At 45.8% G+C, this 57671-nt stretch carries 46 protein-coding genes (1 of these 46 running past the window's edge); 29 read left to right on the top strand and 17 right to left on the bottom strand.

Annotated features, from left to right (window positions below):
- The 10 genes from AB4263_RS14435 to AB4263_RS14390 all read left to right on the top strand — a co-directional run.
- A protein-coding gene (locus AB4263_RS14435; protein ID WP_017061168.1) for an anaerobic C4-dicarboxylate transporter crosses the window boundary here: on the top strand, window positions 1-432 show its 3' portion. Its footprint begins 876 nt before the window's first position; the window shows 432 of its 1308 coding nt (coding positions 877-1308); its start codon lies beyond the left edge, outside the window; the stop codon is at window positions 430-432.
- Between the two features lie 510 nt (window positions 433-942).
- Window positions 943-2391 carry a YfcC family protein gene (locus AB4263_RS14430; RefSeq protein ID WP_017062726.1) on the top strand — a complete coding sequence of 483 codons (1449 nt, stop codon included), beginning with the start codon at window positions 943-945 and terminating at the stop codon, window positions 2389-2391.
- Between the two features lie 805 nt (window positions 2392-3196).
- The gene (gene arcA / locus AB4263_RS14425; RefSeq protein WP_017062724.1) at window positions 3197-4420 is read left to right on the top strand and encodes an arginine deiminase; all 1224 of its coding nucleotides are present in this window, start codon (window positions 3197-3199) and stop codon (window positions 4418-4420) included.
- 73 nt (window positions 4421-4493) lie between these two features.
- Window positions 4494-5405 carry a carbamate kinase gene (arcC, locus tag AB4263_RS14420; RefSeq protein ID WP_017062723.1) on the top strand — a complete coding sequence of 304 codons (912 nt, stop codon included), beginning with the start codon at window positions 4494-4496 and terminating at the stop codon, window positions 5403-5405.
- Window positions 5406-5546: 141 nt separating this feature from the next.
- Complete coding sequence (locus AB4263_RS14415; RefSeq protein WP_017063666.1) at window positions 5547-6557, top strand: ornithine carbamoyltransferase; 1011 nt, start codon at window positions 5547-5549, stop codon at window positions 6555-6557.
- A gap of 492 nt (window positions 6558-7049) precedes the next feature.
- A complete protein-coding gene (gene pyrB / locus AB4263_RS14410) occupies window positions 7050-7979 on the top strand; it encodes an aspartate carbamoyltransferase (RefSeq protein ID WP_017063665.1) in 930 nt (309 codons plus the stop codon).
- A gap of 15 nt (window positions 7980-7994) precedes the next feature.
- Window positions 7995-8459 (top strand): aspartate carbamoyltransferase regulatory subunit, encoded by a 465-nt coding sequence (gene pyrI, locus AB4263_RS14405; RefSeq protein ID WP_017062720.1) that lies wholly within the window; start codon window positions 7995-7997, stop codon window positions 8457-8459.
- 327 nt (window positions 8460-8786) lie between these two features.
- Window positions 8787-9275 (top strand): arginine repressor, encoded by a 489-nt coding sequence (locus tag AB4263_RS14400; protein WP_017063664.1) that lies wholly within the window; start codon window positions 8787-8789, stop codon window positions 9273-9275.
- 175 nt (window positions 9276-9450) lie between these two features.
- A complete protein-coding gene (locus AB4263_RS14395) occupies window positions 9451-11301 on the top strand; it encodes a protein-disulfide reductase DsbD (RefSeq protein WP_372098412.1) in 1851 nt (616 codons plus the stop codon).
- A gap of 212 nt (window positions 11302-11513) precedes the next feature.
- Window positions 11514-12143: a response regulator transcription factor gene (locus tag AB4263_RS14390; protein WP_017062717.1), complete on the top strand. Its 630-nt coding sequence runs from the start codon at window positions 11514-11516 to the stop codon at window positions 12141-12143.
- On the opposite strand, the gene AB4263_RS14385 is transcribed toward AB4263_RS14390, so the two are convergent.
- Window positions 12140-13891, bottom strand: a complete 1752-nt coding sequence (locus AB4263_RS14385; RefSeq protein WP_372098411.1) for a potassium/proton antiporter — start codon at window positions 13889-13891, stop codon at window positions 12140-12142. The genes AB4263_RS14390 and AB4263_RS14385 overlap by 4 nt on opposite strands.
- 448 nt (window positions 13892-14339) lie before the next feature.
- Between AB4263_RS14385 and AB4263_RS14380 the strand changes: the two genes are divergently transcribed.
- From AB4263_RS14380 to AB4263_RS14365, 4 genes are all read left to right on the top strand, one after another.
- Window positions 14340-14606 carry a DUF4212 domain-containing protein gene (locus tag AB4263_RS14380; protein ID WP_010435433.1) on the top strand — a complete coding sequence of 89 codons (267 nt, stop codon included), beginning with the start codon at window positions 14340-14342 and terminating at the stop codon, window positions 14604-14606.
- 10 nt (window positions 14607-14616) lie between these two features.
- Window positions 14617-16320: a sodium:solute symporter family protein gene (locus tag AB4263_RS14375; protein WP_102394136.1), complete on the top strand. Its 1704-nt coding sequence runs from the start codon at window positions 14617-14619 to the stop codon at window positions 16318-16320.
- A 200-nt stretch (window positions 16321-16520) separates the two neighbouring features.
- Window positions 16521-16907 (top strand): hypothetical protein, encoded by a 387-nt coding sequence (locus AB4263_RS14370; RefSeq protein ID WP_372098410.1) that lies wholly within the window; start codon window positions 16521-16523, stop codon window positions 16905-16907.
- Between the two features lie 12 nt (window positions 16908-16919).
- Window positions 16920-18305 (top strand): class II fumarate hydratase, encoded by a 1386-nt coding sequence (locus AB4263_RS14365; RefSeq protein ID WP_372098409.1) that lies wholly within the window; start codon window positions 16920-16922, stop codon window positions 18303-18305.
- A gap of 117 nt (window positions 18306-18422) precedes the next feature.
- Here AB4263_RS14365 and AB4263_RS14360 read toward each other — a convergent pair whose 3' ends face one another.
- Together AB4263_RS14360 and AB4263_RS14355 are read right to left on the bottom strand one after the other, a co-directional pair.
- A complete protein-coding gene (locus tag AB4263_RS14360; protein ID WP_136974344.1) occupies window positions 18423-21854 on the bottom strand; it encodes a PAS domain-containing hybrid sensor histidine kinase/response regulator in 3432 nt (1143 codons plus the stop codon).
- A 117-nt stretch (window positions 21855-21971) separates the two neighbouring features.
- The gene (locus AB4263_RS14355; RefSeq protein ID WP_017062710.1) at window positions 21972-23168 is read right to left on the bottom strand and encodes a 3-phenylpropionate MFS transporter; all 1197 of its coding nucleotides are present in this window, start codon (window positions 23166-23168) and stop codon (window positions 21972-21974) included.
- Window positions 23169-23400: 232 nt separating this feature from the next.
- On the opposite strand from AB4263_RS14355, the gene AB4263_RS14350 reads away from it, so the two are divergent.
- The 9 genes from AB4263_RS14350 to fis all read left to right on the top strand — a co-directional run bounded on the left by AB4263_RS14350 (window position 23401) and on the right by fis (window position 33189).
- Entirely contained in the window at window positions 23401-25233 is a 1833-nt protein-coding gene (locus tag AB4263_RS14350) for a DUF294 nucleotidyltransferase-like domain-containing protein (RefSeq protein WP_372098434.1), read from the top strand.
- 10 nt (window positions 25234-25243) lie between these two features.
- Window positions 25244-25876, top strand: coding sequence for a 3'-5' exonuclease (locus AB4263_RS14345; RefSeq protein ID WP_017062708.1), 633 nt, complete (start codon window positions 25244-25246; stop codon window positions 25874-25876).
- Between the two features lie 218 nt (window positions 25877-26094).
- On the top strand, window positions 26095-28044 hold the full coding sequence (gene acs, locus AB4263_RS14340; RefSeq protein ID WP_009844693.1) for an acetate--CoA ligase: 1950 nt from the start codon (window positions 26095-26097) through the stop codon (window positions 28042-28044).
- Window positions 28045-28366: 322 nt separating this feature from the next.
- On the top strand, window positions 28367-28816 hold the full coding sequence (aroQ, locus tag AB4263_RS14335; RefSeq protein WP_010435475.1) for a type II 3-dehydroquinate dehydratase: 450 nt from the start codon (window positions 28367-28369) through the stop codon (window positions 28814-28816).
- A gap of 74 nt (window positions 28817-28890) precedes the next feature.
- Entirely contained in the window at window positions 28891-29343 is a 453-nt protein-coding gene (accB, locus tag AB4263_RS14330) for an acetyl-CoA carboxylase biotin carboxyl carrier protein (RefSeq protein ID WP_017062707.1), read from the top strand.
- A 15-nt stretch (window positions 29344-29358) separates the two neighbouring features.
- Window positions 29359-30702, top strand: coding sequence for an acetyl-CoA carboxylase biotin carboxylase subunit (accC, locus tag AB4263_RS14325; RefSeq protein ID WP_017062706.1), 1344 nt, complete (start codon window positions 29359-29361; stop codon window positions 30700-30702).
- Between the two features lie 170 nt (window positions 30703-30872).
- On the top strand, window positions 30873-31760 hold the full coding sequence (gene prmA, locus AB4263_RS14320; protein WP_017055901.1) for a 50S ribosomal protein L11 methyltransferase: 888 nt from the start codon (window positions 30873-30875) through the stop codon (window positions 31758-31760).
- Between the two features lie 140 nt (window positions 31761-31900).
- Window positions 31901-32869: a tRNA dihydrouridine synthase DusB gene (gene dusB / locus AB4263_RS14315; protein ID WP_032546269.1), complete on the top strand. Its 969-nt coding sequence runs from the start codon at window positions 31901-31903 to the stop codon at window positions 32867-32869.
- Between the two features lie 23 nt (window positions 32870-32892).
- Entirely contained in the window at window positions 32893-33189 is a 297-nt protein-coding gene (gene fis / locus AB4263_RS14310) for a DNA-binding transcriptional regulator Fis (RefSeq protein WP_004729744.1), read from the top strand.
- An 89-nt stretch (window positions 33190-33278) separates the two neighbouring features.
- Here fis and zntR read toward each other — a convergent pair whose 3' ends face one another.
- The gene (zntR, locus tag AB4263_RS14305) at window positions 33279-33719 is read right to left on the bottom strand and encodes a Zn(2+)-responsive transcriptional regulator (protein ID WP_050632412.1); all 441 of its coding nucleotides are present in this window, start codon (window positions 33717-33719) and stop codon (window positions 33279-33281) included.
- Between the two features lie 325 nt (window positions 33720-34044).
- On the opposite strand from zntR, the gene purH reads away from it, so the two are divergent.
- Together purH and purD are read left to right on the top strand one after the other, a co-directional pair.
- Window positions 34045-35652, top strand: coding sequence for a bifunctional phosphoribosylaminoimidazolecarboxamide formyltransferase/IMP cyclohydrolase (gene purH / locus AB4263_RS14300; protein WP_017062703.1), 1608 nt, complete (start codon window positions 34045-34047; stop codon window positions 35650-35652).
- Window positions 35653-35947: 295 nt separating this feature from the next.
- A complete protein-coding gene (gene purD / locus AB4263_RS14295) occupies window positions 35948-37237 on the top strand; it encodes a phosphoribosylamine--glycine ligase (protein WP_017062702.1) in 1290 nt (429 codons plus the stop codon).
- Window positions 37238-37418: 181 nt separating this feature from the next.
- On the opposite strand, the gene AB4263_RS14290 is transcribed toward purD, so the two are convergent.
- Complete coding sequence (locus AB4263_RS14290; RefSeq protein WP_017068859.1) at window positions 37419-38117, bottom strand: DUF1481 domain-containing protein; 699 nt, start codon at window positions 38115-38117, stop codon at window positions 37419-37421.
- Between the two features lie 47 nt (window positions 38118-38164).
- A complete protein-coding gene (gene hupA, locus AB4263_RS14285) occupies window positions 38165-38437 on the bottom strand; it encodes a nucleoid-associated protein HU-alpha (protein ID WP_004729753.1) in 273 nt (90 codons plus the stop codon).
- A 270-nt stretch (window positions 38438-38707) separates the two neighbouring features.
- Between hupA and AB4263_RS14280 the strand changes: the two genes are divergently transcribed.
- On the top strand, window positions 38708-39844 hold the full coding sequence (locus AB4263_RS14280) for a CNNM domain-containing protein (protein ID WP_372098408.1): 1137 nt from the start codon (window positions 38708-38710) through the stop codon (window positions 39842-39844).
- 104 nt (window positions 39845-39948) lie between these two features.
- Here the strand turns inward: AB4263_RS14280 and AB4263_RS14275 are convergent, their stop codons facing one another.
- On the bottom strand, window positions 39949-40536 hold the full coding sequence (locus AB4263_RS14275) for a YjaG family protein (RefSeq protein WP_137001877.1): 588 nt from the start codon (window positions 40534-40536) through the stop codon (window positions 39949-39951).
- Window positions 40537-40607: 71 nt separating this feature from the next.
- Here AB4263_RS14275 and AB4263_RS14270 point away from each other — a divergent pair, with 71 nt between their 5' ends.
- A complete protein-coding gene (locus tag AB4263_RS14270; RefSeq protein WP_017063654.1) occupies window positions 40608-41534 on the top strand; it encodes a D-2-hydroxyacid dehydrogenase in 927 nt (308 codons plus the stop codon).
- The gene (locus AB4263_RS14265) at window positions 41534-42127 is read left to right on the top strand and encodes a uracil-DNA glycosylase family protein (protein ID WP_017065640.1); all 594 of its coding nucleotides are present in this window, start codon (window positions 41534-41536) and stop codon (window positions 42125-42127) included. The genes AB4263_RS14270 and AB4263_RS14265 overlap by 1 nt, the downstream gene beginning before the upstream one ends.
- A gap of 103 nt (window positions 42128-42230) precedes the next feature.
- Here the strand turns inward: AB4263_RS14265 and hemE are convergent, their stop codons facing one another.
- Together hemE and nudC are read right to left on the bottom strand one after the other, a co-directional pair.
- Window positions 42231-43298, bottom strand: coding sequence for a uroporphyrinogen decarboxylase (gene hemE, locus AB4263_RS14260; protein WP_017060530.1), 1068 nt, complete (start codon window positions 43296-43298; stop codon window positions 42231-42233).
- 299 nt (window positions 43299-43597) lie between these two features.
- Complete coding sequence (nudC, locus tag AB4263_RS14255) at window positions 43598-44407, bottom strand: NAD(+) diphosphatase (RefSeq protein WP_017060529.1); 810 nt, start codon at window positions 44405-44407, stop codon at window positions 43598-43600.
- Window positions 44408-44572: 165 nt separating this feature from the next.
- On the opposite strand from nudC, the gene AB4263_RS14250 reads away from it, so the two are divergent.
- Complete coding sequence (locus AB4263_RS14250) at window positions 44573-45070, top strand: Rsd/AlgQ family anti-sigma factor (RefSeq protein ID WP_032546263.1); 498 nt, start codon at window positions 44573-44575, stop codon at window positions 45068-45070.
- Between the two features lie 330 nt (window positions 45071-45400).
- On the opposite strand, the gene rpoC is transcribed toward AB4263_RS14250, so the two are convergent.
- From rpoC to secE, 8 genes are all read right to left on the bottom strand, one after another.
- Window positions 45401-49603: a DNA-directed RNA polymerase subunit beta' gene (rpoC, locus tag AB4263_RS14245; protein ID WP_017060527.1), complete on the bottom strand. Its 4203-nt coding sequence runs from the start codon at window positions 49601-49603 to the stop codon at window positions 45401-45403.
- Between the two features lie 92 nt (window positions 49604-49695).
- Window positions 49696-53724 (bottom strand): DNA-directed RNA polymerase subunit beta, encoded by a 4029-nt coding sequence (gene rpoB, locus AB4263_RS14240; RefSeq protein WP_017060526.1) that lies wholly within the window; start codon window positions 53722-53724, stop codon window positions 49696-49698.
- Window positions 53725-53959: 235 nt separating this feature from the next.
- A complete protein-coding gene (rplL, locus tag AB4263_RS14235) occupies window positions 53960-54328 on the bottom strand; it encodes a 50S ribosomal protein L7/L12 (RefSeq protein WP_017060525.1) in 369 nt (122 codons plus the stop codon).
- A gap of 57 nt (window positions 54329-54385) precedes the next feature.
- Window positions 54386-54880: a 50S ribosomal protein L10 gene (gene rplJ / locus AB4263_RS14230; protein ID WP_017060524.1), complete on the bottom strand. Its 495-nt coding sequence runs from the start codon at window positions 54878-54880 to the stop codon at window positions 54386-54388.
- A gap of 250 nt (window positions 54881-55130) precedes the next feature.
- A complete protein-coding gene (gene rplA / locus AB4263_RS14225) occupies window positions 55131-55835 on the bottom strand; it encodes a 50S ribosomal protein L1 (RefSeq protein ID WP_017055917.1) in 705 nt (234 codons plus the stop codon).
- Window positions 55836-55839: 4 nt separating this feature from the next.
- Window positions 55840-56268, bottom strand: a complete 429-nt coding sequence (gene rplK, locus AB4263_RS14220) for a 50S ribosomal protein L11 (RefSeq protein ID WP_010435555.1) — start codon at window positions 56266-56268, stop codon at window positions 55840-55842.
- A gap of 213 nt (window positions 56269-56481) precedes the next feature.
- Window positions 56482-57030, bottom strand: a complete 549-nt coding sequence (nusG, locus tag AB4263_RS14215; RefSeq protein WP_010435556.1) for a transcription termination/antitermination protein NusG — start codon at window positions 57028-57030, stop codon at window positions 56482-56484.
- A gap of 13 nt (window positions 57031-57043) precedes the next feature.
- Window positions 57044-57421 (bottom strand): preprotein translocase subunit SecE, encoded by a 378-nt coding sequence (gene secE / locus AB4263_RS14210; RefSeq protein WP_010435558.1) that lies wholly within the window; start codon window positions 57419-57421, stop codon window positions 57044-57046.
- Window positions 57422-57671 lie beyond the last annotated feature (250 nt).

Here is a 57671-nt window from a genome sequence, read left to right as displayed (position 1 = left end):
CGTTCTGGTATGACGGCATGTGTATGTGTACTTGGTGTGGCTTGGTTAGGTTCAACGTTTGTAAACGCACACGTTGCTGAAATCAAAGACGTAGCAGGCGCTCTACTGGCTGACTACCCATGGATGCTGGCTCTTGTTCTGTTCTTCGCTTCTATGCTGCTTTACTCTCAAGGCGCAACAACAGTTGCACTGATGCCTGCAGCACTAGCGATTGGCGTAGCACCACTAACAGCCGTTGCTTCTTTTGCTGCGGTAAGTGCGCTGTTCGTACTTCCAACTTACCCTACGCTACTAGCAGCGGTTGAGATGGATGACACAGGCTCAACGCGTATCGGTAACTACGTATTCAACCACCCATTCTTCATTCCAGGTGTGGTAACAATCAGTACTGCGGTAGCACTCGGCTTCGCATTCGGCGGTCTGTTTATCTAACATTCGCTGGTGATTGAACATTTAAAAGGAAGCTTCGGCTTCCTTTTTTGTTTTCTGCTCAATGTGTTATTTGATACGCATCAAATAACCATTATAAACTTTAAAAACCGCCTAAAAATAAAGTTTGAATAAAATTCCAAGATTATTCTGCCTAATCATAAACAACACCTACCAAATCAATCTCCTTCCACTTCCAGTTAATCCACAACGAATATTAATCCAAGCTAACTAACCAAAAAACCTTGACGATTTTCTGCCATTTTTTAGCCCTTTTATTAGCCATTATTTTTGTGAACAGCACCAAACTTAAATACCGGAGTAAGGAATAAAATAACCGCAGCTAAATTAAATCTAACTTCATTTGGATTAGTAAATATAAAAACAACCTTAATTTAAAGTCAGCAACTTTATATCGTTGAGTGCTTTATAAGTGTCCGTGTATTTACAATCTATAAATCATTAGTCGCTAATTCACATCACTTCTATTTAAGATGATGTAAGGAGATAGCCATGACAACTCAAACGATACCAAGCGAGAAAAAAAAGGGCGGCTTCTTTGCCAACTTTAAATTCCCTTCTGCCTACACCATTCTATTTATTCTGATTGCGTTCGTCGCACTGCTTACCTGGATTGTTCCAGCAGGCCAATACGACCGTGCAATGAATGAAGAGCTAGGCCGAGAAGTACCCGTAACCGGAACCTATCAAGCGGTAGAAGGTAACCCTCAAGGCGTGATTGATGTACTGCTCGCGCCTATTGACGGCTTCTATGACCACAATAGCTATGAAGCGGCGGCTATCGACGTTTCGCTGTTCATCTTAATCATTGGTGGCTTCTTAGGGCTAGTAACCAAAACGGGTGCCATTGATGCCGGTATCGAGCGCGTCACCGCCCGCTTAGAAGGGCGAGAAGAGTTGATGATACCAATACTGATGGCGCTATTTGCCGCAGGTGGTACCGTCTACGGCATGGCGGAAGAATCACTGCCCTTCTATACATTGCTAGTGCCGGTAATGATGGCAGCTCGCTTTGACCCTCTTGTTGCCGCTGCGACCGTACTGCTTGGTGCAGGTATTGGGGTGCTGGGTTCAACGATTAACCCATTCGCAACCGTGATCGCTGCCAACGCCTCTGGTATTCCATTTACAGACGGTATCGTGTTGCGCATTGCGATGTTGATTATTGGTTGGGGTATTTGTGTTGCCTACGTAATGCGTTACGCAAGAATGGTTCAAGCCGATCCAACAACATCAATTGTCTACGACAAATACGAAGAGAACAAAGCGCACTTCTTAGGTAATGCGAGCGGCGAAAAACTTGAATTCACCGCGACTCGCAAACTGATTCTGACCATTTTTGGTGGCTCGTTCGCTGTAATGATTTATGGTGTATCCGTTGCTGGATGGTGGATGGCTGAGATCTCAGCGATGTTCTTAGCAGCAACCATCATCGTTGGTATTGTGGCTCGCATGAGCGAAGAAGAGTTTACCACCAGCTTCATTGATGGTGCCCGCGACCTACTTGGCGTTGCGCTCATCATAGGTATTGCACGTGGTATCGTAGTGGTGATGGACCGCGGTATGATCACCGATACCATTCTCTTCTCAGCAGAACAGATGGTAACGGGGCTTTCTTCGGTTATCTTCATTAACGTGATGTTCTTCTTAGAGATTCTACTGTCGTTCTTAGTGCCATCGACCTCTGGCTTAGCGGTACTGACCATGCCAATCATGGCACCACTGGCCGACTTTGCTGGCGTAGGTCGTGACTTGGTTATCACTGCGTACCAATCTGCATCTGGCTTGGTGAACCTAATCACCCCAACCTCCGCGGTGGTGATGGGTGGTTTGGCGATTGCTCGTGTCCCTTACGTGCGCTGGGTTAAATGGGTGATGCCACTAGTCGGTATATTGATGGTGTTCTGCATTGTTGTACTGAGTATTGGTGCGCTGATCTAACTAACAGCACTTCACTCCTTTCTCATCCAAAGCCGCTTCTCACAGCGGCTTTTTTATTGTTCCCTCTCAATGTAACCCTCTGCCACTGAAACAGCTCCTCAAAGCCATACACGCGATATTCAAGGTTCTTCTGTTCGTAGCCAAGCTCAACTAAACTCAAAGCACTCGCAATAGAAGAATCAATCCTACTTTTAAACATCTAATTTTCTTGATGAAATAACACTCTATTTTCAACCATGATGTTTAAACAAATAGTTAGTCACTTATTAGCGTTAATTATATTTAAAGTAATTAATAGCCTAATAAACAGACGAGGATTAATGCCCATTTCTATCAAAAAACACACTTAAACAGCCGATTTTAAAATGTGATCGCAACAGCTTTATTCGCATTTACTTTGTTAATAAACAATTAATTCCACATCCAAAATTAAATATCTAAATAAAAACACTGCATACTTCCAAGCTAAGTACACTCTTATCAATAAAACTATTCTGCATATAATCCCTCGTAAATTAGATTCTAGTAAGTTTCGTCAAAAAAGCGTGCATAAAGTTCCCTAACTGCTAACTATTTAGAATGTATTATTCATAACTGAAAGTGCATAAAGTTTGTTAAAACCCTTAATTTTAAAGGGCTGAGGGATAAAAAACGATTTGTGATAGATCTCTAAGAATACCTGACTAGCAGGCGTAATATTAATTCCAGACAAGAGATATGAATAAATAATTCATTCTTCTCAACTGAAAATAAATAATTACTCTTAGCGATAAAAGTAATTCAAATATATAAGAGAGAGACGATCATGAGTAAGTTCTATGTAGGTTCTGAAATAGGTCAATTACGCCGCGTTCTAGTTCACCGTCCAAGACGCGCACTGACTCACCTAACACCCTCTAACTGTCACGATTTACTATTTGATGACGTACTGGCTGTTGAACGTGCTGGTAAAGAGCATGACGCATTTACTCAAACGCTGCGTGATCAAGGTGTTGAAGTTCTTCTTCTTACTGACCTACTAGCAGACACGCTAGCAGTGCCAGAAGCGAAAGATTGGCTTTTGAATCATCAAGTTTCTGATTACCGCTTAGGCAAAACCTTTGCTAACGATGTGCGCTGCTACTTGGGCGACTTACCAAACCTAGAACTAGCAAAAATCCTAACGGGTGGTCTGTCTTACGCTGAGATGCCAATGAAATCATCTTCAATGATGCAAGGCATGCACGCACCAACCGACTTCATTATCGAACCGCTACCAAACCACCTATTTACTCGTGACACATCTTGCTGGGTATACGGTGGCGTATCCATCAACCCGATGGCGAAACCTGCTCGTCAACGTGAAACCAACCACGTTCGCGCTATTTACCGCTGGCACCCAACATTTGCTGGCCAAGACTTCATTAAGTACTTCGGCGATGAAGAAAACATCAGCTACGACAACTCAACCATTGAAGGCGGTGACGTTCTTGTAATCGGTCGCGGTACGGTTCTTATCGGTATGTCTGAGCGTACAACAGCACAAGGTGTTGAGCACTTAGCATCTAGCCTATTCAAACACGGTCAAGCGAAACAAGTTATCGCAATGCAGCTACCAAAACACCGCTCTTGCATGCACTTAGACACCGTTATGACGCACATGAACGAAGATACGTTCTCTGTTTACCCTGAAGTGGTGAGTAAAGACGTACAGTGCTGGAACCTAACTGGTGATGAGTCTGGCGCAGTGAAAGTGAAAGAAGAAGGCTACTTCGTAACAGCTATCGAAAAAGCACTTGGCGTAGACAAGCTAAACCTAATCACGACCGGTGGTGACAACTTCCATGCAGAACGTGAGCAGTGGAACGATGCAAACAACGTTCTAACGGTTAAACCTGGCGTTGTGATTGGCTACGAAGGCAACACCTACACCAATGAAAAATACGATAAAGCAGGCATCACAGTTCTTCCTATCCCTGGAGATGAACTTGGCCGCGGTCGCGGTGGCGCACGCTGCATGAGCTGCCCAATTGAGCGTGATGGTATCTAATCACTAAGACGAAAACGGCCAAGTTGAATGATCTTAAATAATCTCAGCTTGGCCAAAATGAGAGAACACAATTATGACTAAGCAAACTGTTGTTGTTGCACTCGGCGGTAATGCCTTACTTCGTCGCGGTGAGCCGTTAGAAGCCGATGTTCAACGCCGTAATATTGAAACAGCGGTTAAAACCATCTCTGAAATCGCGAAAGTGTACAACGTGGTTCTAGTACATGGTAATGGCCCACAAGTTGGTTTACTGGCTCTGCAAGGTTTGGAATACAAAAAAGTAAACCCGTATCCGCTAGATGTATTGGGCAGTGAGACTCAAGGCATGATCGGCTACATGCTGATGCAAGAGTTCAAGAACTATCTACCTAACCGCAACATCTCGTGCATGTTGACGCAAATGACCGTTGATCCAAACGATCCTGCATTCGCCGATCCAACGAAGCCGATTGGCCCGATCTACGAAGAAGCGGAAGCGCGTGAATTGGCGGAGAAATTCCACTGGATCGTCAAACCAGACGGCCAACACTTCCGTCGCGTTGTGCCAAGCCCACGCCCTACTGGCATTGTTGAGCACGAAGCGATCACCCAACTTATCGATGCAGGCCACCTAGTGATTTGTACTGGCGGCGGTGGCATCCCAGTGAAAAAAGAGAACGGCAAATTAGTGGGTGTTGAAGCGGTTATCGACAAAGACATGTCAGCGGCTTTCTTAGCGAAACAACTGGATGCGGATGCACTGCTTATTTTGACCGACGCGGACGCTGTTTACCTTGATTGGGGCAAACCGACTCAACACGCACTGCGCAGCACCACACCAAGTGAACTGGCGAAATTCGAATTTGATGCAGGCTCTATGGGACCAAAAATTGAAGCATCGTGCGAATTCATTCAGCAAGGCGGCAAAGTCGTCGGTATTGGTGCACTCGAAGATGGTTTGCAAATCCTGCAAGGCTTGGCGGGCACCAACATCACCAAAGATTAATCTACTCGCGAGCTTTTCAAACCTTGCGAGAAAACTGAATCACCGTTTGAACTGAAATTAATACACAAAAATTGAATCGCGCTTTCTTGAATTTTCTTTCCCTGTAACAAGAAAGCGCCTAAATCTAAGAAGGAATACATCATGGCTTTTAACCTACGCAATCGTAACTTCCTAAAACTACTAGATTTCACTCCACGCGAAATTCAACACTTATTAGATCTTTCTATGGAGCTAAAAAAAGCGAAGTACAACGGTTACGAACAGCCAACACTGACTGGCAAAAACATTGCGCTTATCTTTGAGAAAACCTCAACTCGTACTCGCTGTGCATTCGAAGTAGCGGCATTCGACCAAGGCGCTCGCGTGTCTTACTTAGGCCCATCTGGCTCTCAAATTGGCCACAAAGAATCAATGAAAGATACCGCTCGCGTTCTTGGCCGTATGTACGATGGCATTGAATACCGCGGCTTCGGTCAAGAGATTGTTGAAGAGCTAGGCGCTTACGCTGGAGTTCCAGTATGGAATGGTCTGACTGACGAATTCCACCCAACACAAATTCTTGCTGACTTCCTAACCATGACGGAATACGGGCGTGGTAAACAACTGCATGAAATCAGCTTTGCTTACCTAGGTGATGCTCGCAACAACATGGGTAACTCTCTGATGGTTGGCGCAGCGAAAATGGGCATGGACATTCGCCTTGTTGCTCCAAAACAGTTCTGGCCACAAGAAGAACTATTGGCTCAGTGTCGTGAAATCGCAGAGCACACAGGTGGCAAAATTACACTGACTGAAGATGTTCAAGAAGGCGTGCAAGGTTGTGACTTCCTATACACCGACGTTTGGGTATCAATGGGCGAAGCAAAAGAGGCATGGGCTGAGCGTATCAACCTAATGATGCCTTACCAAGTGAACATGGAAATGATCAAAGCAACAGGCAACCCACATGTGAAATTCATGCACTGCCTACCCGCTTTCCACGGCGAAGATACAACAGTCGGCAAACAACTTGCTGCTGAATATCCACAGCTTAAAGATGGCGTAGAAGTGACGGATGAAGTGGTCGAGTCTGAATACTCAATCGTGTTCGATGAAGCAGAAAACCGCATGCACACCATCAAAGCAGTAATGGTTGCAACACTAGGCAGTTAATTACCTAAACAGCTAAGAATCGAAACAACTAAGAAGTTAAGCACTCACTTGTTCGCGAGACATTGACAAGTTAAGTGTAATGACAGGGAAATGCGGGCGACGAACTTGGGATTTTGACCTTGGATAAAACCCGCATTTTTTTTCATGTACTAGAAAAGATTATTACCTGAAAAAGCCTGAGATTCTCAGTTCCAACAAAGGCTTAAATAGAAGCTAGAAATGGATGCCATTTCGCATAAAAATCCATTAAATGAATACTTTACAGAAAGTATTGCATGGCCTTTTTATCTGAGTATAATCCTCCGCAATTTGTCTAAAGAGAGCAAAAAATGAACCGCAATTCTGTCGCACATAATTGTCAAACTACACGCCAAAGAGTGGCGTTGGTGTCATTTTTATTTTGCTTTATTGATCGTTTCGAAGCCTCCTATTTTTAGGGGGCTTTTTTTTGTCCGCAATTTGACTGTATGCATAGAAAAAGGAAGACCCGTTATGGCGCATTCGTTATTTAACAAGCACATCATCTCCATTCCAGAGCTCTCTCGTGATGAACTGGAGCTTATCGTCGATACTGCAGCAAGACTCAAAGCAGAGCCAAATCCAGAGCTGCTGAAAAATAAGGTGGTGGCGAGCTGCTTCTTTGAGCCTTCAACTCGAACTCGCCTTTCATTTGAGACCGCCGTCCAGCGCCTTGGTGGCACGGTCATTGGCTTTGATAATGGCGGTAACACCTCACTGGCGAAGAAAGGCGAAACACTTGCCGATTCAGTGCAGGTTATTTCATCCTACGTCGATGCCTTTGTAATGCGTCACCCACAAGAAGGGGCAGCACGTTTAGCGTCTGAATTTTCTAACGGTGTGCCGGTAGTAAACGGCGGCGACGGTGCTAACCAGCACCCGACGCAAACCTTGCTGGACCTGTTCTCGATTTACGAAACACAAGGCACGCTCGATAACCTCAATGTGGCGTTCGTCGGCGACCTAAAATATGGCCGTACCGTGCACTCATTGACCCAAGCACTATCGAAATTCAATAACGTGCGTTTCTTCTTTATCGCGCCAGAAGTCTTAGAGATGCCAGATTACATCTGTGAAGAATTGGAAGAGATGGGCATCCAATACAGCACTCACAGCAGCATTGAAGAAGTCGTGCCGGAACTGGATGTTCTGTACATGACTCGCGTGCAGAAAGAGCGCTTTGATGCGTCGGAATACGCACATATGAAATCGGCTTACATCCTCACCGCCGATACATTGAAAGACGCTCGTCAAAACATGAAGGTACTTCACCCGCTGCCACGCGTCGACGAAATCACCACCGACGTTGATAAAACGCCACACGCTTACTACTTCGAACAAGCTGAAAACGGTGTATACGCTCGCGAAGCCCTATTGGCCCTAGTTCTTAACGACACTTTATAAGCAGGAGAAACAGTCATGGTTAAACAAACTCAGCTACAAGTAGAAGCGATCCGTAACGGCAGCGTGATTGACCACATCCCTGCTCACCTTGGGATCAAAATCCTTAAACTGTTTAAGCTACACAAGACAGAACAGCGCATCACTATGGGCTTAAACCTGCCATCATCGGCACTTGGCCATAAAGATCTAATCAAGATTGAGAACATCTTCCTGACCAAGGAACAAGCCAACCAATTGGCTCTTTATGCTCCGCAGGCAACGGTCAATCAGATTGAAGAGTATAAAGTGGTTAATAAGCTAACCCTTGTGCTGCCAGAGCAAATCCACAGTGTCTACTCTTGCCCGAATAGCAACTGTATTTCGCACGGTGAACCTGTCGAAAGCAGCTTTAAAGTGCAGCTAAAACAGGAAAACGTGCAGCTAAAATGTCACTACTGTGAAAAAGTATTCTCTCGCGAGATCATGAGTGAAATTCGCTAACCCTTAGCGCCATTATCACGGTCTCCAAAGCACCCTAATACCGATGGATATTTATGCCAAACTTGGAATAAATATCCATTTAACAAAAGAATAAAACTCCAAAATAAAAGCAATTAACTAGAATTTTATTTGGTGATCCCCTTCAAAAAGATAACTATCCTTTAGTGGTAGACTCAATGGGTAGACGATCATACATCACGCATACCTTCCCTCTTTATTTCGGGATTCATCGGTAAGCCCTATTTAACAATCGTACTCTACGGCTTTGGGAGTACGCTCGGCGCTATGGACAAGCGATAACCACATGTTGACCTTAAGGAGTTGTTCATGAACCCAATCACTGAGCACGGTTGCTTGTATTCAGCTGAAGATAAAACACTGACTGCAGCGTGCAAACGCTTACTACAACAACAAAGCTTCTCGACCCAAAATCAACTGCGAGAGAAACTCGTCGATATTGGCTATACCGGTATCAGCCAATCGACCGTATCTCGTATTTTGTCACAGCTTGGTGTTGTCAAAATTCAGAATGCTTGCGGTAAAAAGGTTTACTGCATCACGGTTGAAAGTGCACCGGTTCGTGTCGATGCATCCATCTCATCGCAAATCGAATTCATCACTCATAACCAAGCGATGGTCATCGTAAAAACTCATCCAGGTTGTGCTCAATTAGTCGCAAGATTAGTCGATATCGACCCACATACTGAGATTATCGGCACCGTTGGCGGTAATGATACCGTGCTTATTATTCCAAAAGATACGATGAATATTGATGCTTGCGAACAAGTAGTAAAAGCACGCTTGGGTGTAGCTTAAATGTCTCTTTTACAAAGGCAAGTCACTCAAGTTGAATTGCAGCTCCCCACTCGATTACCCAATAAAATCGCTATCCCGCCTTAGGGGATATTTGTTTGCCGATGAAACTAATAGCAAACTATTACGGTCTGATTGAGTTAAGATACCTTCAACTCCATTTTGATGACTAAATAGTATGCGACGACTTGCCACATTACTTTTTGTTTGTGTTTCCCTATTCACCCAGCCTGCGTGGGCGCTATTTGGGAACGACAACGCCGAGCCAAGCTTCGGAGGCAATAACAATGGTTTTGTCCCTGTAGACCAAGCTTTCCCTTTCAATTACTACCAGCAAGACGACAAAGTCCTTCTCGACTGGCAAGTAAAAGAGGGCTACTACCTCTATCAACATAGCCTCTCGTTCACCGGGCAAAATCTCGCTATCGGTAATGTTGAATTAGAAGATGGTAAGCCGCACCAAGATGAATTCTTCGGTGAGGTGAGCATTTATACTCAGCCGTTATTCGTGCAAGTTCCTCTGCAGAGTTACCAAGATGGCTCACAGCTGATCGTTAAGTATCAAGGCTGTGCGGACGCAGGGTTCTGCTACCCACCAGAGACTCGTATCATCGACATTGAACCTTTCACAGCAACAGGTTCTGCTAATTCGCAAGGTAGTGACTCACAAGCTTCATCTTCTGCTGGCAACGAAACCGATGTTTCTACGCAACCAACATCTCCGAAAGCAGACGTTGTAAGTAACACGACTCAACAGCCAAATGCCCCTGTTTCAAAAGAAGCAGGCTTAGCCGATAAGCTCGGTGACAGTTGGTGGACCCCTCTATTATTCTTAGCACTCGGTGTTGGTTTAGCCTTTACGCCGTGTGTGCTGCCTATGTATCCGATTCTAACGGGTATCGTTTTAGGTGGTGGCAAACTCAGCCAAGGTCGCGCGCTGATGCTGTCCTTTATTTACGTGCAAGGCATGGCGTTAACCTACACCTTATTAGGTTTAGTGGTTGCTTCAGCAGGCATGCAATTCCAAGCCGCTATGCAGCACCCTTACGTGCTGATCGCGCTGAGTGTTCTGTTCGTGGCGTTAGCAATGTCGATGTTTGGCGTTTATAACCTGCAACTGCCAAGCAGCATACAAACTTGGCTCAACAACCAAAGCAACAAGCAGCAAGGTGGCAATACCTTGGGCGTATTCGCAATGGGCGCTATCTCTGGCTTGGTGTGTTCACCTTGTACCACGGCGCCATTGTCAGGCGCACTGCTGTATGTGGCTCAGAGTGGTGACCTATTTACCGGTGCAATTGCTCTGTACGCGTTGGCTATGGGTATGGGTATCCCACTGATTTTAGTGGCAGTGTTTGGTAATAAGCTATTGCCTAAAGCGGGCAGCTGGATGAACAAGGTGAAGATCGTATTCGGCTTTATCTTGCTTGCCGCGCCTATCTTCCTGCTAGAGCGCATCATTCCTGAATTGTGGGCAACCGTGCTTTGGTCTGGCCTTGGCTTCATCGCCTTTGGTTGGCTTTACCACAGTAAGAATGCACTGCCATTTGGCGGCTGGAAGCAGAGTGCGGTAGGCATCATCGCGATGCTTGGCTTGTTTGCTTCGGCACAGCCTGCATTGAACTATTGGTTTGCGGAGAAGAGCGTAACGGTAGAACAACAGCACATCCAATTTACACGCATCAACACGGTTGAAGAGCTAGAAATCCAGCTCATCGAAGCGAAGAAACTCGGTAAGCCTGTGATGCTCGACTTCTACGCCGATTGGTGTGTGGCATGTAAAGAATTCGAGAAGTACACCTTCCATCAAGCTGATGTGGAAAACAAGCTTTCTGACTTCGTACTGCTACAAGCCGATGTAACGAGAAACATGCCTCAAGACATTGAACTGCTTAAACAATTACAGGTACTTGGCTTACCTACGATTGAGTTCTGGGATGGTGAGGGTAACCATGTTCCAAATGCTCGTGTAACCGGTTTTATGCCTGCCGATGTATTCTTAAAACACATGCAAAACCACCAGCTATAACGGCAATATTCACTAAAATATAAGCCGAATCGAAAGCCGCACCGCCCCTCCGTAACGAGATGGCAGTGCGGCTTTTTTGCTATTCAGAGTAACGCTTTCTTATTCCGGGGATAAAAGTCGATATGGTTCAGACTTTTAATGCATAGATATTGTCCACATACTCAATCAGGATGATAATAAATATTAACTAAATTGTTAAAAGTATGAACGTCATGGACTCGACCTATACCATCATCATTGCTGATGACCACCCTCTCTTTCGCAACGCCCTGTTTCAGTCAGTTCATATGGCGATCAGTGGTGCGAACCTGCTTGAGGCCGATTCTCTCGATGCCTTACTGACTCTGCTAAAGAAAGAAGGCGAGCCGGATCTATTACTGCTCGATCTGAAAATGCCGGGCGCCAATGGCATGTCAGGCTTAATTCAACTGCGCGCTGAATACCCAGATCTACCGATTGTGGTGGTTTCTGCCAGTGAAGATGCCAGCGTGGTCACTCAGGTGAAGAGCCACGGTGCGTTTGGCTTTATTCCTAAGTCGAGTGATATGCGTGAGTTGGTGAGTGCACTGAATCAAGTGCTGAATGGCGACCCGTTCTTCCCTGAAGGGCTTATCACCAATAATGCAGCGTGTAGCGACCTTGCAGAAAAGATTTCCACACTGACGCCTCAGCAATACAAGGTATTAGGGATGCTTTCTGACGGCTTGCTTAACAAGCAAATCGCGTATGAATTGAATGTTTCGGAAGCGACCATCAAAGCACATATGACGGCCATCTTCCGTAAACTGGATGTGAAAAATCGTACTCAAGCGGTTATCTTGCTACAAGAAGTCCACAATTAAGCTTCACTGATATCCTCTTCTAAAGTCGTCTTAGGTAAACATAAACCCAACCTGACGACTTTATGATCATCTATCTCTGCAACCACCCAAGTGATGTCATGCCACTCAAAGCTATCACCCAATACAGAGTGTGCGCCAAGCTCTTGAGCAACCAATTGTTTTAGCGTCATTTCTCGCTCTTCTTCCGAGCCAAGTTCAATACCATAACAATCACTCACTGCCGCAACTGATAGCTCAACATCCAAGAAGAAGTCACCAAAGAATCGTGCCGTCTCTTCTGCTAGAGGCGCCTCACTGAACAACGAACTTAAGCTGTCCAAATCTTTGTCTTGACCAAGCACACATAAGATATCGTTCGCCTCTAACACGGTGCTGCCTGATGGGTGAAGCAAGGCATCCTTTCTAAACAGTGCAGTAATTCGCGTTCCTTCCGGCATAGACAAACGCTTTAGTGGTTCGCCCACACACCACTTCTCTTCTTTCAGCTTGTAGACAAACATCTCCCACTCACTAGCAGGGTAAATTTCAATGCCAGTACGAGAAATCGGTGTCGGCGTTGGCGGTAGCGTCACTTGAGCCAATCTCGCGACTTTCATCAAGCTGCCGCCTTGAACAATCAGCGACACCATAACCACGAAGAACGCGATATTGAAATACAGCTGAGCATTGGGCAGGCCTGCCATCATCGGGAATACCGCTAAGATGATTGGTACTGCACCACGCAAACCTACCCAAGAAACAAACCAACGTTCCTTGGTGGTAAAGCTTCTGAACGGCAGCAAACCCAACCAAACCGACAGCGGACGAGCAAACAAAATCATACCGAAGGCCAGTGCCAGCGCAGGCAGAGCAATGTCCATCAACGTTGATGGCGTCACCAATAAACCCAATACCAAGAACATCACGATCTGGCTTAGCCACGTCATGCCATCAAGAACATTAAGAATCGAGTGTCGCGAGCGCGTCGGACGATTACCAATGAACAAGCCCACTAGGTAAATCGATAAGATGCCGCTGCCGCCAAGCATGTTAGAGAACGCAAACAGAGCCACGCCCCCACTGAGTACCAGAATGGAATAAAGGCCATCAGCCAATTGTACTCGATTGATTAAGCTCCATAGAACCCAGCCGCCGCCAATACCAACAAGAGTACCGATACCAAACTGCATCGCAAAACTTTGCAGTAGGAAGTTCATTCCCATCTCAGCGTCAGGGTTACCTAACAGCGCAATTAAGGTCACCGTCAGGAAGACCGCCATTGGGTCGTTAGTGCCCGATTCGATCTCTAGGGTTGAGCCAACACGCTCATTGAGACTCTGTCCTTTCAGCAAAGAGAATACCGCTGCCGCATCGGTTGAACCAACAATCGCCCCGACCAAGATGCCCTGCATTAATGACAAGTCAAACAGCCAAGCCGCCATTAATCCGGTTAAGGTTGCTGTACATGCGACACCTATCGTCGCCAGCGAGAGCGAAGGCCAGAAAGCGACCTTGAAGCTCGCCACCTTGGTTCGCATACCGCCATCCAACAGAATCACGGCAAGCGCAAGGTTACTCACCAAGTAGGTCAGTGAGTAATCATCGAAATGAATATTACCGGGTCCATCTTCACCCGCTAACATACCAACGAACAAAAAGATCAAAAGAATAGGAACGCCCAATCGAGAGGACACTTGTGAGAAAAGCACGCTGATGGCGATGAGTACGGCACCAGTCAAGAATAAGTGGTTAATGGTTATTGCGTCCAATTCGTTCCCCCAAAGAATAAAATCCGAGCTTTAAGCCTGTTGATCTTTTGCCACTAGCTGGTTGATCTTCTGCCGTTTAGCAAGGCACGGTCGGTGAAAGTGCCGTTGTTACTATAACAAACTTATGTTTCGCTTCGTGTCATAAGCAGGGCTAAATACCGTTTCTCGGTCATTTAGTTGTTAAATTTTATGACTCGCAGTCTAATTCATCCCTTTTTGTTAGACCTTTGGCTAATTTAACAACATTTTAACATCACATTTTTCTATGGTTATGTCTCCTAGCTCCCATATTTCAGTACATTAGCGCTAATACCATCCCGACTAAAGTTGCACAGATCCCTTGACTTATCCTTGCTACATTCTAAATCGTAACATTACGTTAACACGCTATTTTACAAAACGGTTTCACAAAAACAGTTTCTACGAAAACGGAATAAAGGAGAAGGCAATGGCGTTCGAATCTACGGAACATGCTCAAGCCTACTGGAAGGAAAACTTGGGAATTATGGGAACACTGCTCGCGGTCTGGTTTGCGGTGTCTTACGGCGCTGGCATCTTATTTGTGGATGCCCTCAATACCGTTCAGTTTGGCGGGTTCAAGCTAGGATTTTGGTTCGCTCAGCAAGGTTCGATATACACCTTCGTGGCGCTGATATTTATTTACGTTGTCCGCATGAATGCGCTCGACAAAAAATACAACGTACAGGAAGACTAGAGGCTAGAACATGGATATTCAAACTTGGACGTTTATTCTCGTCGGTATTACTTTCGCGGTATATATCGGCATCGCAATCTGGGCTCGTGCAGGGTCTACTAGTGAGTTCTACGTTGCTGGCGGTGGTGTACACCCAGTAGCAAACGGCATGGCGACCGCCGCTGACTGGATGTCGGCAGCATCATTCATCTCAATGGCAGGTATCATCTCATTCGTTGGTTACGACGGTGCGGTTTACCTAATGGGTTGGACAGGTGGTTATGTACTACTTGCGCTATGTTTAGCACCTTACCTACGTAAGTTCGGTCAGTTTACGGTTCCTGATTTCATCGGTGAGCGTTACTACTCGAAAACGGCACGTATGGTAGCGGTATTCTGTGCAATCTTCGTATCGTTTACGTACGTTGCAGGCCAGATGCGTGGTGTGGGCGTTGTATTCTCTCGTTTCCTAGAAGTTGATATTAACCTAGGCATCATCATTGGTATGGGTATTGTGTTCTTCTACGCAGTACTAGGTGGCATGAAAGGCATCACTTATACGCAGGTAGCTCAATTCTGTGTCCTCATTTTCGCCTTCCTTGTTCCAGCAATCTTTACCTCAATCATGATGACAGGTAACCCACTTCCACAAGTTGGTATGGGCTCTACGCTATCAGGCACAGATGTTTACCTTCTTGATAAACTGGATGGACTGACCGAAGAACTCGGATTTACCGCCTATACCGAAGGTAACAAGAGCATGGTAGATGTATTCTTCATCTGTGCGGCTCTAATGGTCGGTACTGCGGGTCTTCCACACGTAATCATTCGTTTCTTCACGGTACCAAAAGTACGTGATGCTCGTATCTCAGCGGGTTGGGCACTACTGTTCATCTCATTGCTATACACAACAGCACCAGGAGTTGCAGCATTCGCTCGTGTAAACATGATCGAAACAATCAACGGTCCTGACATGCAAGGTGTCGCTGCAGCGGACGCACCAAGCTGGTACAGAAACTGGGAAAGCACTGGCCTAGTAGGTTGGGAAGATAAGAACGGCGATGGCAAAATGTTCTACTCGGGCGATGAGCGCAACGAGATGAAGATTAACCGTGACATCATCGTACTGGCTTCTCCAGAGCTAGCGAAACTACCAAACTGGGTTGTAGCACTGCTTGCAGCCGGTGGCCTAGCAGCCGCACTATCAACAGCCGCGGGTCTACTATTGGTCATCTCAACGTCGATTTCACATGACTTGTTGAAGAAAGGCTTCAGACCAAACATGACCGACAAGCAGGAGCTGTTAGCCGCTCGTCTGGCAGCCATGGTCGCGATTGTCGGTGCCGGTTACTTAGGTATTAACCCACCAGGCTTTGTAGCACAGGTAGTAGCGTTTGCCTTCGGCTTAGCCGCAGCATCCTTCTTCCCAGCGATTATCCTAGGTATCTTCTACAAGAAGATGAACAAGGAAGGCGCAATTGCAGGTATGTTGTCAGGTATTGCCTTCACAGCAAGCTACATCATCTACTTCAAGTTCATTAACCCAGCAGCAAGCACACCTGAAAACTGGTGGTTTGGTATCAGCCCAGAAGGCATCGGTACGCTAGGTATGTGTCTAAACTTCGTAGTATCGATTGCTGTAAACAAAGTAACTGCTGAAGTACCACAAGATGTACAAGATATGGTTGAGAACATCCGTTACCCGAAAGGTGCAGGTGAAGCTCACGACCACTAAGCACGACCATTAAACAAAGATGTTTAGCAAAAAATGAATCAGTACTTACATTGTAGGGATTAGGTACTGACTCCAGAAAGCCGATACTTCGTGTATCGGCTTTTTCTTTTTCTGCTCACTTTATAAAAAGATGAACAAAGGGTTGTTTTTAAAATTTTATTTGATAATAATTATCATTAACATCCAATAAAGAGATGCAGATGATGATGAAAGAGCAGCAGGTTCTCTATTCGAGATTTTACAAAGCACAGGATCGCTTTGCTTCATTAGAACAAGTTCAAGGCCATGAGCCGTTTGTAATTCGAGAGTATATCGAGTATGCACTGACGCTTTCGGCTTACTATGAAAAGCATGCCGCTCAAGAAAACATCTTGTTGTGCGAACTGTATCTACGCCAAGTTTTCTTTCATTTAATTGAAGCGATTGAGTCTCCTGACCACAGTTTCGCCTTTCGTCATATCTGCCTAGACTCTATTCACTCGCCACTATTTTATTTAAAACGCCACTACCGCCAGCAACCGCACGGCCAAGCGCGTTTTTTGAATATCAGCCAGACACTACAACAAGTCCAAGCCCCACTTGGCTAACAAGGATAGAACATGACCCAAGAATTTCGGATTGAGAAAGACAGCATGGGCGAAGTTAAAGTCCCTGCCGATGCGCTATACCAGGCACAAACTCAACGTGCCGCGGATAACTTCGCGTTTAGCTCGCACAAGATGCCAACCAGCTTTATTCAAGCACTAGCGTTAATTAAGCAAGCCGCCGCCGATACCAACGCTCAATTAGGCTTATTAGAAGGTGATATTGCCAACGCGATAGCCGAAGCCAGCCAAGAGATCATCGATGGTAAACACCCCGAGCAATTCCCTATTGATGTCTATCAGACGGGCTCTGGCACCAGCTCTAACATGAATGCTAACGAAGTGATTGCGACACTCGCTTCAAGAAGACTGCAAGGAGACGTGAACCCCAATGATCACGTCAACATGGGTCAAAGCAGTAACGATGTCGTGCCAACGGCGATCCAAGTGAGCGTTGCTTTGATGACAGAAAACAAATTGTTGCCTGCATTAACTCACCTTTCTGCAGCACTTACCGTTAAACAGCAAGAGCTTGCTGAGGTAGTAAAAACAGGTCGTACTCACCTAATGGATGCGATGCCGATTACCTTTACTCAAGATCTTGGTGGTTGGAAGTTCCAGATTGAACACGCCAAGCAAGCCATTGAAAGCAGTTTGCCAGCAATCAAGGCGCTTGCTCAAGGTGGCACAGCGGTAGGTACGGGCATCAATGCCGACCCACGCTTTGCCGATAAGTTTGCGAGTAACCTGTCTCAATCGACAAAGATCAGTTTTACCTCGAGTGAAAACTTCTTTTTTAACCTCAGCAGTCAAGACGCGATCGTTGCGTTTTCTGGTCAGCTTAAAACTGCAGCAGTTGCGATCCTCAAGATCTCAAACGATCTTCGCTGGATGAACTCAGGCCCGCTGGCTGGCTTAGGGGAAATTGAATTACAGGCTCTACAACCAGGCTCATCGATCATGCCTGGCAAGGTAAATCCTGTGATTCCAGAAGCTGCAGCTATGGCGGCGGCGCAAGTCATTGGCAACGACACCACCATTACCGTAGCCGGACAATCAGGTAACTTCCAACTTAATGTGATGCTGCCAGTGATTGCTCATAACGTGTTGGAAAGTATTGAGTTATTGGCAAACAGCTCAGTCGCTTTAGCGGACAAAGCCATCGCGACCTTCACGGTACGCCAAGACAATCTCGATTTGGCACTGTCAAAGAACCCAATCCTAGTGACCGCACTTAACCCTGTGATTGGCTACTTGAAGGCGGCTGATATTGCCAAGAAAGCTTACAAAGAAGGCTTACCAATTCTGGATGTCGCAGAAAGAGAAACCGATCTTAGCCGAGAAGAGCTCAGTAAACTGCTTGATCCAACCACACTGACACAAGGTGGCATTGCTGGTTAGTTATTGAATTAACAAGCGAATCGGCGTTCGCAAAAAAAACAGAGACAAAAAAGGCCTCATCTGAGGCCTTTTCACTATCCGCTCACGAACGTACTAATCCGAGCCTGTTAACCCAAACTAGCTCACTCGATTCAAGACCGCTCTTAACTTAAGTGGCTTCACTGGCTTGGCAATAAAGCGAAAGCTGTTGGCCTTTATCGCTGCCAACATGTCATCGGTTCTATCGGCACTAATGATGACCCCTTCAAAAGAGTCTCCGAGGCGCAAGCGACACTGCTGCAGGACTTCGAGACCCGTTCTGCCATTATCTAAACGGTAATCAGAGAAAATCACATCAGGTAGCCAACCCTCATCTAGGCACTGCAAGCTTTCGACCAAATCAACCGCCGTCTTAACCTCACAGCCCCAACGTCCGATCAGGTTTTCCATACCGACTAAGATTTCTCGTTCATTATCGACACACAATATCTTGAGATGTTCGATGTCGCTGGTCGCCATTGGCGTCGAAGCTTGCACAACTGGAGCCACTTTTTCCGCTCTAGCTAAGGTGATGGAAAAGACACTGCCTTGCCCCGGCCATGAGCGCATCGAAATTTGATGGCCAAGCACATGAGCAATACCTTTCGAGATAGCCAGCCCTAACCCCAATCCTTGATCGGCTCGTACTTGGCTGCCACGAGTAAACTCTTCAAAGATTTCTTGTTGCTTGTCTTCATCGATACCGGTTCCATTATCCCACACATCAATTCGAACCTGTCCATTCACTCTTCTCGCACCCAGTACCACTTTCCCTTCCGGGTTATAGCGGAACGCATTGGTCAAAAAGTTCTGAATCACACGCCTCAACAGCTTAGGGTCTGAATGAATGAACAATGACGACGGAATCATCTTAAACTCAATTTTCTGTTGTCTCGCTAGAGCGCTAAATTCCGCGTTCAAATTGGTTAATACGTCATGCACGGCAATCGCGTGAATGTTGGTTTCTAACTTTCCGGACTCCAATCGAGAGATATCCAGCAAGTCACCAATCAAATCTTCTGCGGCGCCAAGTGCACTCTCGATGTGAGATGACAATTGCTTCACCTCTTGCTCTTTTGCCACCTCAGACAGTGACGAAGCAAATAGACGTGCGGCATTGAGCGGCTGCATCAAATCGTGGCTTACCGCGGCTAGAAAACGACTCTTAGATTGTGATTCTTGATCCGAAATCTGCGTGGCTTTTACCAAGCGATGGTTCAGTTTTTCGAGTTCTTGAGTTCGCTCATGCACTCTCGATTCCAAACTTTCGTTGGCATCTTTTAGCGCTTGCTCTGCTTGTCGGAATACCGTGATGTCGGTAAAGCTCATCACAAAACCACCACTTGGCATTGGGTTACCTTGCACCTCAATCACTCGACCATCAGGACGAATACGAGAAGAGGTGTGTCGTGTTCCTTGCTCAAGGTGATAAACACGACGGCGAACGTGATCTTCTGGGTCACCCGGGCCACACAAACCTTGTTCAGCATTATGACGAATCACATCTGAAATGGGTCGCCCAACCTGAATCAAGCCAGCAGGGAACTCAAACAACTCTAGGTAACGCTGATTCCATGCCACCAACCTCATTTGTTTGTCGATTACTGCGATGCCTTGGCCAATATGTTCAATCGCTCCTTGCAGTAAACCACGGCTGAAGTCGTACAGTTCCGAAGCTTCATCCACGATGGTCGCGACTTCTTCAAGCTGCATGTTTCTTCCCTGTAAAGCGGAAGTAAGTACTAACTTAGCAGACGAAGCACCGAATACTCCGGCGAGCACGCGCTCTGCGTGTCGAATCAGACTTGCAGGCGCTTGTTGATTAGGAAGCAGCGGCTGACCGTGTTGTTGCCAATAGCTGTGTAAGGCACTTTTGGCACGCTTACGGCCTACAAAACGCGACGCCAGCATCTCTAATTCAGCGACCGTCACTCGGTTCTGGTAAAGGCTGATATTCTCGTTTTCAGGCAGCGGCGTGCCAACAAATGCTGCTGATTGTAAGCGCTCACTTAGGCTTGGGCGAGTCGTCATCGAAACCACGGCATAGCACAAGGTATTAAGTACAATACTCAGCACAATGCCCCAGTTTGAACTGCTGATATTCCAGCTACTGAGCAGTTCTGGCGGCGTGATAATCCACAGTAAAAGGTTACTTTCACTGTCGCCAGCCAACATGCTGGTTTGGCTCATCAAGGTAATCAGCCAAATCAACGAGCCCACCATTAAGCCGACATACACGCCCTTGCGGTTACCCGGGCGCCAGTACAAACCACCAATAAGTGCTGGCGCGAATTGAGCAATCGCAGCAAAGGAAAGAAAGCCAATCGCTGAAAGTGAATGGATGGTATCGAGCGCCTGATAAAACAGCCAAGCACCCAGTAACAGCAGTAAAATTAGCCCGCGGCGAATCACCAATAGCAGGCCAGAAAAGTGTCGATGGGTTCTTTGAGTTAGGCGCATACGGCGCAGTAACAATGGCATCACTAAATCATTCGACACCATGATCGCCAAGGCGATGGTCGACACTATCACCATGCCACTTGCCGCAGACGTACCACCAAGGAAAGCCAGCAAGGCAATGTGATTAGCGCCTTCTGACATTGGCACACTGATCACATAGGTATCCGCTGGCATACCAGTAAGTAGTCCTTGTCCTGCCCAAGCAATTGGCAGCACGAACAGTCCCATCAAAATCAGGTAAAGCGGAAACAACCAACGAGCGGTATGCAGGTCTTGAGGACGTTCGTTCTCTACCACCATGGTATGGAACTGGCGTGGCAGACAGACAATCGCCAACATGGTCAAAACGGTATGAATAATTAAGGTCGGAATATTGGGTGATTCGTAGGTGGAAGCCGCCACATCAAGCAAGTCGATCTTGTCGCTGCTCATCGCCAGATACATGATGAATAGGCCAACGATCAGGAATGCCGCGAGCTTAACGATGGATTCAAACGCCACCGCCATCATCATGCCACGGTGATGCTCTGTGTTATCAATGTGTCTTGTACCAAACAGCATGGTGAAAATAGCCAAAGCACCGACCACAAACCAAGACACATGATAGTCCTGATAACCGAAGTCAGCCGCTAGGTTGGGTGCAACAATATCCAACCCCATGGTAATACCACGCAGTTGCAGAGCAATATAAGGAAGGATACCAACCACGGCGATAACCGTCACCGCCACCGCTAAGCCCTGAGATTTTCCATAACGAGCCGCGATAAAGTCGGCAATGGAGGTGATATGTTCCCGCTTCGCAATCAGGATCAGCCGCGCCAAGATCCGCCAGCCTAGTGTAAAGACTAGAATCGGGGCGAGGTAAATGGGTAAAAAAGACCAAGGGTTGTTACTCGCCTGCCCGACCGTTCCATAGAAGGTCCAAGAGGTACAATACACGGCAATCGAAAGGCTATAGATCCACGGGCGCCAACGCGATAGCCAACGAACCTGCCTGTCTCCATACCAAGCGATCAGAAATAACACGCCCAAGTAGGCTAAAGAGACTGGAATTACTATCCATCCTTGCATTGAAAACCCTTTTTCATCCATAAAAAAACCTCTCCATAAGGGAGAGGTTTCATTTAACTAAGGATGGGTGATTAACTCAATCGCATCGCTTAAATTCTGTGCTTTAGACTCTAATTATCAGCATTTGCTGTGAGATTCTGACTGTTCCGAATCTGATTGATTAATCTCAACCACTGAACTTCTTTCATCCAACTTAATGAACAGAGCAAGTGCACCCATTGCAGCCATGCCCCAGAAGATATTTGCGCCCCAAAGCTCATAACCCCAACCACTTAAGGTGGTCATCAGTGCAATAAAGGCACCTAATGGAATCGCGTTATACAGGGCTTGTAGCGCAACCATCTTGTTTTGTTCTTCAGATTGGATGTATTGAATCGCGGCGATGTGTGCCATGGCAAATGTCACACCGTGCAGCAACTGCACCATCACCAGTGCAAAAATCGCCGTGGTTGATGCGGTTATACCCCAACGCGCCATCACCCCAATAGCCGCGACGACAAACAAAGTACGCAGTGACCAGCCTGAGAATAATCGCTTACTCAGAGCAAATACGGCCACTTCAGCAACAACACCTAAACTCCACAAATAACCGATGATAGCTTCTGAGTGACCCGCTTCTTTCCAATAAATCGCACTAAAACTGTAGTAAGCCGCATGACTACCTTGCAGCAGCGCCATCAAGGCTAAAAACTTTACCACTGACGACTCACGCAGCAGTTCACCTAGTTTTGGTCGCGCCGCTTGTTGCTCAGATTGTGTTACTGGCATCACATTGGGGTTTCTCATCGCAAGAATCAATGACAGCAACACACCGGCAAGCGCAGTATACAAAATCATGTCAGTGCCGAATTGTGCCACCAAATAGCCAACAACCGTTGAACCTGCGATAAAGGCAATTGATCCCCAAAGACGAGTTCGGCCGTAGTCGAGCATTTTCAAACGACTGTAATGGTTAGCCATCGCATCAGAAAGAGGAATGATCGGCCCACAACAGAGGTTAAACAGTACCGTTGCCAACAACATCAGTATAAAGCTGCCACCGGTGAAGAAGTGGAAACCGACAAACAGCAGCGCAGCGAAACTCAAACAGCGTAGCGCTGGCATCAAGTGTTCCACTTTATGGATACGCGGCGTAATCACTAAGTTGGCCACACAACGAGTCGCAAAGCCGATACCAATCAATACGCCAATATCACCAGCAGACACGCCTTGGTCTTCAAACCACAACGCCCAAAATGGCAAATACACGCCATACGCAAAAAAGAAACCAAGAAAATACTGAGAGATCCAGCCATAGGGTGAAGGGCTAAACATAAATGACCTATAAAGTGTGCGGAAAAAGGCAGCACCAATTATGCCTATCTCGCATACGATGAAAAAGGGAATTATTACTGGGATAGTATTCCCATATTCAATGGGTCTGGATATCGCATTTCAACAAGAGATTTCACGCTCATCAATACTCATACTCGCATTTAGACTAAAGTCGTCTGGAGCTTCGCTGGTATTTTGTCAGACTGATTAAAGACTCCCATTTCTTCTTGTGATGCTTATGCCTGACAAATTTAATATGCAGCACCCGCCCTTCGATAGCCTGTCCGACGCCGAACAGTTGAAGCTTCGCTCTTCATTAGACGTGGTGTATTACCGCTCTCAAGAAGTGATACTGGAAGCTGAAAGGCCGAGCCGACACCTGCATATTTTGATCAAAGGAGCTGTTGAAGAGCGCGCGAGCAGTGATGGTGAGATTTACGCACACTATGCCAATGACGATATTTTTGATGTCCGCAGCCAGTTTGAACCCCACACCAAACACCAATATATCGCACTCGAAGATACATTAAGTTATCTGCTGCCCACCGATATTTTTCTTGAGCTTTACCACGCCAATGGCCAATTCGCTGCCTACTTTGATAGCAACCTATCAACACGAAAAGCTTTGATAGAAGCCGCCCAGCAGCAACAGAATCTTGCCGAGTTTATATTAACCAAAGTGGATGACTCTATCTATCACCCACCACTGATACTTGAACCAAACCAACCGATCAACCAAGTCACTCAAACCCTTAAAGAACAAGGGTTAGACTCGGCCCTAGTCCATTTGGAACATAATGATCCAAAAGCTTTTGGATCATCATGTTCCTTGTCGTATGGAATCGTCACTCGAACCAATTTATTGCATGCTGTGATGCTCGATAATTTCACACTGGATGCGCCTGTCGGTGAGATCGCAACGTTTCCGGTGATGCACGTGAACCAAGGCGATTTCTTATTTAACGCCATGATTACCATGACCAGAAATCGAGTAAAAAGGTTGATGGTTTGTGATGGTAAAAATGCGGTCGGCATGGTGGATATGACACAGATTCTCAGTGCATTCTCCACACACTCCCACGTTCTTACTTTGCGTATTGCGCGCGCCACCAGCGTTGAAGAATTGGCAATGGCATCCAACAAACAACGTCAACTGGTCGAGAGCTTGCTCAGTAATGGGATTCGCACACGCTTTATCATGGAGCTGATTTCTGCGGTCAACGAACAGATCATAGAGAAGGCTTTTGAGTTGGTGATCCCACCTGCACTGCATAATCATTGCTGCCTAATCGTGTTGGGTTCTGAGGGGCGTGGAGAACAAATTCTCAAAACCGATCAAGACAACGCTCTGATTATTCAAGATGGTTTGGAATGGCATCAATGCCAAAGTACCATGAACGACCTCACCCATACCCTTCAACAATTGGGTTACCCACTGTGCCCGGGCAACGTAATGGTCAACAATCCGAAATGGGTGCATTCAGAACAAGAGTGGAAACAAACCCTCACCCATTGGGTAAAAAAAGCCACGCCAGACACCGTGATGGATATCGCGATCATGGCAGATGCACACGCAGTAGCGGGGAATAGAGAGTTATTAAAACCTGTAAAGCAGCACCTCAGTGATTTAATGCTCGGACAAGAATTGATTCTGACGGAGTTCTGCCGCCCGGCGCTGAACTTCTCAGTTCCCCTGACCCTGTTTGGTAATGTGAAGCAATCTAAGTCCGGACTCGATATCAAACAAGGCGGTATTTTCCCTATCGTGCATGGTGTGAGAGCGCTTTGCCTAGAACATGGTGTCACGGTCAACAACACCTTCGAACGCATTGAGCAGCTGGTCAGCAAGAAAGTATTAGAGCAAAGTACTGCCGATAATCTCAGTGAAGCACTCAAGCAATTCTTTAAGTGGCGCTTAGCCCAAAGGCTTTCTCAGCAGCACAGCAGCAACAAGATTAACGTCAAACTGATGGAACGAGCAGACAGGGATCTGCTTCGTCATAGCCTGCACGTGGTGAAGAAATTCAAGCAATGGCTCGGCTACCACTATCAGATACGGGATTAGGCATTGAACGATGAATAGGTTGGTTCGCTATTACTGGCATCACAAGCTCAAAGGCTCCCTCTATCAGCCTCTGTTTACCGCGCCTATTGATCATGAATATGTATCGCTCGATTGTGAAACCACCAGCCTAGATCCCAATCAGGCAGAATTAGTTACCATTGCCGCGACCAAGATCATCGGTAACCGAATCATTACCAGCCAACCTTTTGAAGTCCGGTTGCGCGCCCCCCAATCGCTCGATTGCAATTCAATAAAAATCCACCGTATCCGTCATCAAGATCTAAAGCACGGCATCGAAGAAAAACAGGCTTTAATCGAGCTACTGAACTTCATTGGAAATCGTCCTTTAGTCGGCTATCACATCCGCTATGATAAAAAAATTCTCGACCGCGCCTGTTTAAAACAGCTTGGATTTCCACTGCCTAACCGATTAGTCGAAGTGAGCCAACTCTATCAAGACAAACTCGAAAGACAGCTGCCCAATGCCTATTTTGATCTCAGTATGGACGCCATCTGTCGCCAACTCGATTTACCTATCCCGGTCAATAAACATGATGCATTACAAGACGCTATCTCCGCTGCGCTGATCTTTGTGCGCCTGAAACATGGTGACCTTCCCCGTTTCAACTCTTCTTATTCTTAATTCAACCACTGGCGCTTCACATAGAGAGCAACATCTCAAAATTGAACTTAACTCGCTATTTTGTAAGTGAAAAGCAGCGTCTCATCCTAAAGTCTAATTGTGGAAATCGCCGTCCTAGCCGAGAGTGATAACACAAAGACGGTTCTGTAATAGACCTAGAAACTGAACACAAAGGAAGTTGCCAGTTCATTAGGAATGTAGGCACAAGGAGAGATGCAATGAGTGAAGCCCACGTTTATCCGGTAAAAGAAAATATTAAATCAACCACACACGCGGATAATGACACTTACCTAGCCATGTACCAGCAATCTGTTTCTGACCCTGAAGGCTTTTGGGGTGAACACGGAAAAATCGTTGATTGGATCAAACCTTTCACACAAGTAAAAAACACCTCTTTCGACCCTGGCCACATTGATATTCGCTGGTTTGAAGATGGCACGCTTAACGTTTCGGCTAACTGTATCGACCGCCACCTTGCTGAGCGCGGTGATGAAGTCGCTATCATCTGGGAAGGCGATGACCCGGCAGATGATAAAACTCTAACTTTTAATGAACTGCATAAAGAAGTGTGCCTGTTTTCGAATGCTCTAAAAGAGCAAGGCGTGCGCAAAGGTGATGTGGTTTGTTTATACATGCCAATGGTGCCAGAAGCGGCAGTAGCCATGCTGGCGTGTACCCGTATCGGTGCGGTTCACACAGTCGTATTTGGTGGTTTCTCACCAGAAGCACTGTCTGGTCGTATTATCGATTCAAATTCTAAAGTCGTTATCACTGCCGATGAAGGCGTGCGTGGCGGCCGTGCTGTTCCACTGAAAAAGAATGTCGATGAAGCACTGACGAACCCTGAAGTGAAAAACATCGAGAAGGTTGTTGTATTCAAACGCACTGGCGGTGATGTGGCATGGCACGAACATCGCGATGTGTGGTGGCACGATGCTATTGCTAATGTATCTGCAGATTGCCCACCAGAAGAGATGAACGCAGAAGATCCACTATTCATCCTTTATACGTCAGGCTCAACAGGTAAACCTAAAGGCGTTATGCACACCACAGGTGGCTACCTTGTTTATGCTGCGATGACCTTCAAATACGTATTCGATTACCAAGAAGGCGAGACTTTCTGGTGTACAGCCGATGTGGGTTGGATTACCGGTCACACATATCTTGTTTACGGACCGCTTGCTAATGGCGCAAAAACGATTCTGTTTGAAGGCGTGCCAAATTACCCGAACACCAGCCGCATGAGCGAAGTGGTCGATAAGCACCAAGTTAATATTCTTTATACGGCGCCAACGGCTATTCGTGCATTGATGGCGAAAGGCAATGAAGCCGTTGAAGGTACTTCTCGTGACAGCCTAAGAATCATGGGCTCAGTGGGTGAACCTATCAACCCAGAGGCGTGGGAGTGGTACTACAAAACAATCGGTAATGAGCAATCTCCAATTGTTGATACATGGTGGCAAACAGAAACGGGCGGTATCTTGATTGCACCGCTACCAGGCGCAACAGACCTGAAACCGGGCTCTGCAACTCGTCCATTCTTCGGTGTGCAACCGGCACTGGTTGATAACATGGGTAACATCATTGAGGGTGCAACAGACGGCAACCTAGTGATTCTTGACTCTTGGCCAGGCCAAATGCGTACCGTTCATGGCGATCATGACCGCTTCGAACAGACTTACTTCTCGACCTTTAAAGGCATGTACTTCACCAGTGACGGCGCTCGTCGTGATGAAGACGGTTACTACTGGATTACGGGGCGTGTCGATGATGTACTTAACGTATCAGGTCACCGTATGGGTACTGCTGAGATTGAATCGGCTCTAGTCGCGTTCGATAAGATTGCAGAAGCCGCGATTGTGGGCATCCCTCATGATATTAAAGGCCAAGCGATTTACGCTTACATCACGCTGAATGATGGTGAGTTCCCAACCGCAGAGCTTCATAAAGAAGTAAAAGACTGGGTACGTAAAGAGATTGGCCCAATTGCAACGCCAGATGTACTGCACTGGACCGACTCTCTACCAAAAACTCGTTCGGGTAAAATCATGCGTCGTATCCTGCGTAAAATCGCGACTGGCGATACAGGTAACCTAGGTGATACCTCGACACTGGCCGACCCAAGTGTGGTTGATAAGCTGATTGCCGAGAAAGCAGAACTGGCATAAGCAACCAGTCACAGCAGCTAATCACTGTTTAAAACAGCACTTTCTAAACCGTCACCTATGTGGCGGTTTTTTTATGGCTGATCTTGATCTCAAATATCCCGCCCCAAATTAAGGCTAAGACGCTTTTTTGTTAAGTTGGTAACAATTCCAAGCTGTATCAATAGGAGATTAGACCAGTAAATTGCTGCGATTTGCGCTGAATTAGCTATAATCTGGTTCTAATTTTTAAATTTGGGTTTTTCTCACTAGAAATTAACCGCAAATTTTCAATAAAATGGCAACATTCACGTTCGTAAACACGATAAAGGAAGATAGCCCCACGATGTCTACAAAGTTTCGCATTCTAGTTTTAAATGGCCCAAACCTTAACCTGTTAGGCCTTAGAGAGCCTGCACACTACGGTTCTCAAACACTTGACCAGATTATTAGCTCACTGACCGAGCAAGCGAAAGCACACGATGTTGAGCTATCTCACTTACAGTCAAATCGTGAGTACGAACTGATTGAAGCTATCCATAGTGCTTATCAAAATGTTGATTTTATTATTATCAACCCAGCAGCCTTTACACATACCAGTGTGGCACTGCGTGATGCACTACTTGGCGTTGCCATCCCATTTATTGAGGTTCATCTATCGAATGTTCACGCACGTGAACCATTCCGTCACCACTCTTACCTATCTGATAAAGCAGAAGGTGTGATTTGTGGCTTAGGTGCCCAAGGTTATCAATTTGCTTTGACCGCTGCGCTCAGCAAGCTCAACTCAAAGTAAACATAAACAACGAACTATTACTAACCTACTCAGTCATAGAGTAAGTTCAATTAACAGATAAAGAGAAAGAAACAATGGATATTCGCAAAATCAAAAAGCTAATCGAATTGGTTGAAGAGTCTGGTATTTCTGAGCTAGAAATCTCTGAAGGTGAAGAGTCAGTACGAATCAGTCGTAACAGCACTGCACCTGTAGCACCTGTTCAATATGCAGCTGCTCCAGCACCTGTAGCGGCAGCAGCTCCTGCGGCGGCACCTGTAGCAGCAGAAGCAGCGGCTCCTGCAGTTCCAGCGGGTCACCAAGTTCTTTCTCCAATGGTTGGTACTTTCTACGGCGCTCCAAGCCCAGACGCAAAACCATTCGTTAAAGTTGGTCAATCTGTAACGGCTGGCGAAACGCTATGTATCGTTGAAGCAATGAAAATGATGAACCAAATCGAAGCTGATAAATCTGGTGTTGTAACAGCTATCCTAGTTGAAGACGGTCAACCAGTAGAATTCGACCAAGCTCTAGTAATTATCGAATAATAGAGAGCACTCATTATGTTAGATAAATTAGTAATCGCGAACCGTGGTGAGATTGCACTACGTATTCTGCGTGCATGTAAAGAGCTTGGCATTAAAACGGTAGCGGTTCACTCAACTGCTGACCGTGACCTTAAGCACGTACTGCTTGCAGACGAAACCATTTGTATCGGTCCAGCTCGTGGTATCGATAGCTACCTAAACATCCCTCGTATCATCAGCGCAGCTGAAGTGACAGGTGCAGTAGCTGTTCACCCTGGCTACGGCTTCCTATCTGAAAATGCAGACTTTGCAGAACAGGTAGAGCGCAGTGGCTTTATCTTCGTTGGCCCTAAAGCTGAAACCATTCGCATGATGGGTGACAAAGTGTCAGCTATCACGTCAATGAAGAAAGCTGGCGTACCTTGTGTACCAGGTTCTGACGGCCCTCTTGACGACGACGAAGCAAAAAACAAAGCGCACGCTAAACGCATTGGCTTCCCAGTTATCATCAAGGCATCTGGCGGCGGCGGCGGTCGTGGTATGCGTGTTGTTCGTTCTGAAGCAGAGCTAACAGAAGCTATCGCGATGACTCGTGCTGAAGCAAAAGCATGTTTCAACAACGACATGGTTTACATGGAGAAATTCCTAGAAAACCCACGTCACATTGAAGTACAAGTGCTTGCAGATGGCCAAGGCAATGCTATCCACCTAGGTGAACGTGACTGTTCAATGCAGCGTCGTCACCAGAAAGTTGTGGAAGAAGCGCCAGCTCCAGGTATCACTGAAGAGATGCGTAAGTACATCGGCGAACGCTGTACTCGTGCATGTATTGAGATCGGTTACCGCGGTGCAGGTACATTTGAATTCCTATACGAGAACGGTGAGTTCTACTTCATCGAGATGAACACTCGTATCCAGGTTGAACACACGATTACTGAAATGGTAACGGGTATCGACCTTGTGAAAGAACAGCTACGTATTGCAGCTGGTCAGCCTCTATCATTCACTCAGGATGACATTAAGCTGCGCGGCCACTCAATCGAATGTCGTATCAATGCTGAAGATCCAGTTCGTTTCCTACCTTCACCAGGTAAGATTGAACGTTTCCACGCACCAGGCGGCATGGGCGTACGTTGGGAATCTCACATCTACACGGGTTACACAGTACCACCACACTACGATTCAATGATTGGTAAGCTGATCACTTACGGTGAGAACCGTGATGTTGCTATCGCTCGTATGAAGAACGCATTGGGTGAAATGATTGTTGAAGGTATTAACGTTAATACTGAGCTTCAACTGTCTATTATGAACGACGAAAACTTCCAACACGGTGGTGCAAACATCCACTACCTTGAGAAGAAACTTGGTTTGTCATAATCCGTTCGTTTAAGAACAGTCAAAATGCTCACTTCGGTGAGCATTTTTGTTTTTGAACCACCGAAAAAATCAATCTTTAATCCCCATTATATTCCGTGGGGTTTTGGTGAATTTGCTCATATTTTCTGCTAGACTCGCCATCCAATTTTTCTCATATAGAAGATGCAGCCATGCCTTGGATTCAAATCAAGCTTAATGCTACCAATGAAAATGCCGAACAAATCGGCGACATGTTAATGGAAGAGACTGGTGCTCTTTCTGTAACTTTCCTGGATGCACAAGATACCCCTGTATTTGAGCCTCTGCCGGGTGAAACTCGCCTTTGGGGTGATACTGACATTCTCGCGCTTTACGACGCTGAGACTGATACTGGTGTCGTTCTAGCGCAGATTAAAGCAAGCAACATGTTCCCTGCAGACTTTGCTCATAAAGTAGAGCAAATTGAAGACAAGGATTGGGAACGTGAATGGATGGATAACTTCCACCCAATGAAGTTTGGTGAGCGTTTATGGATCTGCCCTAGCTGGCGCGATATCCCTGAACCTGACGCTGTTAACGTAATGCTAGACCCAGGCCTTGCATTTGGTACAGGTACTCACCCGACAACGGCATTGTGTCTGGAGTGGCTTGAAGGCTTAGACCTTGCAGGCAAAACCGTGATCGACTTCGGTTGTGGCTCAGGCATCCTAGCGATCGCTGCGATCAAACTAGGCGCGGCAAAAGTTATCGGGATCGACATTGATCCTCAAGCTCTGCTTGCATCAAAAGACAACGCACAACGCAATGGCGTTGCTGAGCAACTAGAGGTGTTCTTGCCACAAGATCAACCGGAAGGTTTGCTAGCAGACGTTGTTGTTGCCAACATTCTTGCGGGTCCATTACGCGACCTTTCTGGCATCATCAAAGGCCTAGTTAAGCCAAATGGTGTACTTGCGATGTCGGGTGTTTTAGATACACAAGCAGAAGATGTTGCGACTTATTATCGTGATGAGCTTCACATTGATCCGATCATCGAACAACAAGAATGGTGTCGAATCTCAGGTCGCAAGCAAGGCTAGACAAGACTTTGGGTGCTAATTGACTGAAATTTAAACAAATTACAAAAACAAATTGTAAATGCTCAAATATTAGTCTTTTCACGCAGCGAAAAAATGCGTAAAATGCGCGCCCTTGCTGGTACAGAACTGTGATGACATTTTTGAAAATCGGAAATTATCAACTTAAGAACAATCTAATCGTCGCTCCTATGGCTGGCGTAACGGATAGACCATTCCGTGAGTTGTGTCTTCGCTACGGTGCGGGGATGGCAGTCAGTGAAATGATGTCCTCCAATCCGAAAGTTTGGAAAACGTCAAAGTCTCAGCAGCGTATGGTACATGAAGGCGAATCGGGCATTCGTTCAGTACAAATCGCTGGTGCAGATCCACAGCTTATGGCCGAGGCTGCTCAATTTAATGTCGATAACGGTGCGCAAATCATCGATATCAACATGGGTTGTCCAGCCAAAAAAGTGAATAAGAAGCTTGCGGGCTCAGCCTTACTACAGCATCCAGAACTCATTGAAGACATTCTGAAAGCGGTGGTAAATGCTGTCGACGTTCCAGTAACGTTGAAAACGCGCACGGGCTGGGATACAGACAATAGAAACTGTGTCCAAATCGCGAAAATAGCCGAAGACTGCGGCATACAAGCTCTTGCGCTCCATGGAAGAACTCGCGCTTGTATGTACAAAGGTGAGGCAGAATACAAACACATTAAAGCAGCGAAACAAGCAGTATCTATTCCGGTTATCGCTAACGGTGATATCGATAGTCCGGAAAAAGCGAAGTTTGTGCTGGAGTACACCGGCGCTGATGCTTTAATGATAGGTCGACCTGCCCAAGGACGTCCTTGGATTTTTAACGAAATCCTACACTATTTGGAAAACGGCACCACGATGGACCCACTCCCGATTTCGGAAGTGAAAGACATCATGCTTGGTCATGTCCACGCTCTACATGAATTTTATGGAGAGTTTTTAGGCCCTCGCATCGCTCGTAAGCATGTGGGTTGGTATCTAAAAGAACATGAACAAGCGAGTGAGTTTCGCCGTACCTTCAACGCATTCGAAGCAGGTGATCTGCAGCTTGAAGCGCTAGAAGGTTTTTTTGATAACGTTGCACCATAATTACGAGAAGAGCTAGACCGAATATGTTCGAACAAAATCTGACTTCAGAAGCATTGACAGTAACTACAGTTACATCACAAGACCAAATCACGCAGAAGCCACTACGTGACTCAGTTAAAGCATCATTGAAAAATTACCTTGCTCAATTAAACGGTCAAGAAGTCAGCGAGTTATACGAATTAGTATTAGCTGAAGTTGAACAGCCACTACTAGACACTATCATGCAGTACACTCGCGGTAACCAAACTCGCGCAGCAACCATGATGGGTATTAACCGCGGTACTCTTCGCAAGAAACTTAAAAAATACGGCATGAACTAATCGTTCTTTCGTAATTTATTGAATTGAAAGCCAAGCTCATTGTTGAGTTTGGCTTTTTTTTGGCTTGTCGATCCGTGATAGGTGGCTAATTACTCTCCAGTGCGACAACAGCGCCCTTTGTCGACGTTTGCGGAATCCAAGGCTGCCAGAATCGAACAATGGCTTGCATCGTCGTCTACGTGGCCGCAACACGCATCATTGATCTTCTTAAGTGCGGTGCGAATCTTAGTTAACTCAGTGATCTTCTCATCAATCATCTCTAATTTTGCTGAGGTAATCGACTTCACTTCAGCGCAACTGTGCTGTGTGGCCTCGAGGCGAATCTCAAGCAATTCTTTAATCTCGTCCAAACTCAGCCCCAACGCTTTAGATTTGAGAATAAACGTCACCTGTTTCTGATTATTTTCATCATATAGGCGATAACCCGACTCACTGCGACTGGCTGGCGCGATCAGGCTATTCTTCTCATAAAATCGCAAGGTATCGGCTGTCACACCGCATCGCTTCGCTAATTCACCGATCTGAAACATGTTTTTTCCTACTGTTTCGTCCATTCCACAATTAACCTTATCGTTACTTTTCAGGCTGAAATGGCACTTTTCATAATTAATTTTGAGATGCCAAACGATTGCGCGAGCTTTTTTGTAATAAATTAGTTAGAATCTGCGCCATCAAATTTGGAGTTGGTTATCTTATAGCTTAATCATAAGGCTAACCCAAAAGGTCTTTACCAAAACTGGCCAATATTTTATCTCTTACTGGTATCTAAGATAATCCACGCTAAGAAGATAGAAACAAGTTCTTTTTTGGCAAATATCTTTATTTTAACCCCATGAATTTGAGGAAGATGGAAGCATGAATAACGCTCGTCCAATTCGCCGCGCTCTAATCAGCGTATCAGACAAAACTGGTATCGTTGAATTTGCACAAGCTCTTGCTAACCGTGGTGTAGATATCCTATCTACCGGTGGCACTGCTCGCCTGCTTGCTGAAAAAGGCATCTCTGTTACAGAAGTATCTGACTACACTGGTTTCCCAGAAATGATGGATGGCCGTGTTAAGACTCTGCACCCAAAAGTTCATGGTGGTGTTCTAGGCCGTCGTGGTCAAGATGATGACGTGATGGAAACTCACGGTATCAACCCTATCGATATGGTTGTTGTAAACCTATACCCATTCGCAGAAACCGTTGCTAAAGAAGGTTGTACTCTTGCTGACGCTGTTGAGAACATCGACATCGGCGGTCCAACAATGGTTCGCTCTGCAGCGAAAAACCACAAAGATGTCACTATTGTTGTTAACGCACACGACTACGAGCGCGTTGTCGCTGAAATGGACACGAACGATAAATCTCTAACACTAGAGACTCGCTTCGACCTCGCTATCGCAGCATTCGAGCACACCGCTTCTTACGACGGCATGATCGCAAACTACTTCGGCACTATGGTTCCATCTTACGGTGAGAACAAAGAAGGTGACGAACCTTCTCCTGAAAACAAGAGCAAATTCCCTCGCACGTTCAACCAACAGTTCGAGAAAAAGCAAGACATGCGCTACGGTGAGAACAGCCACCAGGCAGCCGCATTCTACGTTGAAGCAAACCCTGAAGAAGCATCAGTTTCTACAGCTCGCCAGATTCAAGGTAAAGCCCTTTCTTACAACAACATCGCTGACACCGACGCAGCACTTGAGTGTGTGAAAGAGTTCGACCAGCCAGCATGTGTGATCGTTAAGCACGCTAACCCATGTGGTGTTGCACTAGGTGAAGACATCCTAGAAGCTTACGACCGTGCATTCAAAACAGACCCAACTTCTGCATTTGGCGGCATCATCGCTTTCAACCGTGAGCTAGACGCTGCAACAGCAACGGCTATCACTGAGCGTCAATTCGTTGAAGTTATCATTGCACCATCAGTTTCTGCTGAAGCAGTAGCAATCGTAGCGGCTAAGAAAAACCTTCGCCTACTTGAGTGTGGTGAGTGGACAACGAAGACAACTGGCTTTGACGTTAAACGCGTTAACGGTGGTTTGCTAGTTCAAGACCGCGACCAAGGCATGGTGTCTGAAGATGACCTTAAAGTGGTTTCTAAGCGCCAACCTACAGCTGAAGAATTGAAAGATGCTCTATTCTGCTGGAAAGTAGCGAAATACGTTAAATCTAACGCTATCGTTTACTCGAAAGGCGACATGACAATTGGTGTTGGCGCTGGCCAAATGAGCCGCGTTTACTCTGCGAAAATCGCAGGCATCAAAGCTGCAGACGAAGGTCTACAGGTTGAAGGCTGTGTGATGGCATCAGATGCATTCTTCCCATTCCGTGACGGTATCGACGCGGCTGCAGAGGCTGGCATCAAGTGTGTTATCCAACCGGGCGGCTCTATGCGTGATGACGAAGTTATCGCAGCAGCAGACGAACACGGCATGGCGATGATCTTTACTGGCATGCGTCACTTCCGCCACTAATTTCCTCTTCGTATTTGGCACTGTGGCGTCGTTAGCTGCTTTCGCCCACCCCGGTCACATAGCGAGCTATGCTCCCGGGGATGGGCTCAATTGCTGCCTAGCCACATCACCAACTACTTTGAGCAAGACTTATTTAATTTAACTAATTTGAAATACTCTTAGTTTTAGAAATTTTTCATTTTAGAGCAAAGCCATATTGATAAGGTCAAGGAGAGCTCGCGGAGTTTATAACTATAAATGAGCAAGCTCGACGCAGAGATTAACAATATGGCGCAGCTATCAAAGGATAAATAAAATGAATGTATTAATTATTGGTGCCGGCGGTCGTGAGCATGCACTAGGTTGGAAAGCAGCACAAAACCCAAACGTTGAAACAGTATTCATCGCTCCAGGTAACGCAGGTACTGCACTTGAGCCAAAACTAGAGAACGTAAACATCGGCGTTGAAGACATCGCTGGTTTAGTCGCGTTTGCTCAAGATAAAAAAATCGAACTGACTATCGTGGGCCCTGAAGCACCATTGGTTATCGGTGTGGTTGATGCATTCCGCGAAGTAGGTTTGCCAATCTTCGGCCCTACTCAAGCTGCAGCACAGCTTGAAGGCTCTAAAGCATTCACTAAAGACTTCCTAGCTCGTCATGATATCCCAACAGGTTACTACTCAAACTTCACTGAGATTGAGCCAGCTATCGCTTACGTTCGCGAGCAAGGCGCTCCTATCGTAGTGAAAGCTGACGGTCTTGCGGCAGGTAAAGGCGTTATCGTTGCGATGACCCTTGAAGAAGCAGAAGACGCAATCAAAGACATGCTAGCGGGCAACGCCTTTGGCGAAGCAGGCAGCCGCGTTGTTATCGAAGAGTTCCTCGAAGGCGAAGAAGCAAGCTTCATCGTAATGGTTGACGGCTCTAGCGTGCTTCCTATGGCCACCAGCCAAGATCACAAACGTGTTGGCGACAAAGACACTGGGCCGAACACGGGCGGCATGGGTGCTTACTCTCCTGCGCCGGTTGTAACTCCAGAAATCCACAACCGTATCCTTGAGGAAGTTATCTACCCAACGGTACGTGGTATGGACGCAGAAGGCGCACCTTACACAGGTTTCCTTTACGCTGGCCTAATGATCGATGCTGACGGCACACCTAAAGTTATCGAATACAACTGCCGCTTTGGCGACCCTGAAACGCAACCTATCATGATGCGTATGGAGTCAGACCTTGTTGAACTTTGCCTAATGGCTATCGACGAGAAGCTCGACGAAGCAGAATCGAAGTGGGATCCACGCGCTTCTATCGGTGTTGTTCTTGCGGCTGGCGGTTACCCTGCTGACTACGCAAAAGGTGACGTTATTTCACTACCAACAAGCGAAGTTGAAGGCCAAAAGGTTTTCCACGCGGGTACGACAAATAATGAAGCTGGCGACGTTGTGACAAACGGCGGTCGTGTACTTTGTGCAACAGCACTGGGCAATACGGTTTCTGAGGCTCAAGAGCGCGCTTACGCGTTGACGAAGCAAGTTAGCTGGAATGGTATGTTCCATCGCAATGATATTGGTTACCGTGCGATTGCGCGCGAGCAAGAGCAGTAATCAATCTGGTTACTCGCTTACTTTTCAATAACAGTAAGCAAATGACAGCAAGTGAATAACAGAAAAAGGCGCCTCAATAGGCGCCTTTTATTATCTCATTTACACAAGAATCTGTATTTGTACAGACAAATAGGCACTTAGCCTACAGTAGGCCAAATACTCTTAATTCTTTGATTGCTTTCTATTCTTTCAGCAACGATGGCCTCACGACACAATCATGACTGTCTTCAGCCAGCATCAGTAACTCTTCTACGCTCATCTTACCGAGTAAGTCACTGCCAAGAAACGCCGCATAGCTTTCCACTGATGCCAATCGGTCGATCACGAAGCTTGGTAAGGTCTGGTTAAATTCAATGCGATCAAATTCACCACCAGCGCACGTCTTAAAAGAGCTGCCATCCCAGTAACCCTGAACCAGTCTGAGCCCTTCGTCATTCTGCTTCATCGTAGTCTCTAGAACCGACTTAGCTTCTTTCTGGTAGTTTTCGAGTTGCTTAGCTTGGATAGGTAAGATTTTGCTATCAATACGATACTGTTGATACACAGCTTCGCCTGACTTATTGAAACGCACATGGACACGATAAGGAACCAGCTCATTCGAAGAGTTACGCTGCTCGCCTTCACGAATGAATTCTCGAAGCACGCCTTCTGACCAAGCATAATCAGTTTGGTACCAGCCGTAATCGCCGACAGTGACGTAGTCAGCTGAAGTATGAGGTTGTGTTAGCTTGTTTGTAACCCAGTAGAAACTCGTCGCGTCGCCCATGACTTGGCCGCCAGTGTGAGTTTCAAATTGCTCTAGGTTTTTGCGAGGGCTTGTTGAAGAACAGCCAATAAGAAATGTAGATAATAGTGAAACGAGAAGAAATGCTTTTTTCATAAAAACCTGTACCGAGGTGGAATACGACTACCTCGGTACAGTTTAGATTATTTCACTGAATCTTTCAGCGCTTTACCTGCAACAAATGCTGGAACATTTGCAGCAGCGATTTGGATCTCATCACCAGTTTTTGGGTTACGACCAGTGCGAGCTGCACGGTGGTTTACTTTAAAAGTACCAAAACCAATTAGCTGAACTTGATCGCCATCTTTAAGAGCATCTGTAACACCGCCAAGAGTCGCTTCTAGAGCAGCTTTAGCTTGTGCTTTAGAAAGGTCCGCTTTTTCAGCAATAAAGTCGATTAATTGAGTCTTGTTCATTTTAGGTTTCCCTTCTTTGTATTTTTGAATTCAATTCACTCTAAAACATAAATGCCCCATCTGGCAAAGGTTTGTCGTCGATCTTTAGCTCTAATGCCGTAGTTTTAGCCATAATATGAGTAATAACTCACAATTTGTTACTGATTTTATTAAGCAAGCCCTTGTTTAAAAGGGGCTGAGAGCAAAATTAATGATGACCTAGCCACTACTTTTTCACTATAATCCACGCTGAATCGCTGCTAAAGCGTACAATTTAATTTAAGGGCAAACATGCTGCTGCTATCTATTTACGTCTCCATTGCTATTGGAGTTTCTTTCATTTGTTCTGTTTTGGAAGCTGTACTTTTGAGTATTAGTCCGAGCTACATTGCTCAACTAAAACAAAATGGGCACCCTGCAGCAGAATCTTTAGACAAACTGAAAACAGATATTGACCGCCCGCTTGCGTCAATTTTAACGCTCAACACCATCGCCCATACTATCGGTGCTGCGACAGCAGGTGCACAAGCGGCTGTCGTTTTTGGTAGCCAATGGTTAGGTGTCTTCTCTGCCGTGCTAACGCTAGGTATCTTGGTATTATCTGAGATTGTTCCAAAAACCATTGGTGCAACCTACTGGCGTCAACTTGCTCCTGCTTCGGCAAGCGTGCTTCGTTGGATGGTGTTCTTCCTAACACCGTTTGTATGGTTCTCAGAACAGATCACCAAACGTCTTGCTCGTGGCCACCAAGCACCAAAAATGCGTGATGAGTTATCTGCAATGGCGATTTTGGCAAAAGAGAGCGGTGAATTTGCAGAAGGCGAATCAAAAATCCTGAGCAACCTACTGGGTATTCAAGATGTACCCGTGACTCAAATAATGACGCCGCGCCCAGTGGTATTCCGTGTTGATGCGGAAATGAGTGTCAATACCTTCCTAGAACAACATAAAGACACGCCATTCTCACGCCCGCTGGTTTACAGCGAGCAGAGTGACAACATCATCGGTTTTGTTCACCGCTTAGAGCTGTTTAGATTGCAGCAAGCCGGTTGTGGTGAGAAAGCTCTGGGTGAAGTAATGCGCCCTATCCACGTGTTGCTGAACAACATGGGCTTGGCTAAAGCCTTTGACCAGATGATGGCAAACCGCCTGCAACTGTCTTTAGTTGTGGACGAATACGGCACTATTCAGGGCATCATCACCCTAGAAGACATCTTTGAGCACCTAGTGGGCGAAGAGATTGTCGATGAAGCGGATAAGACGACTGATATGCAAGAACTGGCGTTCCAACGCTGGGAGAAGTGGAAAGAGACACACGGTGTTATCGAAAACCGCGATGACGAGGACGAGGAAGAAACTCCAGCAGACAACGACTCTTCAGATGCAAAATCAACGAATGACGACGACGCATCAAAAGACAAAGTGTAGAACGAAGACAAAAAAGACGCTTAATCTAAATTTGATACCGTCAGATACAACAAAGGCTCCCTAGGGAGCCTTTGTTTTTATTCGTACCTTGGTGCAATTGCGAATTATAGCGCAACACCAATGTTACTGACTGGGTCTTCACGCAGTTCGTGGCGTAGGTCTTTGATCAACTCTAAGTCACGCTCAGTCGTTTCACGTAAAGGTCGGAAAATGGCCCACTGAACGTCCCACTCTTCACATACCGCTTCGTTTTCTTTCTGGTTTTCGTTCGTCACTTCTTCAGCGCCTTGAGCAAACTCAAGCTCAGCAACCGTCTTCACCGATTGTTGACTCACTTTAATTACCGCTTCCAACATATGTTCACGGTCAAGCAGACCATGAATTAGCGTTGCTAGGCCTTGGCATGCGTCCATTGCTGGATAAACACCATAAAAATCAAAATCATCACCGCTAGGGAATAGCTCTTCAACCTTCTCAAGTTGACGCTCAAAGTTCACCTTTGCTGTTTTAACCGTCAGGGTTTCCCAAATGCTATCCAAAACATCACGATAGATTCGAGCTTCCGCAAATTCTGTATTCTCACAAAACATGGCATAGTTAGGGTACATACGCTCACATAGACACGCCATAAAGGTAATTTGTTGCCAAGGTTCTAACTTTTCAAGACGAACCTGCAGTGGATTCTGAAGCATAGTCACTCAATAATTGCAGAAAAAGACAGCGAAAGTGTACTTGATAAACCCTGGGGGGAAAAGGTAAGCCGATGAACAATTTTACGAATAAGCTCTATATTCTTACTGAGCATGACGATACCTATACGCAACTGATTCTAAACCAGGATTTACCCGACCTAGAAATCACTCAAAACCCCAAATCAGCACAGATTGTCTTGGCGTCACCACCTCTAATCGCAGAGCGCCTCGGCGAGTTTAAAGAGCTAGACTGGGTACAGAGTACCTATGCCGGAATCAATAAACTCACTCAGCCAGATCTGCGTCAGGACTATACGCTAACCAACGTCAAAGGCATCTTTGGTCCGGCTATCGCAGAATACGTATTGGGTTACACAATCAGTCACTGTAGACACTTCCCTCATTACCACCAGCATCAACAACAACGAAACTGGCAGCCACAGCTTTATACTAGCCTAACTGACAAAACTATGGTGATTTTAGGAACAGGTTCAATCGGCAGTCATTTGGCAAAAACCGCGGCGGCTTTTGGTATTCATACCATAGGTGTCAACCGTACCGGCATCCCATCCAAACAAGAAACCTTTAAAGAGACTTTCCACATCAATGAGATAGAGGCTGCCCTTAAGCAGGCCGATATTGTGGTCAACACCTTGCCATCAACCGCTGAAACCTATCAGCTGTTGAACCAAACCACGTTAGGTTACTGCTCTAATGTGTTGCTGTTTAATGTCGGTCGAGGGGAAAGCATCGACAATAAAGCCTTGTTGCTCGCCATAAAAAACAGATGGGTAGAACACGCATTTTTAGATGTGTTTGAAAGTGAACCCCTCTCTCAGGAACATCCTTTCTGGAAACTACCGCAAGTCACCATCACTCCACACATCGCTGCACTCAGTGAGCCAAGACAAGTAGTCGAGATCTTCGCAGAGAATTACAAACAGTGGCGAGATGGCTTTACACTTAATCATGTCATCGATTTTGATAAAGGTTACTGATGTCCTCTTCGTTACTTAAAGAGATTCGACAATGCCGAGCTTGTGAGCCTCACCTATCACACGGTGCTAACCCGGTGATTCAAGCGCATCCAAACGCGCGCTTGCTGATCATAGGTCAAGCGCCGGGTATCAAGGTGCATGAGTCGTCGATCCCTTGGAATGACGCGAGTGGCGAACGATTAAGAGGATGGTTAGGGATAGATAGCGATACTTTTTACGACGAGCAAAAAGTCGCGATTGTGCCTATGGGGTTTTGTTATCCGGGGAAAGGGAAAAGTGGTGATCTTCCACCACGCAAAGAGTGCGCGGAGCTTTGGCATAACAAAGTGCTGCAATCTCTACCCAATATTCAAATGACACTGCTGATTGGCCAGTACGCACAAAACCATTACCTAACAAACAAGACCACCAGCACATTGACCGAAACCGTGCGTGATTGGCAAAGGTGGGCGCCTGAGTTTTTGCCATTACCCCACCCTTCGCCACGCAATAATATCTGGCTCAAGAAGAACCCTTGGTTTGAAAGTGAAGTCATTCCTTATATCAGGAAACACATCTCTGAGCATTTGGCCTACCATGATCCAAATACCTAATTAACTGCACACAACAAGATTAAACCGCCATCAAATGCCAATTTCAGGCAATAAAAAAGCGCTGTTGGTTTCCCAACAGCGCTTTCAATAATCTTACTCAGAATTACTTGTGGTAAGGCTTAGACAATTCGTGAACAGCGTCAACGAATACACCAGCATTCTCTGGCGGTACATCTAAGTGGATACCGTGGCCTAGGTTAAATACATGACCTGTACCACCGTCACCGAAGCCTTCAAGGATGCTGCCCACTTCTTCGCGAATACGTTCAGGTTGAGCGTAAAGCATTGAAGGATCCATGTTACCTTGCAGAGCAACTTTGTCGCCGATGCGAGCTTTTGCATCTGCGATGTTGATTGTCCAGTCTAGACCAACCGCATCACAACCTGTTGCTGCGATAGACTCAAGCCACATGCCGCCGTTCTTAGTGAACAGAGTAACCGGTACTCGACGACCTTCGTTTTCACGGATTAGGCCATCAACGATTTTGTGCATGTATTGCAGTGAGAATAGGTTGTAGTCACGAGGAGTCAGTACACCACCCCATGTATCAAATACCATTACCGATTGAGCACCCGCTTTAATTTGCGCGTTCAAGTATTCGATAACACTGTCAGCCAGCTTGTCTAGAAGCAGGTGCAGCGTTTGTGGTTCTGCGTACATCATCTTCTTGATCTTAGTGAATGCTTTAGAGCTTCCACCTTCAACCATGTATGTCGCTAGAGTCCATGGGCTACCAGAGAAACCAATCAGTGGCACTTCGCCTTTCAGGTCTTTACGGATCTGACGAACGGCATTCATTACGTATTGAAGCTCGCCTTCTGGATCAGGTAGGCCAATCTTCTCTACGTCAGCTTTACACGTGATAGGACGCTCAAACTTAGGACCTTCACCTGTTTCAAAGTACAAACCTAAGCCCATTGCATCAGGGATAGTTAGGATGTCTGAGAACAAGATTGCCGCATCAAGCGGGAAACGACGTAAAGGTTGAAGTGTTACTTCTGATGCCAGTTCCGCGTTTTTGCACAAAGACATGAAATCGCCCGCTTCAGCGCGCGTTGCTTTGTATTCAGGAAGATAGCGGCCAGCTTGGCGCATCATCCATACCGGTGTGTAATCAACAGGCTGTTTTAAAAGTGCGCGTAAATAGCGATCGTTTTTTAATTCGGTCATTCCGTTAAATTCCAATTCAATCTTGTCTAGTTTTGATGGCAAGTATTCTAACACTGATTGAAGGGTAAAAGCTGTGTGCTTTGCAACCTAGATCAAGTTATTAACTTTTAAATCAATGCTTAATTTGCACCCAATTACGGGAGCATGTTAAAAATTTGTTCGCTAGCGAAAATTACAATTATAACATCTGAGTAGTCACTACTCAGCATCTCATAACGACATCTTACTTACCCCCTCCACTTGTGGAGGGTTTTTTTTAGCTTTTGATCACCCATAGGCCAAATACTATCACAGGCAAATTAGTGCTCTAGTATCTGCTCAGTCACACCATCTTTCATCACGTCATCAACGGTTTTCTCAATCAACTGTCTCGCAATGGTTCCAACAGGAGCAACATCAGGCAGGCTTGTTACGTCAAACCATTGAGCATCCGATAGCTCGCTGTAGTCAGGCTTGAGCGTACCACCAGCATAATCTGCGAGAAAGCCCATCATCATACTCGATGGAAACGCCCATGGCTGGCTGCCAAAATAACGAATATTATCGACATCGATACCCGTTTCTTCTTTGACTTCTCTTGCCACACACTGCTCTAAGGTCTCTCCGACCTCTAGGAAGCCCGCTATCACGGTATACATACCTGTCTTATGTCTTGGGTGCTGCGCAAGCAATATCTTGTTGTCGTTTCGTACAGCGACAATGATGCACGGGAAGATACGAGGATAATGAAGTGTGCGGCAATCTCCACACTGCATCGCCACCTGGTTATGGTTGAGATGATTTCGACCACCACACTGAGGGCAAAAACGCATACTTTGAGTCATATGCCCATATTGGATGGCTTTGCTTGCAGTCAAGAAACTCACTTCAGGCCAGTGCAGTAACTCTCTTAGGCTGACCATGCTCAGCTCATTCTCCACATCACAATCGTTGAGCCAATACACCTTGCGACCTTGATGCTGACCAATACAGATTGCATGCTCCACACTCAGCCCAAGCTCTTCAGCAGAGCCAAACGGAAACTGATCATTATTAACCCAAATATCACTACCAGAAACGACGCACCAATAAGCTTGCTCTGTCATTTTGTTATCACTTTTTTTTAACATCCCTATGCCTCATTGCTTGCAGTTCGTTCATTTTACTGGCAATCTAATTTCATACTAGAGTTGTAGCAGAGAATATTTCAAGCTATTACTTTTAGTAGCTACCAATAAAACGGACCCTGCTTAGGCAATTACTTGATCACAAGGTTGTGATCAGATCATGAGGACATGGTCATGCTAAATAAATTCAAACAAATACAAGAACAATGGGGTGGCTCTAATGAGGTCATCGATCATTGGCTCGAAACTCGACAGTCTCTAATCGTTGAGTATTGTAAGCTAGGTGCCTTGCAGCCAGCTAGCAACGGGCAATCAAACGTTGTTGAACTCCCTTCCCCTAAAGAAATAAGCTCATTCTGTGATCATGTTGTCGATTATATCTCAGAGGGTCATTTTAAGATCTACGATATGGTCATGAAAAAATGGCAAGCAACAGGCTTTAAAACCAATGACGAGATTGATACAACTTACGCGAAAATCGTACTTACAACCGAGCCGCTTCTAGAATTCAATGATAAGTACGTTAAAGTAAATGCAGACGATGAGTTGCCTAACTTCGAAGGAGATATGTCCAAAGTAGGTGAACTACTCGAACTACGTTTTGAAGTAGAAGATAATCTTATCCAGCTTATTGCAGACAGTTTAGCGATTCCACCAGGCGCTTAGTTAGCCGAATCCTTAATAAGCTTGCCTCTGTGCAAGCTTTTTGTTTTGTCTGTAAGGTTATCCAAACTACCCAGAACCTTTCAGACAGAGCTTACTCGCTCGCCCTGACCTTTAGCCATAAGCATATGGTTACAGCCCTAATCAGCCTAGTCATCTCTACCCTTTATCTTACTGGCCTCAAAGAGCACTCTTCAGGACATAAATCCAACCTCACCAGCTAGATAAGCACACCTATCACTTTATAAGTCATAGCTAAATACCAATACGCCAGATACAAAAAAGGCACCCGAAGGTGCCTTTTTCTTATCTCTTAGAGACTACTCGTAGAGCTTACTCTTCTGAAGAGAAACCAGCGTTTAGAAGTGCTGCTAGATTGTCAGTAGCTTGTTCAGCTGAAGGACCTTCTTGCTCTTCTTCACGTTGTTTTTGACGCTCTTGGTGGTATGCGAAACCAGTACCAGCTGGGATCAGACGACCAACAATTACGTTCTCTTTCAGACCGCGAAGGTCATCACGCTTACCAGAAACCGCAGCTTCTGTTAGTACGCGAGTCGTTTCTTGGAACGATGCAGCTGAGATGAATGACTCAGTTGCAAGAGATGCTTTAGTAATACCTAGTAGATCACGTTCGAAACGTACTAGTTCTTTACCTTCAGCTTCTAGCTTACGGTTAGCAATCTTAACATTGTGGTACTCAACTTGTTCGCCAGGTAGGAACGGAGAGTCACCAGAATGAGTGATTGTACACTTACGTAGCATTTGACGAACGATAGTCTCGATGTGCTTATCGTTAATCTTTACGCCTTGTAAGCGGTAAACTTCTTGAACTTCGTTCGCGATGTACTGAGTTACTGCGTGGATACCACGTAGACGCAGGATATCGTGTGGAGTTTCAGGACCGTCGGCGATTACATCACCACGTTCAATCTTCTCACCTTCGAACACGTTCAATTGACGATGCTTAGGAATCATCTCTTCGTAAGCGTCACCGCCTTCACGAGTGATTACTAGACGACGCTTACCTTTCGTTTCTTTACCGAAAGACACAGTACCTGTGTGCTCAGCAAGGATCGCAGGCTCTTTAGGCTTACGAGCTTCGAATAGGTCAGCTACGCGTGGTAGACCACCGGTGATATCTTTGTTTCCGCTCGATTTTTGAGGGATACGAGATAGTGTGTCACCGATGCCAACTTCAGCGCCATCTTCGATGTTTACAATCGCTTTGCCAGGTAGGAAGTAGTGAGCTGGCATATCAGTACCAGGGATCATTACGTCGTTACCTTGCTCATCAACAAGTTTGATAGCTGGACGCATATCTTTACCTGCTGCTGGGCGAGCTGCTGCGTCTGTAACTTCACTTGAAGAAAGACCCGTTAGATCGTCAGTTTGACGAGAAACTGTAATACCATCAATCATATCTACGAATTGGATACGACCTGCCACTTCAGTGATGATTGGCATGGTATGCGCTTCCCAGTTAGCTACAACTTCACCAGCAGTAACTGCTGCGTTGTCGCCTTTGGTTAGCATCGAACCGTAAGGAAGTTTGTGCTTCTCTTTAGTACGGCCGAATTCATCAATAATCGTCATCTCAGATGCACGAGAAGTGATAACCAGTTTCTTATCTTTGTTAACTACGAACTTAGCATTGTGAAGTTTCACAGTACCAGTTGTCTTAGCTTGGATGCTGTTCTCTGCTGCTGCAGTAGATGCCGCACCACCGATGTGGAACGTACGCATCGTTAGCTGTGTACCCGGTTCACCGATAGATTGTGCAGCGATAACACCAACTGCTTCACCTTGGTTCACTAGGTGACCACGTGCTAGGTCACGACCGTAACACTGTGCACAACAACCGAAGTCTGCATCACAGGTAACAACAGAGCGCACTTTCATGCTATCTACTGAGTTGTCTTCCATGATTTGACACCACTTCTCATCAATCAGAGTATTACGTGGAATCAGTACATCTTCAGTACCAGGCTTAAGAACGTCTTCAGCTACTACACGACCTAGAGCAAGCTCAGAAAGTGCAACTTTAACGTCACCACCTTCGATGTGAGGCATCATGTCGATACCTTCATGCGTGCCACAGTCATGTTCGTGTACTACAACGTCTTGAGCAACGTCTACTAGACGACGAGTTAGGTAACCCGAGTTTGCTGTTTTCAGTGCTGTATCCGCAAGACCCTTACGAGCACCGTGCGTTGAGATAAAGTACTGAAGGACGTTTAGACCTTCTTTAAAGTTCGCTGTGATCGGCGTTTCGATGATTGAACCATCTGGACGCGCCATCAGACCACGCATACCTGCTAGCTGACGAATCTGAGCTGCAGAACCACGTGCGCCCGAGTCGGCCATCATGTAGATGCTGTTGAACGATTCTTGCTGTTCTTCTTCGCCGTCACGGTTGATAACTGTTTCAGAAGATAGGTTATCCATCATTGCTTTCGCAACGCGGTCATTCGTAGATGCCCAGATATCGATAACTTTGTTGTAACGCTCACCCGCAGTAACAAGACCAGATTGGAATTGCTCTTGGATTTCGCGAACTTCTTCTTCAGCAGATTCAATTTCATCGTATTTCGCTTGAGGTACAACCATATCGTCGATACCTACAGAAACACCAGAAAGTGCAGCGTATGCAAAACCTGCGTACATGATTTGGTCAGCAAATACTACTGTATCTTTTAGACCAAGCTTACGGTAACACTCGTTAAGAAGAGTAGAGATCTGCTTCTTACCTAACTTTTGGTTAACGATGCTGTACGGTAGGCCAGCTGGAACGATTTGCCATAGCATTGCACGGCCGACAGTTGTATCAACCATCTTCGTTTCAGTAGTGCTGTTACCATCTTCGTCTACTACAGTCTCGGTGATACGTACTTTAACGCGAGCGTGTAGCTCAGCAGTCTTAGTACGGTATGCCTTTTCAGCCTCAGCAGGGCCAGCAAGGTACATACCTTCGCCTTTCACGTTGATCTTGTCACGTGTCATGTAGTAAAGACCCAATACAACGTCCTGAGAAGGTACGATGATCGGATCACCTGACGCTGGCGACAGAATGTTATTCGTCGACATCATCAGTGTACGTGCTTCAAGCTGTGCTTCTAGAGTTAGAGGCACGTGTACCGCCATTTGGTCACCATCGAAGTCGGCGTTGTATGCCGCACACACTAGTGGGTGAAGCTGAATCGCTTTACCTTCGATTAGTACTGGTTCAAACGCTTGGATACCTAGACGGTGAAGTGTAGGTGCACGGTTAAGTAGTACTGGGTGTTCGCGGATTACTTCGTCCAGGATATCCCAAACGATAGCTTCTTCGCGCTCTACCATCTTCTTAGCAGCTTTGATTGTCGTAGCCATACCACGAGTTTCTAGCTTGCTGTAGATGAACGGCTTAAATAGCTCAAGTGCCATCTTCTTAGGAAGACCACACTGATGTAGACGAAGGTATGGACCTACTGTGATTACAGAACGGCCAGAGTAGTCTACACGTTTACCTAGAAGGTTCTGACGGAAACGACCTTGTTTACCCTTGATCATATCAGCAAGAGATTTCAGAGGACGCTTGTTAGAACCAGTGATAGCACGACCGCGACGACCGTTATCTAGAAGTGCATCAACAGACTCTTGCAGCATACGCTTTTCGTTACGTACGATGATGTCCGGAGCAGCTAGCTCTAGAAGACGCTTCAAACGGTTGTTACGGTTGATCACACGACGGTAAAGGTCGTTCAGATCTGAAGTCGCAAAACGACCGCCATCTAGTGGTACTAGAGGACGTAGATCTGGCGGCAGAACCGGAAGTACAGTCAGAATCATCCATTGCGGATCGTTACCCGATGCAATGAACGCTTCAACTAGCTTCAGGCGCTTAGTAACTTTTTTACGCTTAGTTTCTGAGTTAGTCGTTTCTAACTCTTCGCGCATTTCTTCCACTTCTTGATGAAGGTCCATTGTTGCAAGCAGATCTTTGATCGCTTCAGCACCCATCTTAGCAGTGAATTCGTCACCCCACTCTTCTAGACGATCCAGATACTCTTCTTCAGTAAGCATCTGAGATTTTTCTAGATCAGTCATACCAGGTTCAGTTACTACGTACATCTCGAAGTAAAGAACACGTTCGATATCACGTAGAGGGATATCCATTAGTAGACCGATACGAGACGGCAGTGATTTTAGGAACCAGATGTGAGCAACTGGTGAAGCTAGCTCGATGTGGCCCATGCGGTCACGACGAACTTTAGTTTGTGTAACTTCAACGCCACACTTCTCACAGATAACACCACGGTGCTTCAGGCGCTTGTATTTGCCACAAAGACATTCGTAGTCTTTAACTGGACCAAAAATACGTGCACAGAACAGACCATCACGTTCAGGTTTGAACGTACGATAGTTAATTGTTTCCGGCTTTTTAACTTCACCAAAAGACCATGAACGGATCATGTCTGGTGAAGATAGACCGATTTTGATTGCATCAAATTCTTCGGTCTTATGCTGTGCTTTTAGAAAGTTTAATAAGTCTTTCACATTCAGCTCCTGTAAGGAGTTAAAGGAGCTCACTGCTGTAGCAAGCTCCCTTTTACCAAATAATCCTATCTTCTTTTAAAAAGAAGGAGGGATTACTCTTCGTCTTCTAGCTCGATGTTGATACCTAGCGAGCGAATCTCTTTCAACAGTACGTTGAACGACTCAGGCATACCAGGTTCCATGCTATGGTTACCGTCTACGATGTTCTTATACATCTTAGTACGGCCGTTAACGTCATCTGACTTAACTGTTAGCATTTCTTGTAGAGTATATGCAGCACCGTATGCTTCTAGTGCCCATACTTCCATCTCACCGAAACGCTGACCACCGAACTGAGCTTTACCACCAAGTGGTTGCTGAGTTACTAGGCTGTAAGAACCAGTTGAACGAGCATGCATCTTGTCATCAACCAAGTGGTTCAGTTTCAGCATGTACATGTAACCAACAGTTACAGGACGCTCAAACGAATCACCAGTACGACCATCAAACAGTTTAAGCTGACCAGATTCTGGCAGATCACCCAGTTTAAGTAGTTCTTTGATTAGAGACTCAGAAGCACCGTCGAACACAGGAGTAGCAATCGGTAGACCGCCACGTAGGTTCTTGATCAGTGTACGAACTTGATCATCAGACAGTTCAGCAATATCAACTTTCTGACGAGTATCACCAAGATCGTAAACCTTCTGTAGGAACTCACGGAACTTATGCAGTTCTTGTTGTTCCTTAACCATTTGGTTGATCTTGTCACCGATACCTTTCGCAGCCAAACCTAAGTGAACTTCTAGGATCTGACCGATGTTCATACGCGATGGTACACCCAGCGGGTTAAGTACGATGTCTACAGGCTGACCTTTCTCATCGTATGGCATGTCTTCAACAGGGTTAATCTTAGAGATTACACCTTTGTTACCGTGACGACCGGCCATCTTATCACCAGGCTGGATACGACGTTTAACCGCTAGGTAAACTTTAACAATCTTAAGAACGCCAGGCGCTAGATCATCACCTTGAGTGATTTTACGACGCTTAGTTTCAAACTTCTTATCGAAGTCTGCTTTTAGCTCATCCCACTGCTCAGCAAGTTGCTCAAGCTGTGTTTGTAGCGCATCGTCTTCTAGAACTTGCTCTAGCCATTGCTTACGACCGATAGTATCAAGCTTAGCTTCAGAGTAACCACCAGACAGAAGTACAGCTTTAACACGGTTAAGAAGGCCACCCTCAAGAATTTGGAACTCTTCAGTTAGGTCTTTCTTAGCTTCTTTAAGCTGCATCTGTTCGATTTCAAGTGCACGCTTGTCTTTCTCTACGCCATCGCGAGTGAAGACTTGTACATCGATGATAGTACCCGAAACAGAGTTTGGTACACGTAGAGAAGTATCTTTAACATCAGATGCTTTCTCACCGAAGATAGCACGTAGCAGCTTCTCTTCAGGAGTCAGTTGAGTTTCACCTTTAGGGGTTACTTTACCAACTAGGATGTCGCCACCCTTAACTTCAGCACCAATGTAAACGATACCTGACTCGTCTAGTTTAGACAGAGCAGACTCACCTACGTTTGGAATATCAGCTGTGATCTCTTCAGAACCCAGCTTAGTATCACGAGCCACACAAGATAGTTCTTGGATGTGGATTGTCGTGAAACGGTCTTCTTGAACTACGCGCTCAGATACTAAAATCGAGTCTTCGAAGTTGTAACCGTTCCAAGGCATGAATGCGATACGCATGTTTTGGCCAAGAGCTAGTTCACCAAGGTCTGTTGAAGGACCATCAGCAAGAACATCGCCACGTGCAACTGGTTCACCAGGAAGTACAGTTGGACGTTGGTTAATACATGTGTTTTGGTTCGAACGCGTGTACTTAGTTAGGTTGTAGATATCGATACCAGCTTCGCCAGGTACCAATTCATCTTCGTTAACCTTAACTACGATACGAGAAGCGTCTACAGACTGAACTTGACCACCACGTTTAGCAACCGCTGTAACACCAGAGTCAACTGCGATGTTACGTTCGATACCAGTACCTACTAGAGGCTTATCAGCCTTAAGTGTTGGTACAGCTTGACGTTGCATGTTGGCACCCATCAATGCACGGTTCGCATCATCGTGTTCTAGGAACGGGATAAGCGAAGCAGCGATAGATACTACTTGGTTTGTCGCAACGTCCATGTAGTCAACGTGATCGCGTGGGTGAAGACCAGATTCACCTTTTTGACGAGCTGTGATTAGCTCATCTGCAAACGTACCTTCTTCAGTAAGAATGGTGTTTGCTTGCGCGATTACGAATTGACCTTCCTGGATTGCAGACAGGTAATCAACTTCTTCTGTTACTACACCATCTACTACACGACGGTACGGAGTTTCTAGGAAACCGTAATCGTTACAACGTGCAAACGCAGATAGTGAGTTAATTAGACCGATGTTTGGACCTTCAGGCGTTTCGATCGGACATAGACGACCGTAGTGAGTTACGTGAACGTCACGTACTTCGAAGCCTGCGCGCTCACGAGTAAGACCACCAGGACCTAAAGCAGAGATACGACGTTTGTGCGTAACTTCTGACAATGGGTTGTTTTGGTCCATGAACTGTGAAAGCTGTGAAGAGCCAAAGAATTCTTTAACTGCAGCAGAGATCGGCTTAGCGTTGATAAGATCTTGAGGCATGATTGCATCAAGGTCACCAAGGCTTAGGCGCTCTTTAACGGCACGTTCTACACGAACTAGACCAACACGGAATTGGTTTTCTGCCATTTCACCTACAGAACGGATACGACGGTTGCCAAGGTGGTCGATATCGTCCACTTCACCAATACCGTTACGGATACCAATCAGTTTCTTCATCACTTCGATGATGTCTGATTCATCCAGAGTACCGCGCTCTTCTTCTTCTTCACGCTCGATAGAGCTGTTGAACTTCATACGGCCTACAGTTGATAGGTCGTAACGTTCTTCAGAGAAGAATAGACTTTCGAATAGAGACTCTGCAGCTTCTTTCGTTGGTGGCTCGCCAGGACGCATCATGCGGTAGATTTCTACCAATGCAGAGATGCGATCTACTGTGCTATCTGCACGTAGAGTGTCTGACATGAATGGACCGTGATCTAGGTCATTCGTGAACAGAGTTTGTAGAGCCTTGTGGCCTGCTTGAGACAGGTTAGCAAGAGCTTCTAGGCTAATCTCTTGGTTCGCGCCAACGATGATCTCGCCAGTTGCTTCGTTGATGTAATCTTTAGATGCAACTTTACCAACGATGTACTCTACTGGTACTTCGATGTGCTCAACGCCATCTTTTTCAAGTTGACGGATATGGCGAGCAGTAACACGACGACCAGTCTCAACGTAAGTTTTACCGTTTGCTTCGATGTCGAATGACGCAGTTTCACCACGTAGACGATCAGGAACCAACTCCATAAGAAGAGTTTGGTCTTTAACTTCGAAGTTCACCTTGTCGAAGAACAGATCTAGGATCTCTTCAGTCGATTTACCAAGTGCACGAAGAATAATCGATGCTGGTAGCTTACGACGACGGTCGATACGTACGAATAAGTTATCCTTAGGATCGAACTCAAAGTCTAACCATGAGCCACGGTAAGGAATTACACGTGCGTTATAAAGAACTTTACCTGATGAGTGGGTCTTACCCTTATCACTGTCGAAGAACACGCCTGGGCTTCGGTGCAGCTGGGATACGATAACCCTCTCGGTACCATTAATTACGAAAGTACCATTGTCTGTCATAAGCGGAATTTCGCCCATGTAGACTTCTTGTTCTTTAATGTCTTTTACAGTACCTGCTGGTGCATCTCGATCAAAGATAACTAGACGTAGTTTTACGCGTAGTGGCTTTGAGTAAGTAACACCGCGGATTTGACATTCTTTAACGTCAAAAACTGGCTCACCAAGACGGTAGCTAACGTATTGCAGCTCAGAATTGCCGTTGTAGCTCTGAATTGGAAATACAGAACGGAAAGCAGCTTCAAGACCGTATTGACCTTCTGGATCCTGTTCGATGAATTTGTCGAAAGAATCAAGCTGGATCGATAACAGGTATGGAATGTCCAAAACTTGTGGACGAGTACCAAAATCCTTACGGATGCGCTTTTTCTCGGTATAAGAGTAAACCATGGGGTTCCTCAGCTCGCTGATAAGTGACCCAAACCACCCAAAACACTCTTCAGAGGGGGTGGTGACAAACAGCTGTTTAGTGGTAGTGAACAATCATTTCGAAAAAATGACTGTTTTTTTGCTCGGATTATGACGGTTAAACAGCGGAAATTTCGTCATAGCCCTACAGCGCAAAAAGGCCGGTGGTTAATAAACCACCAGCCATTAGCCTTGCGGCTATGAAATTAAGTAATAATTACTTGATTTCAACAGAAGCGCCAGCTTCTTCTAGCTGTGCTTTAAGAGCTTCAGCTTCAGCTTTGTCAACGCCTTCTTTAAGCGCTGCAGGAGCTGAGTCTACAAGACCTTTAGCTTCTTTAAGACCTAGGCCAGTTGCGCCACGTACAGCTTTGATAACTTGTACTTTGTTAGCGCCAGCAGCAGTTAGGATAACGTCGAATTCAGTTTGCTCAGCAGCAGCGTCGCCGCCAGCTGCGCCACCAGCTACAACTGCAGCTGCAGCTGAAACGCCGAATTTCTCTTCCATAGCTTCGATAAGCTCAACAACTTGCATTACAGACATTTCTGCAACTGCGTCTAGGATTTGCTCGTTAGTAATAGACATAACAATTCTCTTTTAAGTCAACAATAAGTTTAATTTGCAACCAGTGAAAAGCAAGGCTTAAGCCGCTGCTTCTTCTTTTTGGTCACGTAGTGCAGCGATAGTACGAACCAGCTTGCCAGCAGAAGCTTCTTTCATGCACATCATTAGGCGTGCGATAGCTTCGTCGTAAGTTGGTAGTGTCGCTAGTACTTCAGCATCAGTAACTGCGCCTTCAAATGCAGCAGCTTTGATCTCGAAATCTTTGTTCTCTTTAGCGAAGTCTTTGAAAAGACGCGCTGCAGCACCTGGGTGCTCGTTAGAGAACGCGATCAGAGTTGGACCAGTGAAAGTGTCTACTAGACACTCGTAGTCTGTACCCTGAACCGCACGGCGTGCTAGTGTGTTACGAACAACTTTCATGTAAACACCCGCTTCGCGAGCTTGTTTACGTAGAGAAGTCATTGCGCCAACTTCAACGCCACGAGAATCAGCTACAACTGCAGAAAGTGCACCACTGGCAGCTTCGTTGACTTCAGCAACAATTGCTTTTTTGTCTTGAAGATTTAAAGCCATTTGGATTAACCTCTGGTTGTGATTACAGCACCCAATACAAAATGTATTGAGCGTTTACGATGTTATTTAAAAATGAATAAATCCACTTCAAACCACAACATCGCCTACGTAGGTTTTATTAAGCTATCAATAATCTAATGAAAATCGACAACGCCTACGGTCTTGGGATAGATGATTTCAAATTGCTTTAAAACCACCCAACCACAAATATTAGGCGCAGAAGTATACACTAAATCTGCGCCTAAGCAAATTAGTTTGCTTGAGTATCAAGACTAGCTTGATCAACAGCAACACCAGCACCCATCGTAGTAGAGATGCTTACTTTCTTCAGGTAAGAACCCTTAGCTGAAGAAGGCTTAGCTTTCTTAAGAGCAACTAGAAGTGCTTCTAGGTTCTCTTGAAGCTGGTTAGCTTCGAAAGATGCTTTACCGATAGTAGTGTGGATGATGCCGTTCTTGTCGTTACGGTAACGAACCTGACCAGCTTTAGCGTTCTTAACCGCTTCAGCAACGTTAGGAGTTACAGTACCAACTTTAGGGTTTGGCATAAGGCCGCGTGGACCTAGGATTGTACCTAGTTGACCAACAACACGCATTGCATCTGGAGAAGCAACAACTACGTCGAAGTTCATTTCGCCTTTTTTCACTTGCTCAGCAAGATCTTCCATACCAACGATATCTGCGCCAGCAGCTTTAGCAGCTTCTGCGTTTGCACCTTGAGTGAAAACAGCAACGCGGATGTCACGGCCAGTACCGTGAGGTAGCACAGTTGCGCCACGAACGTTTTGGTCAGATTTACGAGCATCGATGCCTAGGTTAACAGCAACGTCTACAGACTCAACGAATTTAGCAGTCGCTAGTTCTTTTAGAAGAGCAACAGCTTCGTTGATTTCGTATTCTTTAGTTGAGTCAACTTTGTCGCGGATTACGCGCATACGCTTAGTAAGTTTAGCCATGATCTTATCCCTCTACCACTAGGCCCATTGAACGAGCAGTACCAGCAATAGAACGTTTCATTGCTTCGATGTCAGCACCAGTCATATCAGCAGCTTTAGTTTCTGCGATTTCCTGAACTTGAGCGTCAGTAACAGTACCAACTTTCTCAGTGTTTGGACGACCTGAACCAGACTTAACGCCAGCAGCTTTCTTAAGAAGAACAGCAGCAGGTGGAGTCTTAGTTACGAACGTGAAAGAACGGTCGTTGTAAACAGTAATAACTACTGGAGTAGGTAGACCTTTCTCAACAGATTCTGTTTTTGCGTTGAACGCTTTACAGAATTCCATGATGTTCACGCCGTGTTGACCTAGAGCAGGACCAACCGGTGGACTTGGGTTTGCCATACCAGCTGCAACTTGCAGTTTGATATAAGCTTCAACTTTCTTAGCCATGATATTTCCTAATATTTTGGGTACATGCGCTAGCCGCAAGGCGAGCTCCCCATAAATTCAATTAACTCTTTTTCACTTCCACAGAAGCAAAAAGGCGCGAAATTATAATCATAATTCGCGCCTTTAACAACCCTAAAAAGGTGATTTTTTATACTCTTTTATTTTGAACAACTTATGAAGTATTTATCCACAGCTTGTTCAAAACTTAGAGTTTTAGTCCAGTTTTTCAACCTGACCAAATTCAAGCTCAACCGGTGTTGCACGACCAAAGATCGATACAGATACCTTAATGCGGCTTTTCTCGTAATCTACTTCTTCAACAGTACCGTTGAAGTCAGCAAATGGACCATCGTTCACACGAACCACTTCACCCGCTTCGAACATTGTCTTAGGACGTGGAGACTCGCTCGCTTTCTCTAGACGGTTCAAGATAGCATCAGCTTCTTTATCAGTGATTGGTGCAGGACGATCAGAGGTACCACCAATGAAGCCCATAACACGCGGAATGCTGCGTACTAAGTGCCATGATTCATCATTCATGATCATTTGAACTAATACGTAGCCAGGGAAGAATTTACGTTCACTTTTACGGCGTTGGCCTGCACGCATTTCCACTACTTCTTCAGTAGGTACTAGCACATCGCCAAATAGTTCTTCCATGTTGTGCATTTTAATATGCTCGCGTAGCGACTGTGCAACACGACCTTCAAAGCCAGAAAAGGCTTGAACTACATACCAACGTTTTTTTGGAGCTTCACTCATGAATCAGAACCCTCTACACCCCAGTTGCTAGAGAAACTAGACGGACCATAATGCCGTCAATTCCCCAAAGCACTAGAGACATAACAATACATACAGCTAAAACGATCAATGTAGTTTGCATAGTTTCTTGGCGAGTAGGCCAAACAACTTTACGAATCTCCATACGAGATTCTTTTGCAAAATCGATCGCAGCTTTACCTTTAGTTGTTGTTGCTGCAACGCCTAGTGCGGCAGCAATCAGCACAACTACACCTGCAGCGCGAATTACAACAGACAATTCACCATACAGGTAATTACCCACAACAGCAGCAGCCAACAGAACAAAAGCGACAATCCACTTCATTGTATCTGCTGCACCTGAGCTATCAGGAGTTTCAGCGTTTGCTTTCATAAAACCAACCTGTGATAAGTCTTAAATATAGACGACAATAACCCCGCTGTTGCAGGGCACATTCCTTTGCGTTGCAAAACAACACATCTAACAGTCATTTTAGTCAAAAAGACCGTTTAATTCTTTGCTAAGAGCAAAAATCGATGTCAAAACATCCAACTCTTTTTTTAGCGCAGAAAAAGGGCATCAAATGATGCCCTTTTTACTAGTGGTTCGTCAAATCTTATGCAAAGATTTTAGCTACAACACC

The organism is Vibrio sp. 10N.261.55.C5 (assembly GCF_041470505.1).
In the GTDB taxonomy this organism is placed as follows: domain Bacteria; phylum Pseudomonadota; class Gammaproteobacteria; order Enterobacterales; family Vibrionaceae; genus Vibrio; species Vibrio crassostreae_C.
This window is presented reverse-complemented; position numbering and strand designations above follow the sequence as displayed.

Coding starts and splice junctions, on each gene's coding strand:
- AB4263_RS14430 (WP_017062726.1), top strand. CDS start 943: ATGACAACTCAAACGATACCAAGCGAGAAAAAAAAGGGCGGCTTCTTT.
- arcA (WP_017062724.1), top strand. CDS start 3,197: ATGAGTAAGTTCTATGTAGGTTCTGAAATAGGTCAATTACGCCGCGTT.
- arcC (WP_017062723.1), top strand. CDS start 4,494: ATGACTAAGCAAACTGTTGTTGTTGCACTCGGCGGTAATGCCTTACTT.
- AB4263_RS14415 (WP_017063666.1), top strand. CDS start 5,547: ATGGCTTTTAACCTACGCAATCGTAACTTCCTAAAACTACTAGATTTC.
- pyrB (WP_017063665.1), top strand. CDS start 7,050: ATGGCGCATTCGTTATTTAACAAGCACATCATCTCCATTCCAGAGCTC.
- pyrI (WP_017062720.1), top strand. CDS start 7,995: ATGGTTAAACAAACTCAGCTACAAGTAGAAGCGATCCGTAACGGCAGC.
- AB4263_RS14400 (WP_017063664.1), top strand. CDS start 8,787: ATGAACCCAATCACTGAGCACGGTTGCTTGTATTCAGCTGAAGATAAA.
- AB4263_RS14395 (WP_372098412.1), top strand. CDS start 9,451: ATGCGACGACTTGCCACATTACTTTTTGTTTGTGTTTCCCTATTCACC.
- AB4263_RS14390 (WP_017062717.1), top strand. CDS start 11,514: ATGGACTCGACCTATACCATCATCATTGCTGATGACCACCCTCTCTTT.
- AB4263_RS14380 (WP_010435433.1), top strand. CDS start 14,340: ATGGCGTTCGAATCTACGGAACATGCTCAAGCCTACTGGAAGGAAAAC.
- AB4263_RS14375 (WP_102394136.1), top strand. CDS start 14,617: ATGGATATTCAAACTTGGACGTTTATTCTCGTCGGTATTACTTTCGCG.
- AB4263_RS14370 (WP_372098410.1), top strand. CDS start 16,521: ATGATGATGAAAGAGCAGCAGGTTCTCTATTCGAGATTTTACAAAGCA.
- AB4263_RS14365 (WP_372098409.1), top strand. CDS start 16,920: ATGACCCAAGAATTTCGGATTGAGAAAGACAGCATGGGCGAAGTTAAA.
- AB4263_RS14360 (WP_136974344.1), bottom strand. CDS start 21,854: ATGCAAGGATGGATAGTAATTCCAGTCTCTTTAGCCTACTTGGGCGTG.
- AB4263_RS14355 (WP_017062710.1), bottom strand. CDS start 23,168: ATGTTTAGCCCTTCACCCTATGGCTGGATCTCTCAGTATTTTCTTGGT.
- AB4263_RS14350 (WP_372098434.1), top strand. CDS start 23,401: ATGCTTATGCCTGACAAATTTAATATGCAGCACCCGCCCTTCGATAGC.
- AB4263_RS14345 (WP_017062708.1), top strand. CDS start 25,244: ATGAATAGGTTGGTTCGCTATTACTGGCATCACAAGCTCAAAGGCTCC.
- acs (WP_009844693.1), top strand. CDS start 26,095: ATGAGTGAAGCCCACGTTTATCCGGTAAAAGAAAATATTAAATCAACC.
- aroQ (WP_010435475.1), top strand. CDS start 28,367: ATGTCTACAAAGTTTCGCATTCTAGTTTTAAATGGCCCAAACCTTAAC.
- accB (WP_017062707.1), top strand. CDS start 28,891: ATGGATATTCGCAAAATCAAAAAGCTAATCGAATTGGTTGAAGAGTCT.
- accC (WP_017062706.1), top strand. CDS start 29,359: ATGTTAGATAAATTAGTAATCGCGAACCGTGGTGAGATTGCACTACGT.
- prmA (WP_017055901.1), top strand. CDS start 30,873: ATGCCTTGGATTCAAATCAAGCTTAATGCTACCAATGAAAATGCCGAA.
- fis (WP_004729744.1), top strand. CDS start 32,893: ATGTTCGAACAAAATCTGACTTCAGAAGCATTGACAGTAACTACAGTT.
- zntR (WP_050632412.1), bottom strand. CDS start 33,719: ATGTTTCAGATCGGTGAATTAGCGAAGCGATGCGGTGTGACAGCCGAT.
- purH (WP_017062703.1), top strand. CDS start 34,045: ATGAATAACGCTCGTCCAATTCGCCGCGCTCTAATCAGCGTATCAGAC.
- purD (WP_017062702.1), top strand. CDS start 35,948: ATGAATGTATTAATTATTGGTGCCGGCGGTCGTGAGCATGCACTAGGT.
- AB4263_RS14290 (WP_017068859.1), bottom strand. CDS start 38,117: ATGAAAAAAGCATTTCTTCTCGTTTCACTATTATCTACATTTCTTATT.
- hupA (WP_004729753.1), bottom strand. CDS start 38,437: ATGAACAAGACTCAATTAATCGACTTTATTGCTGAAAAAGCGGACCTT.
- AB4263_RS14280 (WP_372098408.1), top strand. CDS start 38,708: ATGCTGCTGCTATCTATTTACGTCTCCATTGCTATTGGAGTTTCTTTC.
- AB4263_RS14275 (WP_137001877.1), bottom strand. CDS start 40,536: ATGCTTCAGAATCCACTGCAGGTTCGTCTTGAAAAGTTAGAACCTTGG.
- AB4263_RS14270 (WP_017063654.1), top strand. CDS start 40,608: ATGAACAATTTTACGAATAAGCTCTATATTCTTACTGAGCATGACGAT.
- AB4263_RS14265 (WP_017065640.1), top strand. CDS start 41,534: ATGTCCTCTTCGTTACTTAAAGAGATTCGACAATGCCGAGCTTGTGAG.
- hemE (WP_017060530.1), bottom strand. CDS start 43,298: ATGACCGAATTAAAAAACGATCGCTATTTACGCGCACTTTTAAAACAG.
- nudC (WP_017060529.1), bottom strand. CDS start 44,407: ATGTTAAAAAAAAGTGATAACAAAATGACAGAGCAAGCTTATTGGTGC.
- AB4263_RS14250 (WP_032546263.1), top strand. CDS start 44,573: ATGGTCATGCTAAATAAATTCAAACAAATACAAGAACAATGGGGTGGC.
- rpoB (WP_017060526.1), bottom strand. CDS start 53,724: ATGGTTTACTCTTATACCGAGAAAAAGCGCATCCGTAAGGATTTTGGT.
- rplL (WP_017060525.1), bottom strand. CDS start 54,328: ATGTCTATTACTAACGAGCAAATCCTAGACGCAGTTGCAGAAATGTCT.
- rplJ (WP_017060524.1), bottom strand. CDS start 54,880: ATGGCTTTAAATCTTCAAGACAAAAAAGCAATTGTTGCTGAAGTCAAC.
- rplA (WP_017055917.1), bottom strand. CDS start 55,835: ATGGCTAAACTTACTAAGCGTATGCGCGTAATCCGCGACAAAGTTGAC.
- rplK (WP_010435555.1), bottom strand. CDS start 56,268: ATGGCTAAGAAAGTTGAAGCTTATATCAAACTGCAAGTTGCAGCTGGT.
- nusG (WP_010435556.1), bottom strand. CDS start 57,030: ATGAGTGAAGCTCCAAAAAAACGTTGGTATGTAGTTCAAGCCTTTTCT.
- secE (WP_010435558.1), bottom strand. CDS start 57,421: ATGAAAGCAAACGCTGAAACTCCTGATAGCTCAGGTGCAGCAGATACA.